This window comes from Streptomyces sp. NPDC056452, from assembly GCF_042796085.1.
Taxonomy (GTDB): domain Bacteria; phylum Actinomycetota; class Actinomycetes; order Streptomycetales; family Streptomycetaceae; genus Streptomyces.
The window spans coordinates 57,672-115,342 of record NZ_JBHTRI010000014.1; the positions used below are offsets into that span (position 1 = coordinate 57,672).

Sequence of the window (57,671 nt, forward strand, 5' to 3'; positions counted from 1 at the left end):
AGGCCGATCGCGGTGTGGGCGACGGCGGCGCCGCCCGCCGAGGCGACGATCCGGCCGGAGAGGTTGCCGACGGGTGCCTTGGCGCCGTCACCGGTGACGGTGGTCTGCGCGCTGCCGTGCGCGGGGACGGTGAGCGTGGTGTCGGCGAGGGTGACCACGTCTGCGGGCGCGCCCTCGACGGCGAGGCTCAGCTCGATCGGCTGGTCACCGGAGTTGGTGTACGTGACGGTCCTGGTGACCGGCTTGTTCGCCTCGTACGGCCAGGAGAAGAAGCCGAGGTCCGCGGACCCGGTGGCCGTGACGTTCGCGTTGATCGCCGCGGCCACGTCCACCCGGCCGGCGCCGAGTGCGTACGAGGAGGCGGAGAGAGTCTTCGACGAGGACATCAGGGCGTTCTTGAGCTGCGCGCCGGTCCAGTCCGGGTGCTTCTCGGCGAGCAGCGCGGCGACACCGGCGACGTGCGGCGTCGCCATCGACGTACCGTTCATCGAGGTGTAGAGACCGGTGCCGGAAACCAGTTGGGAGCGGGCGGCGAGGATGGAGACGCCGGGCGCGGAGAGGTCGGGCTTGAGGGCCTGGTCGCCGAAGCGGGGACCCTGGCTGGTGAAGCTGGCGGCCTTGTCGGCGGAGTCGACGGCGCCGATCGTCAGCGCGGAGTCGGCGGCACCGGGTGAGCCGATGGTGCCCGGGGCGCCGCGGTTGCCGGCAGCGATGACGAACAGCGCGCCGGTCTCGGCACTGAGCGTGTTCACGGCCTGAGCCATCGGATCGGTACCGTCACTGGCCTCGGAGGAACCGAGGCTCATCGACACGATCTTCGCGTCGATGTCCTTGGCGGCCCACTCCATACCGGCGATGATCTGCGACTCGGTGCCGGAACCCGCGTCGCTGAGTACCTTGCCGACAGCGAGGTCCGCGCCGGGCGCGACACCCTTCTCCAGTCCGTCCGAACCGGCGCCGCTGCCACCGACCGTGGAGGAGACATGGGTGCCGTGGCCGTTGCGGTCGGCGACCTCCTGGCCCTCGATGAAGGACTTGGATTCGGCAACCCGGCCGGCCAGGTCGGGGTGGGTGAGGTCGGCCCCGGTGTCGAGGACGGCGACCTTCACGCCCTTGCCGGTGAGCCCGGCCTCCCACGCCTTGGGCGAGCCGATCTGGGCGTTGGACTGGGCCATGGTGGCCTCGACCCGGCCGTCCAGCCACACCTTCTCGCCCGCGGAGCGGGTGGTGGGCGAGGTGAACGACCGCCAGAACGCGGCGGGATCCGTCGTTTCCACCGCCGCGCCCCCGATGCTGGGCAGGGAGCGGACGGTCTCGATGCCGCGCGGCGTGGCGGCGCGCGCACCCTTGCTGTGCGTGACGATCAGCGGCAACTCGTCCGTGATGCCCTGCTCGATGAGACCACTGACATCGAACAGCCGCTTGTCCAGGGCACCGGATGCCAGGTAGGGACGGGCCTCGTCGGGGATGACCGTGATCCGGCCGTCGGTTATCTCGCTGCGTACGGCTCCGGTCGCGCCCTTGGCCCGCTCGACGCTGACGGTCTTCTTGCCGCCGCCCAAGTCGGTGACGGTGACCTGGTCGCCGGTGATGAGCACGACGGTCGTGCTCGAGGCGGGGGACCCCTTGAAGGTGTCCGGCACTGCGTCGGCGGTGTTCCCGGCAGCGGCGGTCTGCCCTGACGAGAGCAGCACCAACGAGATGCCCGCAGCGAGCAGCCCTGCTCTCCCGCCGCCCATGGAAAGTCTGATCATCGACGTACTCCTCGGGCACCCGGGGAAGGGTGGTTCCGGGTGCGGCGACGAGTCTGTATTCGAATTCCGCCGACTGACTACCGGACAGCATGGCGGCTATGCGCCCTGGCGGAGAGCCGCCACAGCACCCGCCCTTGGCGGGGGCCCGAGTGCACCCCGGAGTGCACAGAGCAGAGCGGCAGGTTCACGTCGGTGCTGACTACGGCGTGGACCTGCGCGCGGAACGATCTTTCTGGCCATTTGTCTCGCTGTGACCCATGAAACCTCCAATCGGACTGAAACAGAAGGTACTTACCCCTTGGATGGTAAGCACCTTTGGTCACCTTTTTTGCGGTCGGACCGGAATATCAGGATGCCCATTCCCCACATCCTCAGATGTTGCTCAATTCCCTGTGCGAGCACGAACGCTAACTGGCCATCAGGTGTACGTTCATGACGCTTCAAGGGGGGTGTCGAGGGGGCGGCACACGGCACGAGGGGTGCCGCTGCCAAAAATTCTCACGCCAGGCCGCCGTTCGGATTTCCCGACGGGCCTGACGCTTTGTCGGTGCGGGCTGCCGTCGACTCCGCAGCGCGATTCTTCGGAGCCCTTCAGATCCAGGCAGAGCCATGCCCCAAAAGGCACCAGCGTCTTCTCATCAAATCCAGGAGAACTCATTGTCCTACGCATTTCGCCTCGGCCCGCGCACCACTGTGCTGGCCGCGGCGCTACTGGCGGCCTCCAGCATCCAGGGCGTGTCCGTCGCCCAGTCGGCCGACATCGCGAAGGCCCCACTCGATGTCGAAGTCTCCGGTCCGGTCTTCAACAACCCGCTGGGTTCGCAGGCTGATCAGGAGGCCATCCGGGAGAAGATCCTGGGCTTCATCCGTACCTCGCCCCAGGGCTCCTCGATCAAGGTCGCGCTGTATCACTTCTGGGACCAGGAAGTGGCGCAGGCCCTGGCCGACGCCCACTCGGAACGCGGCGTCTCCGTGCAGCTCATGCTGGACGAGTCGACCGTCAGCTCCCGTCCCACGGACGCGAGTTACGAGACCCTGAGAGCCTCACTGGGTACCGACCTCACCGGCGGTTCCTTCGTCGGCCTGTGTCCCGCGGGCAAGTCGTGTCTGGGGCGTCCGGAGTTCGGCCAGTCCATCAACCACAACAAGTTCTGGCTGTTCTCCCAGGTGGACGGGGCGGCCGACGTAGTGGTCCAGACCTCTTCGAATCTCTCGCCGTCCAGCTACTCGATGTTCTGGAACGACGCCTTCGTCGCCACGTACAACACGGGCCTCTACCAGTCCTACTCGTCCTACTTCGGGAAGCTGACCGGGCGGGACTGGGCGACCTGGAAGTACACCAGTGCCTCGTGGAGTCCGTACAAGGCGTACTTCTTCCCCTACTACCCGGGGACGGGCAACAGCACGGACACCATCTGGAACACGCTCGACAATGTGGCCTGCGCATACACGGCGAGCGATGGTTCGACCAAGGCCACAAAAGTACGCGTCGGGATGTTCAAATTCACCCGACAGGGGGTCGCCGACAAGCTCGTGGAACTCAAGAAGGCCGGATGCAGTGTGGAGCTCGTCTACACCGAAACGGATAGCGCCGACAGTTCCGGTACAGCGGGAACGTGGGAGAAGTTGCATTCCGTTTCCGGGCTGAATCCGGTCTGCTACTTCGAGGACACCGACCAGAAGCCTTCGACCGCGCAGCGCATCATTCACTCCAAGTACCTGCTGATCGACGGCAAGTACGACGGCGCGGTCAACAAGGTCGTGTGGACCGGTAGCCACAACTACTCGGGGCCGGCCCTGCGCGAGAACGACGAGGCGCTGCTGAAGATCGACGACTCGGCCGTGCACGACGCGTACCTGGCCAACTTCACGTCCATCAAGTCCCATGCCGTACCCGGCACCAGCGACAACGTACCGGCATGCAAGGGCGTCACCAGTCAGCCCGAGCAGTGACCGGGCCCCGTCACCCACCAAGGAGAGCTTCCATGTCCGTCACGACCTCGCTCAAGGCGGCGGCCACCGTCGCCACCGCCTCCCTGTTCGCCTTCGGGCTCTCCGCGCAGACGGCGACCGCCGCCGTGCCGCCCACCACATGGAACGCGACCGGCACAGTCGCCGACGTGGTGGGAGCTCACGCCTGGGGAACCTTCGCCACGGGTCCGGCAGCCGACACGTACGTGGTCGACGCGAACATCAAGGACACCAAGGCCGACGGACACGGTGCCCGCGTCAACATCCGCGCTGCCAGCAGCAACGGCAGCGTGGTCCTCGTCAGTGTGAGCGCCTCGGGTGAGGGAGTCACCGCGGAGGAGAGCTTCACCCTCAAGGCGCCGATCACGGTGCAGGAGTGCCTGACCGAGAAGGGCGCCGACTACGTGTGCGGTGAGCCCTACCGGATCGCGTGACCCGGCCCTGTTCGTACGTCGCGGAAGTCAAGACCTTGGAGATTGTCATGTTCCGTATAAGTCGTTCTTCTCATCGCATAGAGGAGAGGGAACTGTGAGACTCGGACGCCGAGTTGTCGGCGTACTCGCGGCACAGGCCGTGGCGGCCGCCCTGTTGACCGCCGTGGCTGCACCCCCGTCCATAGCCGCCGCCTCGACATCGGCAGGGCAACCGAGCGTGCCGGGCAGAGGCACAGGCCCTTCGGTCGATCAGCCGGCGGAACCGGGGACGACGGCAGTGGCCCGCCCCGTATGGCCTCAGAGCGGCAGCGCTGTCGTTTCCCTGCCCGCAACCACCACCGGCCGCACGGCCGTCAAGCCCGACGGTGCAAAACGCGCCGCGGTATCGGTCGGAGCGCCGCAGCACGCCGGGGCGCGGTCCGTCACCCGGCCGGACAGCACGCCTGCGAAGGTCCAGGTCGAGGTGCTCGACCACAAGAAGGTCGCATCCTTCGGGGCCGTCGGGCTGGGCATGCGTGTGGCCCGCGCCGACGGCAGGAATACGGCCGGATCGGTAGAGGCAACTGTCGACTACTCGGGTTTCGCCCACGCCTTCGGAGGCGACTTCGCTTCCCGGCTGCGGCTGGTCGAGGTCCCGGCCTGTGCCCTGACGACTCCGCAGAGGGCCGGGTGCACCGATATGCGTCCGGTGCCCGGTCAGCACAACGATCCGGACAAGGCCGTGGTGACCGCAGTGGTCGAGGCCGCCCCGCAGACGGAGCAGATCTCCGGCATGGCCGGCCTCTCGGCGCCGGCGCTGTACGCACTCGTCTCCGGCTCGTCGTCCGACTCGGGTGACTACCGGGCCTCCCCCACCAACCCGTCCGGCAAGTGGGACGTCTCCCTCGGTTCCGGTGCGTTCACGTACTCGGTGCCGATCGAGGTCCCGCAGCCGCCGGTCGGCATCGCACCCGATCTGGCACTGACCTACAACTCGCAGAGCGTGGACGGGCGGACCTCCGCCTCCAACAACCAAGCGTCCTGGGTCGGCATGGGCTGGGACCTGAACGTGGGTGCGATCGAGCGCCGCTACAAGAGCTGCGCCGACGACGGACACGGCCCCGACCAGGGGCAGGAATGGGGCGACCTCTGCTGGGCGTCACCCAACCAGTCCGCCGACCCCAACGGCGCCGTCTACACCATCTCGATCGACGGCATCACCTCGGAACTCATCCAGGACAACACCGGTACCGGCACCTACCACATCAAGGACGACCCGGCCTGGCGCGTCCAGAAGCTCAAGGGAGGCTACGGGGACGACGCCTCCAAGGAGTACTGGGTCATCACCAAGCAGGACGGGACCCGCTACTACTTCGGATGGGGACGCACCGAGCGGCTCAACAACGACTCGGCCTACGAGAAGACCAATTCCGTACTCACCGTTCCTGTGATCGGTGACGATGCGGGTGAGCCCTGCTACGACGGCGGCAAAGCGGTTTACTGCAACCAGGCGTGGCGCTGGAGCATGGACCGGGTCGTGACAGCCAACGAGGTGGAGAACACCTACTTCTACAACAAGGAGCGCAACTACTACCGCTCCATCGCCGGCGCCAACAAGGCCCGCGGCTACGACGCCGGGTCGTATCTGTCCCGGATCGACTACGGCTGGTCCTCCCAGATCGCGGGAGCTCAGCTCCCGGCGATGATCGACTTCCAGCATGTGAACCGGTGCGTGGAGCGGATGGAGGAGAAGGACCCGCTCAACAACACCGTTCCCGCCTGCCCGAGCTTCGAGACGAAGCCGGAGTCCTACCCCGACGTGCCGGTCGATCTCATGTGCGACGGCAGCACGGACGACGAGGCCTGCGCGGGTAAGACCTACTATCCGACCTTTTTCCAGCGTGATGTGCTCTGGGACATCAACGTCCATGTGCGGGACACGAATACCTCCGGCTGGGACCTCGTCAAGCAGTACCAGTTCAAGTACGCGTTGATGAACCCGTCCGGGGCGGTGGGCGAGCAACTGTGGCTGGACTACATCCAGCAGCGGGGCTATGCCGGCGACGACATCGACCTGCCGACCATCAACTTCAATGGTGAGTGGCAGGACAACAAGGTCGGCTCGGGCGAACTGAACTTCCGCCGCGTGAACAAGGTGTTCACCGAGACCGGGGCCACGATCACCGCGACCTACGGTCACGCCACCGACGACGACGGGGCCGTACAGCGGCAGTGCCCCGAGACCGGCGGTACGTCCGAGTCGAGCAACGCCTTCGAGTGTTTCTGGCAGAAGTGGACGCCCGAGGGCGGGAGCGAGAAGACCGGCTGGTTCAAGAAGTTCGTCACCAAACGAGTCCAGGTCGATCCGGGCAAGGCCAACGAGGGCTCGCCTGCGATGATCACGGACTACGAGTACGACGGCGCTCCGGGCTGGAGGTTCACCGCGGATCCGCTCGTCAAGGACGCCGACGAGTCCTGGTCCGAGTGGCGGGGCTACGCCAAGGTCTTGGTGACCACCGGGGCCAATGAGAACCGGCACTCCACGTACCACTGGCTCTACCGCGGTCTGAGCGGCGACCGCACGTCCAAGACCGACCCCGGTGCCACTCGCACGGTGAGCGTCAAGGACTCCGACGACAAGGCCTGGACCGATCACGACTGGCTGTCCGGCAAGACGCTGGAGACATCGGTCCGAGACCACAACGGCGACTCCCAGAAGCGCGAGTGGCACGAGTACTGGTCGTACAACACGGCGCAGTACACCGGCATGGCAGACGCCCGAATCGTGCGTGAGAACAAGGTGCGCACGCTGGAGAAGGTGGTCAACTCCACCGACGGCAGCGGCATGCGCGAGCACATCATCGAGTACGAGTACGACGACGCCGAGAAGGCCTCCACGGTCTTCGGTCTGCCCCTGCGCACCGACGACTGGGGCGAGAGCAGCGTGTCGGACAACCAGTGCACCGAGTTCGGACGCGCGTACAACACCGACGACCTGGCCGACGACTCCACCGGCACGAAGCGGTGGATGGTCTACCAGGACGACGAACGTCACTACAGCGTCTCCTGCGCCTCCGTCGATGCGGACGAGACCGCGGGCACCCCGGTCGCCCACATGGACCGGCGTACCGTCACGTTCTACGACAATGCCACGACCTTCGACGAGAACAACACCAATCTGGTCGACGGCAATCCCACCGAGGTACGCACCTATACGGCGGACGCGGCCTGGCGCGCGGAGAAGAAGCAGTTCGACGCGGCAGGGCGGCAGCTCAAGTCCTGGGACGGCAGGAACAACCTGACCACGACGACGTACACGCCGGCCACGTCCTGGCCCACGGGCGGCGTCAAGGTCACCACACCCGACCCCGACGGTGCGGGCTCGCGGCTCCCGATGACCAGCACGACGTACCAGTCGCGGTTCTGGGGCACCCCGTGGAAGACCGTCGACGCCAACGGCAACATGGTCCAGATGACCTACGACGCCATCGGCCGGCTGTCGAAGGTCTTCAAGGAGACGGAGGCGGCGAACTACCCCGACGGCACCGCGTCACTCGCGTACGAGTACACGATTCCGGTCATGGCATCGGCCACCGGTGTCCCTCGCGTGGCCACGGGTGACCCGATCACGGTCCGCTCGAGGAGCCTTCAGGACGGAAGCACCTACCTGGACACCTACACCTACGCCGACGGCCTCGGCCGACAGCGCGAAATGCAGGTCAAGGCGGCCACCGGAGCCGGGCGGACCGTCACCGTCACCCGCTACGACTCCTCGGGCAACACCGCAGGAACCTCGGCGCCGTTCTACAACAGCGGAGTCGCGGGCTCCGGCCTCGTCAACCCGACCGTGCCCAACCTGCCCTCGTACACCGATACCAAGGCCGACTGGGCGGGACGGACGATCCTGTCCCAGATCCAGGTCCTTGGAGCCCCGCAGGCGGCCAACAAGACGATCACCCAGTACCAGGGGGCGGACGAGACCACGGTCTTCCCAGCCGTCGGCAGTCCCACCAAGACCGTCAAGGACGTCTACGGACAGACGGCCAAGGTCGTCGAGAGCCTCGGTGCGGCCCAGTACAACACCACGTACGAGTACACACGCAAGGGTCAGCTGAAGTACGTCCACGACTCTCGCGGCAACACCAGCCACTACACGTACAACTGGGCGGGTGACCGGCTCACGGCGGAGGAGCCGGACGCGGGGTCCGCCGTCTCCACCTACGACGACAACGGCCTGTTGGCCACGACAAGCAGCAACGGCAAGGTCCTGAGCTACGGCTACGACGCGCTGAAGCGGCCGACCACCATCAAGCAGGGCACGACCCTGCTCACGGAGAAGTCGTACGACGCGCCCGCGGCCGAGGTTCCCAACGGACTGAACCGACTGGCGAGCACGACGAACTATGTGGCCGGCAAGGCGTACGTGTCCAAGATCGGCGCCTACGACAGCCGTGGCCATGAAACGCTGACCAGCCTGACGGTGCCGGCGGACGGTTCAGGTCTGGAGGGGCAGTACACGACCAAGGCCTCCTACGACCAGGCGGACCACCTCACCAAGACCGAGTATCCGGCGATCGGCGGACTGCCCGCCGAGACCGTCACGTCCGTCTGGACGGACGGACGTCTTTCGAAGGTGAGCAGCCCGCTGGCCACCTACGTCGCGTCGGTCGACTACGACAACACCGGGCGAGTCAGGTCCCGGGACTTCGGCGGCGGCACCGGCACCAGCGTCACGCGGGACTTCACCTACGACGACGCCGGCGGCGCGGGCTGGCTCAAGAACATCAGCACCAGCAGAACGACCGGCGGCACGACGACCAAGGTGCAGGACGACACCTACACCCGCAACAGCCTCGGCACGGCGACCGCACTGCGCGAGAACCAGATCGGCCAGCAGCAGTGCTTCACCTATGACGGTCTGCAGCGACTCAGTGGTGCCTGGACCACCGCCGGCACGAGCTGCGCGACCGCACCCGCCTCGGACTTCACCGGTCCCGATCCCTACGAGACGAGCTGGACATACGACCAGATCGGCAACATCCAGTCCACGACAGGGAGGACCTCGGCATCGGCGTCCGCCGTCACCCAGGACTACAAGTACCCCGGATACAACGCGGACGAGTCCGTCTACACGCCCGATCAGCCGAGACCCCATGGTGTGACGGCGGTGGCCCGCTCGACGGGCGGCAGTGACACCTACAGCTACAACGACGGCGGGCAGATGACCGGCCGCAGCCAGGCCGGTGTGTCTTCCGTCATGGAGTGGAACGCCCAGAACCGCGTCTCCAGGATCACCCAGAAGAAGCCGACGGGCGACGAGGTCACCAGCTACGTCTACGACGCCTCGGGCAACCCCCTCATCCGCAACGCACCAAACGAGAAGGTGCTCTACCTGGAGGGACACGAGCTCCGTAAGCGGGGCACGGACGCCCCCAAGGCCACGCGCTACTACAGCGCAGGCCATGTCAGCGCCGCCATGCGTGAGGCCGACGGCACGCCCGAGGGCAAGCTGACCTGGGTGCTGTCCGACGACCAGGCATCCACTCAGCTGACGGTCGCCGCGGCGGACGGCACGGTCTCCCGCCGCCGGTACACGCCCTTCGGACAGCAGCGCGGCTCGAGCGGGACCCTCCCCACCGCGACAGACAGGGGTTTCCTCGGCAAGTCCGAGGACGACTCCACCGGCCTGTCCATGCTCGGCGCTCGAATGTACGACCCAGGCATCGGGCGTTTTCTGAGCACCGACCCGATCACAGCGCACTACCAGCCCCAGAACATCAGCGCCTACGGTTACAGCGCCAACAACCCGATCGCCTTCACGGATGCCTCCGGCCTGGGTGTCCCGGAGTGCATGCAGGGCATCTTCACCGGGTGCAACAACGGTGTTCCGGACAAGGACTCCGTCTATCACCCGGAGCGCGAGCCGTGGTACCCGACGCTCTGCCCGAACGGCTGCTACTCCGGTAGCGGAACGCCGACGGTCGTCTTCATCACGCTGCCCAAGGGCCTCCGCCCTCCGAAGCTGAACGGTGCCTCGGCACTGGCCACGATAATCCTGGGCGAAACCGAGCCGGACCAGTTGCTGAGCATCGCAACGAACTTCGAGTACTCCAAGACCCAGGATTACGACGTCTCCTACAAGTTCTCGGTCTCCGAGTCGGAACAGGTCACCCAGCAGTTCTCCGATTCCCACGCCTTCAGTTTCAAGGCGTCGGGCGGCGTCGATTTAAAGGTGGCAAAAATCGAGGCCGAGGGCGGTTACACAGGGACGTTCACCTGGACCGACATCGATCAGAAGACCACCACCGCGACCAAGGAAATCTCCTACAGCGCATCGGTCAAAAAGGGTCAGATGGTGGGGCTGTCACCATCAGGAACGCTCACGAGGTACCGGACTCTCTACCAGAACAAGGACGGTTCGTACGAAGCGAAGACTTGGGCGGAGTTCCGCATCACCTCCTGGAACCCGGCGGTCTACGACAAGACTCCCATTGACGCCGGAAGGCTGGGTACCGTGGAACGGAAGAACTAAGACACAGGACTGGGAGGAGTCTCCGACGCCTCCCTGACCTCCGCAGGATGCGGTCCACCAGTAGTCCATGGTGGACCGCACAGCGCCCTCGGGCCGGCTGCCCGGACTGCAAGGCACCCGGGCCGACCGCTCGTAGGGCGAGCCCACCAACACACGAGTGCAGGCCGTGAGTACTGCGGCCGGTCACTGAACATGAGTTGTATCCTTTCCCCTCGCCGGCTCGCGACGTGCTGAAGTGGGCGGCCGGGGCGACGGACAGCGGTGGGACAGCAAGTATCCGGTCAGCGCGGCGGCGAGGCCGGCCAGCCCGGCCGCCGCGAAGCCACCCGCCGGCACGGAGACGTCGATGGCCACCCCGACGATCGGGGATCCGAGCGCGAAGCCTGCACTCTGCGCCGAGGACTGCAGACCTGCCGCCTCACCCCGCACGCTTGCCGGCGCCAGCCGGATCACCGCGTCGGCCACCGCGGAAAGGGTCGGCGCCGCGAGAAGTCCGGTGCCGACAACGGCCACGCACAACCAGGGCCAGTCGCGGGCGAGCCCTGCGGGAATCGTCACGAGCCCGAGCAGGCCGAGCAGCAACCACGTGGGCAGCGACCGGGACAGCGCCCCGTAGATCAGCCCGCCGGCGACAGAGGCCACGCCGAGCACGGCCACGACCAGGGCGGCCCAGGACACCTGGCCTGCTTCTTCGAGCGTGGCAACTATGGCGAGGTCGACGCCGCTGAGCAGCGTCGTCGTACCGAACGCCATCGTCAGCACGGCAATCATGCCGACGTTCAGCCACTCCCGTCGCGGGGGCCGTCCGGCAGCACCGGCCTCCGCCTCGTCCTCGGTACGCAGCGGCGGGTTGAGCCAGGCGATCGCGGTACCGCCGGCCACGATCGCGGCACCGAGCGCCCACACCACCACACCGGGGGACACCTTCGCGGCGCCCAGAATCACGACCGCCGGGCCCACCATGTACGACAGCTCGCCCTGCACCGACTCCAGCGCGAACGCTGCCCGGCGCTGTTCCGGCGTCGTCATCGCGGCGATCGCCTGCCTGGTCACCGGCTGGGCCGGCACCATCAGCAGACCCGCCGCAAAGGCGGCGCCCAGCAGGAACCCGTACGCCAGGATCGGCACGCTCAGCCAGAACACGACCTGCACCACGACAGTTGTCAGCAGCACGGTGCGCAGGCCCCGCCGGTCGATGATGCGGCCGAGCAGCGGACCGCCCAGCGCCAGCCCGGTGGTCAGCGTCGCCGCGACACCGCCGGCTGCCACGTAGCTCATGTTCAGGCCCAGCACGACATACATCGTCAGTGCCATCACGTCAGCCGTGATCGCGGTCCGGGCGAGGAAGGAAACACCCAACAGCGACGCCATCCCTGGCACGGCGAGTATCTGCCGGTATCCCGTCACTCACGTGACGCTAGATGCTCCGTCAGGGCATAGGTAGTGGTTCATTTGCTGCGACTGACATAATGAATCGTTATGGCCAGGGATCTTGAAACCGCATTGCTGCGGTCCTTCGTCACCATCGTGCGGGCGGGCAGTATCAGCCGCGCCGCGACCACGCTCGGCCAGACCCAGCCCGCGCTCAGCCAGCAGGTGCGCAAGCTCGAGAGGGCCATCGGCCGTCCGCTGCTTCACCGATCACCCTCCGGTGTCTCGCCGACCCGGGCGGGCGAGGAGCTCCTGCCGTACGCCGAACGCATCCTCTCGCTCTCCGCGCAGGCACTCACCGAGACCGGTCGCACGCTCACCGGCCGCTGCGGCGTCGGGCTGCTCGAAGACCTTGCCGCGTCCCGGCTTCCGCAGGTCCTCGCCGACCTCGCCCGGCTGCACCCCGGCGCGACCCTGGAGGTGCTCAGCATGTCCAACGCCGCGATACGGGAGGCCTACGACACGGGCCGCGTCCAACTCGTACTCAACGAGGTGCCGGCGATTCCCGGACCGCCGCGCTGGACCGTACGCCGCCCACTGGTCTGGGCAACCGGCCAGGGTGTGGACGTGACCGCCGATCCGCTACCGGTGGTGCTGTTCTCGAACACGTGCTCCTGGCGTACGGCGGTGCTGGAAACCCTGGAACGCGCCGGTCGGCCCTGGCGGGTGGCCTTCGAAAGCAACAGCCTGGTCAGTGTGCTCGCCGCCGTACGGGCCGGGCTCGGCGTCGCGGCGCTCATGCCCACGAACCTTGAACCGGCCATGGCCTGCCACGACGCGGACGCCCTACCCACCCTGCCGGACGTCGAGCTCGGCCTCGCACGGCACCCACGATCCGAAGGTGATCCGCTGATCGACGCCGTTGAAACCGCGCTACGACGCATGATCTGAGTTTCGCGGCCGGCGGGCTCGATGCTGGACCCGTACGGCTCAGCGCACCCTTCCCCGCGGTTTCAACGCCACCGGCGGGTTCCAGGGATCGTCGCAGCACGTGATCACTGGCGGCCCCTTTCCGGACCTCCCCAGCAGAGGGAAGTACCCGAGAAGACCACCGCCCCCACCGGGCTGCCCAGCCATGGCCTGCTGAATTCCCGAGAGCGCTTCCTGCCCTGGGCCGGTCCCTCGTCCCAGCGTCACAGCTGGTGACGGACTCCGGCCTCCTGCTGCGCGGCGGTGAGCTGCTCACGAAGGCCGCCCTCGATGGACCTGCGGGCAGCGCCACGCCGGAACAGTGGCAGTACGGTGCGCTGCTTGCCGTCTTCCACGAGGAGCGCCAGCCCGCCGTACAACGCGTAGGCACCGATACCGAGACCCGTCCAGCCCGCCGCGACCTGCAGCGCGTTTCCCAGGCCCGCCTCATAAAGGCCTGTGAGGCCGAAGCGCAGTCCGGTGAGGGTGAGCAGCACCGCGAACAGAGGCTTCGACTGCGCCGCCGCACCCGCGAGGGCGAGGACGAAGGGAACCAGCGCCAGAAGGAAGACGGCTTGTGCCTCCACCGGCCGGCCCGGTGGGGAGTCGAGGGAGGTCACGCTCGTTCCGGCCCAGGCGGCACCGAGGAGGAGCATGGCAGTGCCGGCGCCGGCGTCGCGGGCGAGGAAGGCGAACAGTCCGGCGACTGACTGCAGGGGCACGACGAAGATGAGGACCAGGAGCAGCAGGATGCTGCTCTGTCCTGCCGGGACCCAGGCCAGCTGGAGTGAGGACAGGACCACGCTGCCGACACCGAGGGCGAAGAACCCCAGCGGCAGGGGGCTCGCGATCGGGCGGAGCACGATTCGGGTCACCGCGTCAGTGGTCAGCGGTTCGGACGGGCCGGATGACTCGGAAGCTTGGGGCACAGTTGCAACATACGGGCTGGCGAGTGTGCCGCCGCAACAGGACCGGACTCGGCCGCGTGAGTGAACCCTCCCGTGGCCGATCCGCCGGCCTGGATACGACAAGGCCTGCCCAGTCCCGCGACCGGAGGCCCCCGTCGGCGTACCACCCGATCACCGGAACTTGCAGGAGGCAACCACAATTTTGCAGGCTGTCCGTTGCTGATCAGCGCTGACGGGCAGTCGGTCCGGGACAGCAGTCAGCCGAGGAGAGGAACCCGTCCAGTGTCCGCCGAACTTTCCGACGACCTGAAGAAGCTCATCGACGACACCCCGGTCTTCGCGACCGTGGCCACGATCCAGCCCGACGGCAGCCCGCAGTTGTCCATCACCTGGCTCGCCAGGGACGGCGACGATCTGCTGGTCTCCACGACCACCGGCCGTCGCAAGGAGAAGAACCTGCGTACCGATCCCCGGATCACCGTCATGATCAACCCCGCGAACGCGCCCTACACCTACGCCGAGATCCGCGGTTCGGCCACGCTGACCACTCAAGGCGGCCAGCAACTGATCGACACACTCTCGCGCAAGTACACGGGGAAGGACTACGCGGACTTCAACCCGGCGTCGAAGGACGACGCCGACCGCGTCGTCATCCGTATCACCCCGCGCAAGGTCGTCGGCTCGATCTGACACGCCCGCGCAGCGCACCTGGCAGAACCCGCCGGAGGGGCTCGCAGGAACGACCCCTGCGGGCCCTGGCCCGCCCGCCCCGAACCCCGGCCTGCGCCCATCCCCGGGAGGCCGGTTCGAGCCCCGCCAGGCGGAACACCGGCCGTCCGTGGCCCGGACCCGCCTCACCACAACCACGACAGCGATTCCGGCAACTCCCGGTAGAGGCCGCGCGGGCCCTTCCACCCGCCGCCGTATCCCCCACGCGTACCGACTGACCGCCCCGCCTGGCCGCCCCGGGGTGACCGGAACCCGCTCCGGAGACATGGGCGAGACGGTCCCGAGAGCGGTCGCCGGTTCCATCGGGCCGGGCCATGTGCCCTTCACAACAGGGACACGATGCACTGGAGGCGGGATGGACAACGGGGCAGCGCTGGACACGGCAAGCGGCCAACACCCAGGAGGCAGCAGACGAAGACGGGCACACACCGGCGTGTCGCGGCGGCGATGGTGGTCACGCTGCGCCTCGCTGGCGGCAGCCGCCGTGACCGCCGCGCTGCTGACGGCTCCGACGGCAACGGCCGCCGCCGCACCGGCGCCCTGCCCGCAACTCCCCTGCGAAGGGGCCGATCCGGGCCAGGTAACGGCATGGCAGCCCGGCGGTGCGCCGAAGGTCCTGAAGGAGACGACGCTCGCCTCCGGCACCCGGATCACCCTGTACACCGGCCAGCCGGCCTGGGACGCCGGCCGTACCTACGCGTGGGCGCAGGTGCAGCTCGGCTCCGGGGTCGCAAAAGCGCGCGTGTGGCTGCGGGCCGAGGAGAACTGGGGTGACGGCATCAACACCACGACGACGCTGGAGCACCCGCGTTCGTACCGTGACACCACAGGAACCACCGGCATGTTCCAGTACTCCACCGCGATCCCCCAGGGCGCGTACACCAACAGCGCCTGTGTGAGCGACGGCACCGAGCGTGCGTGCGTCGCCTCCTACGGAGCCGAGGTGGTCCCGGTCGGACCGTGCGAGGGCTGGTGTTCGGACGCAGACCCTGACGCGATCCCGACGTCCGACTGGTCGTACGTCGAACGCTCCACCACCGATCGGGTCGAACTGCCGTCGGGGGCGTACGTGCAGAAAGCCGACGGACGGCTGAAGCAGGGCACCTATCTCGGCTGGGCAGAGGGCGGACTTCCGGCGGGTGGCCGGTTCTGGCTGGAGGCATGGCAGGGGCAGGGCCGCTGGGGGCAGGTGTACACCGAGTTCACCCCCGCCGGCGCCTCACGTACGACGACAGGCTCCACCCGGGCGTACTCATGGCTGCCGGAACTGCGAGCCTGCGTGAGTGACGCGACGGGCACCGAGTGCACCCGGGACGAGGACGTGACGGCCACAGCCCCCACCCAGGCACCGTGTGCGAAACTCCCGTGCACGGGCATAGACCCGGCAAGTGTCACCGAGTGGATGCCGACCTACGATCCTGATGTGGTGGAGGACGCCAACATCTATCTGGGTGGCCGGTTCACGATCTACCAGGGCCGCCCCACCTGGGACCCGTACCACTTGTACTACTGGGGCGAGGCGGAGCTCCCGCCCGGCCGTGACGACGTCTCCGCCACCCTGATGAAGCATGCCTCCGGCGGCGCCGACTCCCGCACCACCCGGCCCGAACCTCTGCCCGGCGCCCGGCTGACGGCCTCGGGCACGACGAAGATGGTCGCGCTGGACCCGCTGTCGGGCGATGAGATCGCCGGGCTGGTCGTGGACGGCAAGAAGTGGGCATTCGCCACCCACCAGGGAAACAACATCTACCAGACGTCGACCCAAGGCCCGATCGGCCCGTGCGCACCGGGTCAGGCGTGCGAAGGAGTCGCTCCTGGCACCGTGACCACGTGGGCCTCGGTGGCGACCGACTGGGCAACGGCGACGCTACCGAGCGGTGCCAGGGTCACGCTGGCCGGCTCCCGACCGCAGTGGTCGGTCACCGACTACTACGCCTGGGCCCGCACGGACACCCAGGGCGTGACGGCGTGGCTGGAGGACAAGCGGCCCGGCAGCTCGTACGAGAAGGTCGCCGACGCCGGCACCATGAAGGCGACAGACGGCCGATCCGTCCGGGCGTGCCTCAGTGACGGCACGACGACGAGGTGCACGACACCCCTGGGGTGACGCACACGGGTGGGCCGAGGAGCGAACTCGGCCCACCCGTTGACCGTCCCGCACCTCGACGGACCGGCGTGGTCGGGAAGCGCGGCGCGGATGCGGCGAGTGGTCCGCTGCCTCTCCGAGACCGAGCCGCCCGTCCCCGCCCGGAAAACACCTCGGCCGGTTGTTGTGCCCCAGTGGTGCGGTGGGCACAACAACCGGCCGAGGTGGCACCGGCGTCGGATCAGTTCATGCGTCACGCCAGCAGGGCGCCGAGGAGCATGCCACCGAGCAGGCCGACGGCGCTGACCACGATGGCGGGCACGGCGAGCCGCTCGTGCCGGACGGTCTTGGCGATGATGGCCAGCACCAGGCCGATCACGCCGAAGACGATCGGCAGGAAGATCAGCGAGATCACGCCCAGCACCATCGCGATGATGCTCAGCACGTTGCCGGTCGACGCGCGCTGCGGTGCACCGTGGGGCTGCTGTCCAGTCGGTTGGTTACCGTGCTGCGTTGTCATCTGCCACTCCTTCGAGTGATCACTCTGAGACCTGATCCCGAATGGACCGGCCCAGCCCAGCGGGTACCCACAAGCTCCATGGAAACACCACGACTTGGAAGCAGAGGCCGGAAGACGTGTCCGGGCCTCGGCGCATCGGGCACGTTCGGCGGACGCCCGCCTCGCGACCGGACGGGGCCATGGTCGCGTCAGGGCGTTGTGGGCTCCTACGAACCTGCCGACGCCACTGGCTCAGCTGACCCACCCTGAGGTGCCAGAGCCCCGTCCAGCACCGCCCGGCCGAGCCCGGTCCGGTGGTGGAGCACGCGTACACCTTGGCGCTGGGAAAGGAGCAGCCCCGCCTCTCGGAGAACGGTGGCGTGCCGGCTGGCCGTCGACGGTGCGAGTCGCAACGCCGCGGCGATGTCCATGGTGGTCATCGGACGGTCCAGCACCCTGAGGAGTTCGGCACGCGAGGCGCCGATGAGCTGGGCCACCGGGGCGTCCCCGCCGTGGTGGCGGCGTTCGAGCCAGCCGGGCGCGGGCGAGAGGGGGTGGACGAGCACCGGGGGCAGTTCCTCATCGACGAGGGCGAGCGGGGCGCGAACGCAGAAGAAGGCCGGGATGAGTGTCAATACCCTTCCACGCAGGGTGAGTTCGCGTTCGATGGGGTAGGGGGCGTGGAGCCTCTGGTCCTGGTAGCGCCACCCGGGCAGTTGGTCGTACCCAGTGAGCAGGCCCTCCGCGCCATGCGTGAGGACGGCTTGGACGCGTACGGTCCGGTCGGCCGCCGCCTGAGCGCGCATCGAGGCGAGGTAGGGCTCGACGGCCACCTGGTGATAGGCGCGCAGAGCGGTGCCGAGGCGGTGCAGCGCCTTCGGGCAGCCGTCGGCGAGCGGGCGCAGGCCGGCCGGTGCGGGGTGTCCGGTGTGGGCGTGCAGACGGGTGAGTTCGGCCCGCAATCGGTGCCGGGGGGTGGACAGCAGCCGGTCGAGCCCGGTTTCGAGATCGGCGTCACCGCGGCCGGGCGTCAGGAAATCGGGGAAGTAGGAGCCGTCCGGGCAGAGTCGCGTCAGGGCGCGAGTCAGGGATACCAGGCCGGATTGACGCAGAGCTGTCCCCACCTCGCGGCGCCAGGCTCCGAACGCGAGGGGTGCCTGGCGGTTCTGCAGGAGGTGCAGACTCAATGCGGTTTCCCAGAGCGGGTCCACGCCGGACGCGACGCGTAAGCGGGCCAGCTCCTGGCTCGTGAATTCCACCCGTAGCACAGCGCACCCCCGGTGGTCGCGGGCGCTTGACGGCGCCCGCCCTGCGGAACTCTACGCGCATCACACAGGTGACGCATGCATGTCAGTAACTTGAGGCGAGCGAACCTTGGGTCCGACCGGAACTCGTGGAGGCCCGACCGGAATTCGCCCCGGGCCGGGCCCCCACGATGCACTGTCACGGTTCAGCAGAGAGGGACCCCGGGCAGTTTCGCGTCCGGGTGGTCGATGTAGATGTTGCTGATGAAGCCGTTCTGGTCGCGCAGCTTGCTCCACCAGTTGTTGCTGTAGCCCTCGGCGTTGACGGTGTCACCCTGCTTCTGGCACAGCACCCGCACAGCCGTCGGACCCGCGAGGGTGGTGACGACGGCGGCGTTGACGCGCGCGTCGGCACGGACGTTCACCCCGCTCCCCCAGGTATTGAAGGGGAAGCCGCTGCCACCGCAGCCGTTGTCACTGGTCAGGTACGCCTGGTTGTAGCTGCCGGGGTAGGAGAGGCCGGCACCGTTGATCACGATGTTCTGGCCCACTCCGTTGAGCAGCTGCTCGTAGTGGATGTGCGCCCCGGAGGAGTTGCCCGTGCTGCCGGTGACGCCGATCTGCTGTCCTTGGGCGACGGACGCACCGCTCGGCACGGAGTACGCGGAGAGGTGGAAGTAGTACGTCGTCCAGCCGCCGCCGTGGTTGATGGCTATGTAGTTGCCGGCACCGCTCGGCTGTGAGTAGCGGGTTGCCGTGCCGGCGGCCGAGGCGAGCACCGGGGTGCCGGCCGTCGTACCACCGTCGGAGCGCACGAAGTCCAGCGCTCGGCGCACCTCGGCCGAGTGGTGGCTGTACGTCCATCGCTGGCCGCAGGGGTAGGGCGCCTTGAAGACGGGCGCGGCCGTCGCACCGGTCTCCCCGGCCTGCGCCGGGGCGACCGACAGTCCGGCCAGGGCCATGAGTGCCGCGACGAACAGAGCCGGAAGACGTCTGAGAAACCTCACGAATGCTCCTAGGTGGGGGAGGCGCCCGGACGGAACCGGGCGGAGGCGCGGTAAGACGTCGGGAACGTAGCGGCGGCCCGTGCCGGTGACAAGCGTGCGGCGGCCTCCTTCGACCAGGAACGAAATGCTTGCGTCGCGCGGCCGCCCCCCACCACCGTTTGCTCACGTGCCACAGCGCCACCAGGCCGCCGCCTCGGTGCGTCCGTGCCCCGAAGGAGCCCCCCATTCATGTTTCCGCTCCGTCCCGCCCGCCGCATGTCGCTGCTCGGCGCCGCCCTCATGTCTGCCGCGCTGATCGCCGCGTACGCCGGCTCCGCGGTCGCCGAACCTCTCGTGCCTCCCTCCGCCGCCGCTCGTAACGGTCCGCAGTCCGCCGGCTCCGCGCACCTCCCGTCCACCGGGCCCGCTGTCACGGGAGCCGGGCCGGCGGCGGCAGTTGGAGCGGAGACCCGAACCGTCGTGGACATCCCCGCTGACGTCACAGCGGGCGTCGCGGTGTTCGACCGGCTCACCGGCCGCTTCACCGAATCACACCAGCCGGACCGCGCATTCCGCTCCGCATCGGTGGTCAAGTCGCTGCTCGCACTGGACCACATGTGGAATCGGGGACCGGCCTACGATCTGCCGCAGGCGGACCGGGACCGGCTCGGGGCGATGCTCAGCAGCAGCGACGACGCCGCCGCGAGTCACTACTGGTCCACGGGTGGCGGCAGTGCAGTGATCTCGCGCATGGTGCCCCGCCTGGGGCTCACCGGTACAGCACCGCCTCCGGCCGGCTACCCCGGCTACTGGGGCTACACGGCGACCACTGCCGCGGACACCGTCCGCGTCTACCGCTATCTCCTCGACCAGGCGCCGATACCCGTGCGGGACCTCGTCCTGGGGGCGTTGCACCGGTCCACACGCTGTGCCGCCGACGGCTTCGATCAAGGCTTCGGGCTGCCTTCCGCGTTCGAGACGCCAGGGGCGGTCAAGCAGGGCTGGTCGGGCTTCACTTCCGGGGGCTGTGTCGCTCCTGAGGCACCAGCCGGCACCGCCTCAGGGAAGGCTCCCAGCCCGACCATGCCCGGCAACGACACCGCGAGGCCCGGATCCCGTAGGACGCCCACCGACGCTGCGGCCCCCTTCGCGCCGCCTTCCGGCGATGCCGCGGCGCCCGCGCTGGATCTGACGTCCGAGGCCCTGCACACCACCGGAACCGTGGGCCCCGACGACCGTACGGTGGTCGCCGTCCTCACCCTGCACCCCGATGGCACCCCGTACGGAACCGCCTACAGCAAGGTCACCGCACTCACCGGTTCCCTGAACGTGCCCGGAGCCGTCCGCCCCTCCGGCACCCGGTTCACCACCTGGGGCAGCGGCGTCCGAGTCCGCGCGGCCGCCACCACTTCCTCCGCCGCCCTCACCACTCTGCCCGCCGGAGTGGACGTCCTCGTCGGCTGCCAGAAGCAGGGCGGACAGGTATCCGTTCCGCCCTACCTCAACGACTGGTGGGCCTATCTGCCCCAGTACGGCGGCTGGATCACCAACATCTACATCAGTACCCCCGGCAACACACTCCCGGGCGTACCCAACTGCCCGTAATTGCCTTCCCCGCCCCCCACCGAGAAGGAGGCGCACAGTGCGCCGCGACCAGAGACCGAACGCCCGCCCCCTACCCGTGGGACGAGGGCCTGCCATCGCCGTCTCCCTGCTGGCCGTGGTGGCTCTGACACTCGCCGCCGGCCCCGCCGCCGCCCGCGTTTCCGCGCCCGCCGACGCCCCGCTCGGGGCCGTCAGCTGGCGGACGGACCTGTCCGCACCCACCGGTGACGAGACCAACGTCCGCCGTGTGGACGGCAGTCTGCGTCTCCGCGATCCCGGCCTTCGGCCCGCCTCCGCCCGTGTCGCCCGCGGACAGGGCACGGTCCTGCTGCCCGCGCGAATACTCGACCGCGCGGTCGACCTGATCACCCCGGACCTCGACGCCACCGTTCCCACCGGCTCCCAGGTCGCCGTCGACGTACGCGGACAGGACGGGCTGGGCCGGTGGACCGAGTGGCGCGAAGCGCGGGACGGCTCCCCCGCGCTGCTGCCCCGGGCCGTCACCCGCGTGCAGACCCGTATCACCCTGGTCTCCGCGCCGGACGGCACCGCGCCGACTGTGCACGCCCTGGCACTGAGCGCAGAACTCGACAGCACTCTGAACGAGGCGGCGGCCGCGGAAGCCGTAACGGCCAGCGTCTACGCAACCCGTGAGGGCCTGGTCGGCGGCACCACGGCGAACGGGCACGTGATCGTCCCCAACGATCACTTCGTGGCGCTCCCCTCCCGGCGTGGCCTCTCACCGAAGGGCAGCGGTCAGTATTCGGTCCGCGTCTGCGGCCCCGCGCGCTGCGAGACCGCCCCGGTCTGGGACGTCGGCCCGTGGAACACGCGCGACGACTACTGGAACCCGTCCTCCGTCCGCGAGTCCTTCAAGAACCTGCCGCAGGGCAAGCCCGAGGCCCAGGCTGCCTACCAGGAGGGCTACAACGGCGGGCTGGACGGGTCCGGTCGCCGGGTGCTCAACCCGGCAGGCATAGATCTCGCCGACGGTACGTTCTACAACGTCGGTCTGAACAACAACGGCTGGGTCACCGTCACCTATCTGTGGACCGGCAGCGGCGCTCCGACCACGTCGTTCCCGACCTGGGGCACCGACGTCAACATTCGTCAGCAGCCCACCAGCGCATCCACCCGGGTCGCACAGCTCCCCGGTCCCACGACGGTGCGTGTGCAGTGCCAGGTACACGGCCAGCTCGTCCAGGCCGACGGCCACAGCAATGACGCCTGGTCCTACCTGCCGGACTACGGCGGCTACGTGTCCAACATCTTCATCGACGTGGCCGACAGCTGGCTTCCCGGCGTTCCGAACTGCTGATCCACCAAGTCCGCCTTTCCCGTTCGTGAGGCAGATCGCCGCGCCCTTCTGTGCGGCGGCACTCCTCGTGGGCCGGCCGCCGGTGGCACCGGCGGCCGGGGTGGCACAGTCGGCGGCTGTCGTCCGCCGATGCCCAGGCCGACGTCATGCTCCGCTCGGGCCGCCTGCCCGGTTCCGGCGCGGTGGTGCGAGTGAAGAGGTCAGGATGACAGCCCTTGTGAGCTTCTACTGCCGGTCGCTCTCGCGGCGTTCGGCGGGAGCGAACGCCGTGTACTGCTCGAAGTCGCTCTGCAGCGACAGATGGACCTGCGTGTGCACGGCCGTCAGCTGGACCGCCCCGGAGATGTGGCGCAGATGGTTCAATGCGCGGGCGCCGCTGACGTTGCTGCCGTAGCCGACGAACCCCGCAGCCTCGTTGCTCCACTCGTTGTAGACGAAGTCGATGGCGTTCTTCAGCGCGGCCGGGATCGAGCGGTTGTACTCGGGCGTGACGAACACGAACCCGTCGAGCGCTTCGATCTTCGCGGCCCAGGCGCGGGTGTGGTCGTGCTCGTAGTCGCCAAGGCGCGGTGAGCGCGGCTCGTCGAACAGCGGCTGGTGATCGTCGGCGATATCGATTGTCTCGTCGTCCCGCGCCCCGGTGGTTTCCTCGATCCATCGCGCGATCTGCGGACCGACGCGGCCGGGGGGGTGTCGAGGTCAATGCCTACCGTGGGCAGATACGTCTCCAGGGCACTCGAGGTACTCGCGGCGGAGAAGAGGGCGTAGCGCTCAGAGTGCGCGGGCCTCTGGGGCGGTCAGCATGTTCTCGATGAGGTCGGCGGCGCGTGGGGTGCCGCCCTCGGCGCGGGCGGTGGCCCGCAACCGCTCTGACCTGTCGCGGCGTTGCGGGTCGGTGACCAGATCGTTCAGTGCCGCGCGAAGGATTTCGGCGGTGGCGTCCGCGGTGTCGACGCGGCGGGCAACCCGAGTTCCACGAGGCGGTCGGCGTTCATGAACTGCTCGGCGCCCTGCGGCACGGCGATCATGGGCTTGTGCGCCGCGGCGGACGCGAGGCGCGCCCCGTCGGCCGCGTTGACGGTGGCGTCGGCCAGGGGCCGGTCCTCGTACTGCGCCGTGCCGCCGGATCATCATCGACGTACTCCTCGGGCACCCGGAGAAGGGTGGTTCCGGGCGCGGCGACGAGTCCGTGCTCGAATTCCACCGACTGACGACCGGACAGCATGGCGGCTATGCGCCCTGGCGGAGAGCCGCCACAGCACCCGCCCTTGGCGGGTGGCGCGTCATGGCAGGTTGGGGTTCCTGCGCAGCGACAAACCCCTAGGTGTTCCTCATCCGAAGCCAACCGAGCTTCGGGCTTTCGGCACGCCAAATTCTTGAACAGTGAGGGAAGTTGGATGCACATTCCTCCCAGTGGACGGCGGCGCTCGGGCGCCGTCGCAGGGGCGGTGGCCGTCGCCATAGCCCTCTCATCGATGAGCCTCCCGGGCGCGGCCTCGGCGGCACCGTCGCGGGATGCCCCGGGCCTGCTGTCCACCCCGACGGCGACCGCGTCGGAGGTCACCCTGATCACCGGGGACAGGGTGGCCGTGACGACCGACGCCGACGGGAAGCAGTCGGTGACCATCCTTTCCGGGACAGGCTCCTCGGAGCGGTTCCAGATCATGAACGGGCCGGACGGCGACCTCTATGTCTACCCCGAGGACTCCCTGGCGGTCGTCGCCTCCGGCAACGTCGACCGTGAACTGTTCAATGTCACGCGGCTGCTCGAGGATGGCTACGGCGACGCGAGAGCCGATGAACTCCCGGCGATCCTCGATTTCCGGGGCACGCCGTCCGCCTCTGCGCTGAAGCAGCGGACCTCGGATCTGCCGGCCAGTACGCGGACACAGGTGATGCCCAAGCTGGGGCTCACGGCGGTCGACATCGAAAAGGAGGGTGCGAAGAGTTTCTGGCGGTCGGTCAGGCCGGAGCCCGGCAGGGCGGACGGCACCGCGACCCCCGGATCAGCCGGGGTCGCCAGGCTCTGGTACGACGGCAAGGCCAAGGTCTCGCTCGACAGGAGTGTGCCGCAGATCGGCGCACCGGAGGCCTGGGCCAAGGGCTTCGACGGCAAGGGTGTGAAGGTCGCCGTGCTGGACACCGGCGCCGACCTGAACCACGCCGACATCAAGTCGAGGGTCGTTGCCAGTCGGAGCTTCGTCTCCGGTGAGGCGGTGCAGGACGGCCATGGCCACGGCACGCACGTCGCATCGACCATCGCCGGCAGCGGCGCCGCCTCGGCGGGCGCGTACAAGGGTGTTGCCCCCGGAGCGGACCTCGTCGTCGGCAAGGTGCTGGCCAACGACGGATCCGGCTCCTTCTCGGGCATCCTGGCCGGAATGGAGTGGGCGGTCGCCCAGGGCGCCGACGTCGTCAGCATGAGCCTCGGAGGCCGTGACACCACACCCGGCGACGACCCCTTGACCAGCGCCGTCAACACGCTCAGCGCCTCCTCGGGCGCGCTGTTCGTCATCGCGGCCGGCAACGACGGCCTCAGTGGTGAGATCACCCTCGGCACTCCGGGCACCGCCGACGCGGCACTCACCGTCGGCGCCGTCGACAAGGCCGATGCCTTGGCGGGCTTCTCCAGCCGAGGCCCGCGCATCGGCGACATGGCGATCAAGCCGGAGATCACCGCTCCGGGTGTCGGCATCGTCGCCGCCCGCGGCGCCGGAACGTCCATGGGTACTCCGGTCGACGCCAACTACACGGCGGCCAACGGCACTTCCATGGCCACCCCGCACGTCTCGGGCGCCGCGGCCATCCTCAAGCAGCGCCACCCCGACTGGTCGGGTCAGCGCATCAAGGACGCCCTGACCGCTCACTCGAAGACGGCTGCCAGCCAGACCGTCTACCAGCAGGGCTACGGACGTGTCGACGTCGCGGCCGCACTCGACCCGCAGCTGGAACTGGCCGGGACCGCCGACTTCGGTCTCGTCGAATGGCAGCCGGGAACCTACGAGAAGGAGACCCGCAAGGTCACGCTTCGCAACGCCGGTGCCGCCACCACCACACTGACGCTGGCCGCATCGGTCAAGGGCAAGGACGGCACCCCCGTCCCGGACGGCACGGTCACCGTCTCCGGCCCTCAGGTGAGCGACGGAAAGGTCACGGTCCCCGCGGCCGGAAGTGCCGAGGTCACCGTCACGCTCGACCCCAACGCCCTGAAGACGGGCCAGTACAGCGGGCACCTCACCGCCACCGCCGACAGCGGACAGTCCGTGCACACTCCGGTCGGCTTCAACATGGACGTCGAACAACACGACCTCACTGTCAGGATCACCGACCGCTTCGGCAACACGCCCAGATTCGTTTCGCTGACCGCCCACGGCATGGACAACAACGGTTGGCATCAGACGACTTTGCAGGGCTCGGACAGTACGACGGCCTCGCTGCCGGTGGGCCGCTACTCGATCGAGGGGGTGATATACACCGCGGACCCTGACGACCCGAAGCGGACGTACGCGGTCGACCTGTTCGCCCTGCCCGACATCGACATCGCCGACGAGGACCAGACCCGGACGGTCACGGGCAGCACCGCGACCGACTTCACCGTCAGGATCACCGGTACGAAGCGGCCGCTGGAGCGCGCCGCCTGGATGACGCAGCTCGCCCGCGACGACGGGGCCGGCGGCCACCGCGGCTTCATCGCCGATGCCGGCCTGCTCAACGGGTCCGACGGGAAGGTCGGTGCCGTCCCCAGCCCCGCGGCCACCACCGGAACACTGAAGATGTTCACCTTCCTCACGCAACGCCAGCCACTGGCCCAGCTCTCGGTCACCGGACCGGAACGTACCGCCGTCCCCATCACGATGCCGGCGTTCGCCCAGCGTTTCGAGGGCACCAGGAAGCTGCGACTGGCCGACGGCGGCACCACCGAGGACATTGCCGCACCCGATGTGAAGGGCAAGGCCGTGCTCATCACCGCGGTCGACCCGGCCGCGGTGAGCGACAAGGTCCGGCGCGTCGCGGCGGCCGGGGCCGAGGCCGTGATCGTGGCGCCCGCCGTCCCGGGGCACCTGGGCATCGGGGAGATCGCCCGGGATCTGGCCGTTCCGGTCGTCAACACCGGCTACGACAGCGGTCGCAGCCTGCGCTCGCTGCTGGCCGAGAGGAAGGTCGACATCGCCCTGAGCGGCGTCCTGGAGTCGGGCTACAGCTACTCGACACCGTTCGCCGCGGACGGCAGGATTCCCACCAGCCTGGCCAGGAGCGCGGACACGGGCGACTTCGCCAGGGTCAGGAACACCTTCCACGCCGACCAGGTACGCCAACTCGGCCAGGAGACGCTGCACGCGTACAACCCGGGCCAGGAGTCGTCGGTTCGTGCCATGCAGCAGGTCAACGCCGGCGGCAGCAGAGACGATTACGTACTGGCGGGCCCTGATCTGTCCTACAGGCCGTCGGTGTACCGCGGCACGAGGTCCCAGGACGGCGTGATGAACCGTCAGAGCGGCACCTACAACTCGCCGGGCAAGACGTACCAGGAGCACTGGTTCGCCGCGCCGATACGCCCGACCGCGGAAGCCCAGGGGCCCTGCAACTTCTGCCGCAGCGATGTCTGGACGCGCGTGGTCGTGCTGGCCAGGGACAGCGACGTCAGGCACAGCGCGACAGGCATGGTCAGTAGCTGGGCCTACTACCGCAACGGGGACCTGATCACCGATACCGGCGAGCTCATGGTCCCCGAGAAGGCCGACTACCGGTTCGTCCAGGAGCTCACGCGAGCCAAGGACTCCCTGGGTGTCACCCCGGGCGGCAAGGTCCGCACCGAGTGGAACTTCGCATCCGCCGAACCGACCACGATGGCAGTCGAGGGGTGCGACGAGTTCTCTCCTGTGCCCACCGTCTGCGAGGCGATGCCGGCGGTGCAGCTCGACCACGACATGCCGCTGAACGCCCTCAACCAGGCGTCGGCCAAGAAGGCGTACTCCTTCACTGTGAACGCCGGCCGCGCCAAGGGCTGGACCGGCTCCACCGCTATGGACGGCGCCAAGGTCTCGGTCTCCTACGACGACGGGGTCACCTGGACGTCGGCCGAGGTGAGGCGGGAGGACAGCAACTCCTTCCGCGTCGGGTTCCGGCACCCCAGGAAGGCGGACACCAACGGCTTCGTGGCCCTCAGGACGGAGGTATGGGACTCCGCGGGCAATCGCACCGTGCAGACCATCACCCGGGCCTACGCCCTGAAGTAGCCAAGGAGGAAGGCAGACGGCCGGCCGGTATCCCACCGTGGATCCCGGTCGGCCACCCGGCGGCGCCCTTCGCCGAGATCAGCCGACTGAAGGCCCACCGTCAGGCCCGGTGCCGTTGAAGGTCACCGACGTCAGTTCGGCGGTGCCCTCGAAGGTCGCCTTGAACGAATCTGGCCTTGCCGTCGACGGTCGCCGACGTGAAGTGCGCGGTGCTCTGGAAGACCGCCTCCTGGAATCCGGCGTGTTTCTCGAAGAGAACCTTTACCGGGGCCCGCCGGGTCGTCCACTCCCGGCAATCCGCACCAGGCAGCACCCCATCCCCGGATAAAGGGAACCTGCTGATACCGCAACCGGGCCACCGGGCACATCCCGCCGACGAAGGGACAGCTCAACGGCCCGTCAGACCGGGCAAAACCCCGTCGCCCCCGAGCCGGCTACCGGCGGCGTCCGAACCAGCCCGCGTTCTTCTTCACATCCCGCGGCGGACATCCTCCAGCGAACGGGCAGTTTCCTCACCGCTCCCGGCGGCTCAGCAGCGCTGGCAGGACCACGGCGTCCACATAGCGGCTGAGGAACTCGGGGTCCGCTTCGGCGCGTTCGACGACCGGTCGGGCGAGGGTCGCCCCGGAGACGAGGTGCGCCAGGAATCCGAGCGCCGGATTCTTCGCCGCCACCTCGCCACGGTCGACGGCGCGGTCGACCACTGCGCGCATCGTCCTCAGCTCGGGCTCGACCCTGCTCTCGTACACGGCGTCCGCCAGTTCAGGATGGGCATGCATCGCACCACCGAGCGCCCGCAGCAGCACGAAAGTCTCGTGGGACGCGGCTTCGCCTGCCCTCCTGACGATCTCGTGCAGATCGCCCGCCAGTGATCCCGTGTCCAGGGAGTCGCTGTCAACCGCCCTTTCCACCGACGCGCTGAACACGGTCGACGGCCACGCGGTGCTTGTCCTCGACCACACCCCCATCCAGCTGCCCGAACCCCTCGCCCGCCTCCTGGCCGATCTCGCCGACCAGGCACCGCCCTCCGGGTGGGCCGCGAACTCACCCCGCCGATGGCTCTTCCCCGGCATCCGGCCCGGCCAGCACCTCTCCTCCAGCGCCCTGTGCCGCCGTCTCACCGCCCACCACATCCCCATCCGCCCGGCCCCGCACCACCGCGCTGATCCAACTCGCAGAGGACCTGCCGCCGGCCGTCCTCGCACCGATGCTCGGCCTCCATGTCATCACCGCCCAGCAGTGGCGCCGCCGCGCCTCCACCGACTGGACCGCCTACCTCGAAGCCCGTCCGACCGCCCCGCCGCGCTGACCACCGGTCGAAGCCGCGTCATACGGCCGGTTTGGGGGGTGCCGATTGCGGCGGCCCCGAGGGAAGCTGCAATTTTTGAGCATGTTCAAATATATTGAGGTGCGGCCGCAGGCCGGACATCCAATCTCTGGGGAGAGGTCTGCGGACATGCGTGGACGGCGGGCGATGGTTCTCGCGGTAACCGGGGTAGTTCTCACAGCGTCTTGCGGGTACGGCGCAGCCATCCACGCGGCGGAGATTCCGCAGGAGCAGCTGGTAGGGACGTGGACCAGCCCAGCAGGGACGTCCCTGACCTTCTCGAAGGAACACACCTTCACTGGAACGGGATTCGACAAGGTCAATGCAATGACTGACTGCGCCCATCCCGAGAAGCTGTCCAATGGCCGCTGGGCCTTCTACGTCAGCCCCAAAGGCGACGGCCTCATCGTCCCCGACGAGAGCGCCACACGTGGCAATGACCTTGAGCTGTCCTTCACCGAGGATCCGACGTGCACGGTGTGGGTCTACCTCTACGGGGACTTCGGAGATACGGAGGACCCCAGCATGTGCCCTACAGAGGACCCGGACGCGGGGTGTCCTCCTGACGGCTACATGAAGCGGAGCGAGGCCGGCACCCGCTCCTGACACCCATCGACACCGTGGCACTCTTGCTCCTGCCGGGCCACAACCGCACCAACAGGCAGGCCGGCCCGAACCCCTCAACCACCGGGACCAGGCAGGGATACCGCACGATTCGAATGGCGCTCCCCGCCAGCTGGTGCCTCCCAGTGGACTGCGGCCCAGCGCGAGGCCTACGCGAACGACCTGGACGCCGACCGCAGTCTCGTGGCCGTCACTGCGAAGACGAACAGGTCGAAGGCCGACGAGGACCCGAGCACGTGGCTGCCGCCGTTGGCCGACGCGCGTTGCACCTACGCCGTGGACTGGGTGGCAACGAAGCTCCGCTGGGGGCTGACCGCCGACCAGCCCGAAGTCGAAGCGCTGGCCACGATCGCCGAGGAGTGCGGTCCACTCACCATTCAATACCAGCCGGTGAGCTGACCTACCCGCGCGGGGCCGCCACGCCCCGATCGCGACGGCCCCGCAAGTCACGCCTGCGACTTGACGTAGTACTGGACGAACTCCGCTTCATCCAGAGACCCGCTCTTGTCGACATCGGCAGCGATGAAGCCGTCGAATGCCTTTCGAATGGCGGCGGCTTCTTCAGCACTGTCGCCGCGGTAGTTATCGAGGGTGTAGTCGATCACCTCCTGAACCGTGAGGCTGCCGTCCCCGTTGGTGTCGATCTTGCGGAACAGCCTTCTCGCTTCAGCAGTTCTCTGCCTCTCGCCCATGCCTGCCTTCCTGGTCAGCAGGGTGCTGACCACCAGGGATCCTTCCCGGGCCGCGGTGGCCGTCGCACGGCGTCCCTCAAACGGGTCGGGCAAATGAACCCATGCAGCGTGTCCCGGGAGGGGCCGATCCCGCGAGTGCCACAGTGATGGCGGTCCGGTTCGTGGCTTCATCCCCCCGTAGCCACGGATCGGACCACCAAGAGTGGTCGCTTTCTACCCGTATGGATAGGCTCACGCCGAATCCCTCCAGTGGCGCTCCCGGCCGGGTGGCCACCGACCGCCCGGCCGTCACTTGTCGGCGTCAGGCTTGGTGCGGGGCTTCGTACCCCAGGCGCCGGCATGTTCCGCGCTCGATGTTCTGAACGGTCCCCAAGGACACCTTCAGCCGAGCAGCGATCTTCCGATACGACACCCCGTCGGCGCGCATCGAGAGGACAGCCTCCCGGCGCAGCTCGCGCAACTTCGGCGCGCGCGCCTCGTGATGGGCCAGCACTTCACTGATCGCCACGGCGCGCTCGACCGGGTCGGCGATCGCTTCGACTTGCCGCGATTACCGGCTGGGGCCGCACCCTCGCCCACGCTGATCAGCGGATCCTCTCCGGCTACCCGCAGCACATCGCGCAGCACGCCGCCCGGCGCGCCATGAGCGCCCTGTCCTCCGAGCTGTCGTCCAGCGCCCGCACCCGTGGCGAGTGGGCGCTCTGCCTCCGCGCCGCGGCGAGGACCGTCTGATGGTCAAGCGCGAGGACCTGCCGACACCGGGAGCACACGTGTCCTCGCGTCCCACCCTCACCAAGGTGCAGCGTCGCCTCGTCGGTGTCGTCGTCGCCCTGGCCATCGGCCTCGCCGGGATCGGGTTCGCCGGGTCCTACACCGCCGTGCGGACTCTTGCCGAGGAGCAAGGGTTCGGCCGGTTCGCCCTGGTGTTCCCCATCGGCCTGGACGCCGGCATCGTCGTGCTGCTCGCCCTCGATCTGCTGCTGGCGTGGATGCGCATCCCGTTCCCGCTGCTGCGCCAGACCGCATGGCTCCTCACCGCGGGAACCATCTGGTTCAACGCGTTCGTGGCGTGGCCGGACCCGGTAGGCACCGGCATGCACGCCGTGATCCCGATCCTGTTCGTCATCGCAGTGGAGGCCGGCCGCCACGCCGTGGGCCGGATTGCCGAGATCACCGCCGACCGGGACATGGACAGCGTCCGCCTCTCCCGGTGGGTCCTCTCGCCCTGACCGACGGGCGCCGGCCGTTGTCGGTCTATGACGAGCTGACCGGCACCCGTCCCTTCACCACCCATCGAGCGACGAAAAAACCGTCTTGAGTGAGCTGACCGACAACCGCGTCCTCACCACGGCCGGCAAGCTCGGCCTGCCCCACCTCACGGAAACCATCAACGAGTTCACCCGCCGGGCGGACGAGGCGAAGATGGGCTATCTCGACTTCCTCGACCTGGTCCTCTCCGAGGAACTGGCCGTCCGCGAGGACCGGCGGTTCCGGCAGGGTCTGCGGCTCTCCCGGCTGCCCCACCACAAGACACTCGATGAGTACGGCTTCTTGTTCCGGCCCGATCTCGACCCGCGCTAGGTCAAGGACCTGGCTACCCTCTCGTTCGTCGAGGCCAAAGCGAACGCTGCCCTCCTGGGCCCGCCCGGGGTGGGCAAGACGCACATCGCTGTCGCTCTGGCGGTCGCGGCCTGCCGGGCCGGCTACTCGGGCTACTTCACCAGCCTCGACGACATGGTCCGCAACCTCAAAGCCGCCGAAGCAGCCGGCCGCCTGGCCAACAAGCTCGGCACGTACCTGCGGCCGGGCGTCCTCGTCGTCGACGAGGTGGGCTACGAGATCCTCGAACGCGGAGAAGCGAACCTGGTCTTCCAGGTCATCTCAAAGCGGCATGAAAAAGGCTCAATGCTGATCGTCCTCGTCTCCGTCGTCGACAGCGTCCCGGGGAACGTGGGCGGTGCCGCGCGCGGCCCCCGGCGCATCCGATGGCGTGCGGGCGGCAGGATGCCCCTGGAGTTCAGGTCCGGCGGCGACAAGCTGCACCTGCACGAAGGGTGGGACGCCATGAAGAAGTGAAGGTTGGTGTTCCGGGGCCGCGCACAGTAGAACTGGTCCCATGTCCGACCAGCAGCCTCCCTCCCACTGGCCCCGGCCGCCCGGTGCGCCCGGCGTGTACGCGCCACCGCAGGCCCGTGAGGTCACCGCCTCCTACCGGCGGTGGGCGGGCGTTCTCACCTGGACCGCCGTCGTCGTCGCCGTCCTCATGGCGGTCGCGCTCGTGGTGAGCATCGTGTTCCTCGTATGGGCGGACCAGGACACGCGGAACGCCGCCTACGGTTACCTCGCGCTCGTTCTCTGGGTCGGGATCGCCGCGGGGGTCCCGGTCCTGATCGGGGTCGCGGTCCCCGCCCGAGGCATGAGGCGTCGGGTGCGGCAGCAGAGCCGGGCGAGGAACGCGCCTTCGTAGACGCCGCCGGGTGTGCAGGCCGGGGCCGGTGCTCCCGGACCTCCCGGTCAGGCGGCGGTTCGCGTGTCCTCGGTTCGGCGCGTGCGGCCCAAGGCGAAGCGCCTGGCCGCGCGGGGCTGGCTTAGACGTCGTTTCTTATGGCTGTCAGAGCGGTGTGAGGGCCTCCTGTCATGAGCTACGACCTGGCCGTTTGGGAAGGTGAGCGACCGGTGGTGTGACATCACTGAGGACGAGGATGAGACCTCGCCGCGGTCGGTCGGGCCGCTGATCGACGGTGCAAGTGGTCCGCTGGTCTACTTCGGGTTGGCCTGGGGCACGGCCGGGGAAGCGTCGTCCTATGCGGCAGACGTGGCGGAGTCCATGGAGCTGATCTGCTTCGACGTGCAGGAGAACCGGCTCAGGCCGTGAGCATCCTCGCCAAACGGCGGTAGCCGATGAGGATTGCGGCTATGCCGACGAACGCGAGGAAGTGTTCGGCCTTGCGTTCGTAGCGGCGGTGCAGCAGCCGACAGCCCGCCAGCCAGGACACGGTTCTCTCGACCACCCAGCGGTGCTGGCCCAGCCGTTGCGAGGACTCGACGCCCTTGCGGGCGATGCGGTGGCGGATGCCGCGCTGACGAAGCCATCGACGCAGGCGGTCGTAGTCGTAGCCTTTGTCGGCGTGCAGTTTCGCCGGCCGTCGGCGCCGGGGCCCGCGGCGGGACCGGATGGGCGGGATGCCGCGCACGAGCGACTCCAGGCCCTGACTGTCGTGCATGTTCGCGCCCGAGATGCCCAGGGACAACGGCAGTCCGTTCCGGTCGCAGATCAGGTGGATCTTCGATCCTAGCTTGCCGGATCGGCCGGATTCGGTCCGGTCAGAGACCCCCTTTTGCAGCCCGCAGACTGACCGAGTCGATTGCGCACCGCGACCAGTCCAGCTCACCCCGTACCCCGAGTTCGTCGAGAGTTACGCGGTGGTGCCGGGCCCAGACGCGGTCCCGGCTCCACTGAGCGAACCGCCGGTAGTCCGTGGGCCGGGCCGAACACCGGCGGCAGCTGCCGCCATGTGCAGCCCGACGTCGCCACGAAGATGATCCCCGCCAGAGCCTCACGGTCACCCGCCCGACGTCGGCCACCACCCTGCGGACGTATCACCACCGTCGGAGGCACCACCCGCCTGAACAACACCCACAAGTCGTCCGGCACCAACCGCTCCACGAGATCCGTCATGCACGGCTCAACGAACGATCAGGCCATAAGAAGCGACGTCTTAGATCGCAGGGATCCGGAAGACGCTGGCACGGATGCGCTGGTTCCTGACACACGAAGCGGCCCTCTCCCGGTCGGGTGGGGGCCGCTGTGTTGTGCGGGTCGGGCGGTCATGCCTGCGTCACCGGTTCGTAGTGAGCGGCTCGAACTCGTCGGAGCCATGCCTCGGCCGGCGCCTCGTCCGGCTTGTCGGGCAGCACGCTGGTCGTGGCATCGAAGAGGGCTTCGTACCGCTGGAGCATCGGGAGGGCCACCATGGAGTCGGCTGCTACCTGCTCCCCGAACTCGTGGTACTCGTCGGGGTTGTCGACACGGATCTGCAGGTGGCCGGTGGAGTACAGCTGGAATCCTTGATGGCATAGCCGGCGCAGGTGGCGGGCGTGCTTCTCGGTGCGCTTCCTCGTGTCGGCGGAGAACGATCCGTCCCCGCGGTCGTAGAGCCGTTTGAACTGTTGGGTGGCGTAGCCGAGGTAGGCGTCACGGACCCGTTTCGCGGAGAGCAGCGTGGACCGGATGTCTATGAGTTCGTCGCCAAGCGGCGTCCTGAATTCGTATAGGTCGTCGGGTAGCCAGACGAGTTCCAGGACGGTGGGGTTTCCGCCGAGGGCGAGCCGGCACCACTTAGCGGCTTCATGGAGTGTCTGGTCGGGGTGGTTGGTGACGTGGGATTCCGTGGGCCGGTGCAGACCGTGGAAGTCAGCGGTGTTGGCGGCGAACAGGCCGAGCCGGTCGATGTCGGAGCCGGGGCGGGCTAGGCCGTAGGCGGTCGAGCCGACGATCCCTGAGAGCAGGACGTTCACGGATGATCCTTTGTTGGTTCGGCTGGCCGGTGCCACTTGCAGGTGCAGGCGGGGTCCCCATGGCAGCAGAGGCACGGCTTGTGGTCGAGCCGATATTCGACCGAGGGCAGCTGTGAAGTGTCGGCACGTCGAGCTCGTAGGCACTCAGGGCGTACTTTCCTTCTCCCGGTGGCACGGGCAGGTGCACGTCACCCCGGTGAACTTGTGGTTCAGCCGGCACCGATCGTGCAGCCGGTCCCGGATCACCGGGAGGTCGGCGCGCTGAAGGTCGCGAACCATCGCCCCGCTGACGAGCCGCCCTGTTTCGCATGCCGGGTGGACAAGTAGGTGCGGCGGCTGAGGAGGGCAACGACGTCGTCGGCGAGCTGCTATTTGGTGGAGCCGGGCGGGTTCGTCATGAGGCTTCCTTCTTCTTCTGCGGGTTGGGGATGAGTCCCCTTTTCCGGGCGACGCGGACGGCTTCCTGTCTGCGTTCATCGCGGGGCAGGTACATGACGTCGAGGCGACCGGTAGGCGTCGGACAGTCGGGCAGCTACAGAGGTCGGGCGGTGTTGAGGCGGCGGGCGACGGGCTCACCACCGCTCGCGCGGAGAGCACTTGACGCCGTTACTTCGGTGACCGTGACCACCATGCCCGCACAGCCGATCGTGTCCTCTCCGCGCGAGCGGAGGTGGGCCGGGCAGGTCGGGAACACGACTGCGCCCCGAACCAGGGCCGGTCCGGGGCGCAGAGTGCAAAGGTCAGGCCGTCAGGATCATCGGGCGCCTTGAGATAACGTTACGCCGCCGCCCCTGCGACCCCTTGCGCCTCGTCTGCCTTCCTGCGGCACGACCAGTGCTCCGGTAGCCCTTCGGGTCCCGGCATGCTTGCGGGCATCCCGCAGTTGAAGCGGCACAGCGGGATCGGACGTCCCGACGCGTCGAGCGCAACCTCGTCGGCCGCCGCTTCCTGGAAGGCGCGGGTCTCGAGAACCATCGTGCGGCTTCCGTGCCTCTCCTTCGGTTCAGCCCGCACATCTGAAGCCGGGCGAGGCGCTGCTCCTCTTGGTGGATCCAGCGTCTGGTCTGTTCGAGGCGCTGGAGCTGGACGTGCTCAAGGAAGTGGAGCAGGGGCCAGCCGCGGTATTTCTTCGGACACGCGTTCGAGCCTACGGGTGGACCCCGCACAGCGCGACGCCGCTTCCGCAGGCGACCGCGATGCCCGTCCCTGCTGGTGCGATCCGAGCAGGAGCGGTGTAGAGAGGAATCATGCCGCAGCGCCAGGAAGGACTTCGCCGGCCGGTGCGAGCGGGTCGAGCGCTGGTCGCCATCCCAATCGCATGGATCGTCGCGGTGTCCGTGATCGACGTTCTCGCGCCGCCCGACATTCATCTGGGTCCGCTGCTCGTCGCCGCCCCGGCTATCACGCCGTCGTTCGGCGGGCCTCGGACGGTGGGGCTGGTCGCTGCACTGGCGGTGATCGCGCAGACGACCATTGGCGTGCTGCGCGATCCCGACGAGTTGCTCTCCGCCAACCACGAGGCACAGATCATCGCCCTGCTCCTGGTCGGCGCGAGCCTCGTGATCTTCTGTGTACTACGGGAGCGTCGCGCAAAGGAGCTGGCGCAAGTTCGGTACGTGTCCGAGGCCGCCCAGCGCGTGGTCCTTCCGCCGCTGCCCAAACAGCTCGGACCGCTGCCCGTTGCCTCCCTCTACCTTGCCGCAGAGGCCGAGGCCCAGATCGGTGGGGATCTGTACGCGGCGGCGCGCACCACATCCGGCACACGGTTGATCGTCGGCGATGTGCGAGGCAAAGGGATGACCGCGGTCAATGACGCCGCCTTGCTGCTCGCGGCATTCCGCGTCGCGGCCCATCGCCAGGCGAGCCTGGGCGAACTGGTGGCCTACCTCGATCGAAGCGTGTGCTGGGACCTGATGGAGCCGGGCGAGACGGCCCGCTACGGAGAAACGTTCATCACCGCCACCATCCTGGACATCCCAGACCTGGACGGCCAGGTCCAGATGGTCACCTGCGGACACCCGCCACCCCTCGTCCTGCGCAACGGCCGGCCGACGACGATGGACGCCCTTCACCCCGCACCTCCGCTCGGCCTGGGCGAACTGGTGCATCCGCAATACCACGTCGAAAGCTTCCAGTTCGAGCCCGGAGACCTCCTGCTTCTTTACACGGACGGCGTCACCGAGGCCCGCGACTCCACCGGCACCTTCTACCCGCTCGCCGAGCGCATCACCGGCTGGACCGAGAACGACCCCGACGCCTTCCTGGGCCGCTTCCGGCGCGACCTGCTGCAGTACGTCGGCGGACACCTGAACGACGACGCCGCCATGATCGTCATCAAACGCCCCGCCACACCCGCGACCTGACCCCCTCCCCCTTGATCGGTGGCCGGCTGCACCGGACTACGCGGCGGCCGGCGGCTTCACGCGTGGGCGTTCCCTACCCGACCCGGTGTAGCCCCGTTCGATGTCCTGCTTGGTCGCCAACGAGACCTTCAATGCGGCAGCGATCTTCCGATGCGAGACCGGTGGTCCCTGCGCGCGCATGTCGAGGACCACCTCACGGCGCAGCTCCCGCCATCGCTTGCCCCGCTCCGCCTGGTCAAGGGCGGACCGTCCCCGGACGACCCCGCTCTGACCGAGTAACTGTCGCTGCCGGGCACGGTCCTGTGGATCGCCCTGTCCGTCGCACTCTTCGTGATCCTTGCGCCCGGCAGGGTCGTCGCGGCGCCGGGCCGGGTGACCGTCCGGAGCCCGTGGAGCCGGAGGACGGTACGCACCGACCGACTCGCCGCCCTCCGCTGGCCGTACGGGATCGAACAGCGTCTCGTGCTGACCGACGTTGGCGGTGGCCGGGCCGAGATCGGCGTACGAGTCCTCCTCGCCAATCCACCCCTCTGGCTGCTTCTGGAAGCCGACGCACGGACCTCCCGCAGGAACGGCATGCTCACGAAAGGTGTACAGGACCTCGACCGGCTCGCCCGCCGCGTCGAACGGGACACGGCTCACTCGGTCTTCACGATCTGGGGACTGCACTGATCCCGTCGTCGTCCAGCGCGGAGGCCGCCTGAGCCGCCAGGTCGGCGGCGACCAACCGCGCTTCCAGTGGCGGCGGTGCGGAGCCGGATTCGGGTGTCAGCAGAAAGCGGCCCTGGTACCGCCCGCGGACGATGGCCCGCAGTTCGATCTCGCCGTCCGGCCAGCCCTGTCGCTCCAGATCCCAGATCCAGCCGGCCACCTTCACCGTCCCGTCCGGGTCCAGCCGCGGCGGATGCCCGACGAGCATGCCGTACTCGAAACGGCACGCCCTCAGTTCCAGCACCTCGATGAGTTCGAGCCGCACCCGTTGGACGACGTCGTCGGAGGACGTACTGAAGCGGGCCAGACGGGTCGTGCCGTGCAGCCGCTCCAGATGCATGACGTCCGTGACCGCCACCCGCTTCAGCGTCCGGGCACGCGCGGCCAACTGCGACACGATCAGGCCCACGACCAGGAGCAGGACAGCGGTCTCAATATCGGCCCGGTCCTGGATGTGGAAACTCTGGTACGGCTCGGTGTGGAAGAAGTCGAACCACGCGGCGGCCGACAGGGCAGCGAGTGCGCCGGCAAACCGGTTACCGAACGCCGACACGGCCACGACAACGGCCACGAGCAACAGCGCGAGATTGGTGGGCGTGACGGACGTCCGCAGCGGCACCAGCACAAGAGCCGCGGCAAACGGTGCCAGGGCTCCAGCGGCGACGACGGCCGTGCCCCGAAGCGGAAGCCTCATGGTCCACCTCGCAGGATCCAGCCCCCCGCAATCCCCTCCGACACGTCCAGCCTCCGCCCGGTGCGGTGTGGATGGCACCGGGCGGAGGGGTCTTTGACGGATCCCTGACGGTCAGCAGCGGAGGCGGAGCCGGCACACGACGGCGTCCAGGTCCCTGCGGGCGGGCTCAGGTCCGCTCAGAGTGTGCCCCGGTCAGGGGGTCCGCGCGGTTCCGGGTGCCCGCCGGCGCTCCCTTAACCCCTTCTTGACCCAGCCTTGCAGGAACCCGCCTGTCACCGCGCGCCCGTTGGTGCCCCTGGGGCTAGGGTCATGCCATGAGCCGGAACAGCGGTCGGATACCCGCCGACAGGCGCATGCGACGCATATCGCTGTCACTCGCTGCCGTGGCTCTGCCCGTCACCGTGTCCTCGGATCCGTCAACGGCACCATGTGGCCGCTCGGCGTAGGAGTCTGGCTCCTTGTCGCAGCCATCCTGATCGAGCTCGTCCACCGTCCCTGACCTCGCCGTCGCCGCCCCTGAACCGGGCACAAGCGCTCGGCTGCCTCGGACACACAGTGTCGGCTCCCGGTCGCCCGGAACGTCGACATCCCGGTCGGCGGGCGATCCGATAAGCCCGACCGGCGCATCTTGACGCTCTCCTGACGCGCCCACCCCGACCGGTCGTTGAGGTGTTGCTTACGCTGGCCCGGCCATCCGCACGATGGACGCCCCCCATCCAGCAGCAGCTCAGGAGCACCCCCATGGCATCCACGAAGGACGCGCGCACCGGACGATTGCGCACGTGGATGCTGGAGGGCCTCTCCGACATGGGGAAGGGCAAGCCCTCCCGGCCCGTGGAGTCCGCCCCAGGGGCCGGACATCGGGGGCAGCGCTGGTGGCGGGTCATGTGCCTGACCGGCGTCGACTACTTCTCCACCCTCGGCTACCAGCCCGGCATCGCCGCCCTGGCAGCCGGGCTCCTCTCACCCATCGCGACGATCGTCCTCGTGATCGTCACCCTGGCCGGCGCACTTCCCGTGTACCGGCGAGTGGCCGAGGAGAGCCCGCACGGCGAGGGCTCGATCGCGATGCTGTCGCGGCTGCTGTCGTTCTGGAAGGGCAAGCTCTTCGTACTCACCCTCCTCGGCTTCGCCGCCACCGACTTCCTCATCACCATCACGCTGTCGGCAGCCGACGCCTCCACCCACCTCATCGAGAACCCGCACCTGGAGGAAGCCCTCCACAACAAGCAGGTGCTCATCACCCTCGTACTGATCGCGCTGCTCGGCGCGGTGTTCCTCAAGGGCTTCCTGGAGGCCATCGGCGTCGCCGTCGCCCTCGTCGGGATCTACCTCACGCTGAACGCGGTCGTCGTGGTCAACGGCCTGTGGCACGTGATCACCGAGGGCCACGTCATCACCGACTGGAGCACGGCCCTGACCGCCGAACGCGGCAACGTCTTCGCCATGATCGGTGTCGCCCTGCTCGTCTTCCCCAAACTCGCACTCGGCCTCTCCGGATTCGAGACCGGCGTCGCCGTCATGCCGCACGTCAAGGGCGACCCCGGTGACACCGAGGAGAAGCCCACCGGCCGCATCCGGGACACCAAGAAGCTCCTGACGACCGCCGCGCTGATCATGAGCGTCTTCCTGATCACCACCAGTTTCATCACCACCGTCCTCATCCCCCACGAAGAGTTCGAGTCCGGCGGCGACGCCAACGGCCGCGCACTCGCCTACCTCGCGCACGAGTACCTCGGCAACACGTTCGGTACCGTCTATGACGTCTCGACCATCGCGATCCTTTGGTTCGCCGGGGCTTCGGCCATGGCCGGACTGCTCAACCTGATGCCCCGCTACCTTCCCCGCTACGGCATGGCCCCGCACTGGGCCCGCGCCGTACGGCCCATGGTCATCGTCTTCACGCTGATCGCGTTCCTGGTTACCTGGATCTTCGACGCCGACGTCGACGCCCAGGGCGGCGCGTACGCCACCGGCGTCCTGGTGCTGATCTCCTCCGCCGCCATCGCGGTGACGATCGCAGCCCGCAAGGCCGGCCAGCGCGGCTGGACAATCGGCTTCGCCGTCATCTCGGCCGTCTTCCTCTACACCACAGTCCTCAACGTCATCGAACGCCCCGACGGGGTGAAGATCGGTGCCTGCTTCATCGTCGGCATCATGCTCATCTCCCTGCTCTCCCGCCTCGGCCGTGCCTTCGAACTGCGCGTCACCCACGTCGAGCTGGACCAGACGGCCGAACGGTTCGTCCGCGACATCTCGAACCGCACGGCCCGGTTCATCGCCAACGAACCGGACCACCGGGACATCACCGAGTACCGCGACAAGATCGAACAGATCCGCGCCGACAACGACCTCCCCACCACCGAGGACTTCGTCTTCGTCGAGGTCACGGTCACCGACCCCTCCGAGTTCGAGGCCGCTCTGACCGTACGCGGCGAGGTCCTGCACGACCGCTACCGCGTCCTGACGGTCGAGAGCTCCTCCATCCCCAACGCGCTGGCCGCCCTCCTCCTCCACTCCCGCGACCTCACCGGAATCCGCCCCCACATCTACTTCGAGTGGACCGAGGGCAACCCCTTCGCCAACTTCCTCCGCTTCTTCCTCCTCGGCCAGGGCGAAGTCGCCCCCGTCACCCGCGAAGTCCTGCGCGAGGCGGAACCGGACCGCACCCGCCGCCCCCGCGTCCACGTCGGTTGAGACTCCCCGGGAGGCCCGACTGCGAGCCGCTTGGTTCCGGTCGTGGAATTCGTTTCTGAACCGGCCGCCCTCACACGGTCAGCCAGCCCCGCAGCGCCGCCTGCACCCCGGCCTGGAACCGGGTCTCCGCGTTCAGAACCTGCATCAGGCGGGTGATGCGGCGGCGGACCGTGTGTACGTGGATGTCGAGGCGCCGGGCCATCGCCTCGTCCTTCAGGCCGGAGGCGAGCATCGTCAGCAGCTCCCGGTCCTCGTCCGTGATCCGGTCGTGCGTGACGGACCCAATGGGGACGGCCCGCTCCCAGACCGACTCGAACAACGGCACCAACGCGTTGCTCAGGAGTGAGTCGCTCACCACCAGGGCCGAGGCCGTCGGGTCCGCCGCGTCGGTCGGCGGCAGCAGGGTCACCCGCCGGTCCACCGTGATCAGCTTCGTCGGCAGATCCGTTCCCACCCGTATCTGGACGCCCTGCACGGCCAGATCGCCCAGGCCGCGCGCACGTCCCTGGAAGCTCAGTCCTTCCCGGTCCACCGCGACACGCACCCGGACCCCGCGCCGGACGGGTTCGGCCACGTCAAGGGGCGCGGGCATTCCGTCCGGCTGACTGGCCGCGTAGGGCGGCCGGTCCAGAAGTGCCACCTCCTCGCTCGCCGACACCAGCAGCGAGGCCACCCGCGCGGCGATCGCCGCGCCACCCCGGACCGTCTCGACGCCGGTGGCGCGGGGGGTGTTCACGGAGCTCAGCAGCTGGGCGGCGATCCGGTCGACGGATCCGGTCAGCTCCTCCAACTCGGCCGATTTGTGCAGGAGTTCGGCCTGTCTCAGGTGAATCAGGTTACGCAGCGCGGTCGCGGGAGCCACGGCGGCGGGCAGCCCCGCCGTACCTCGGGCCGGGTGGGTGAAGTGGTGCTCGGCCAGGCGGTCGAGCGCGTTCGTGACCCGGCGCACGGGCAGCCCGAGGGACTGGGCCAGCGCGGTACGGGAGGCGTGTTCGGGTACATCGAGCAACGCTTCGTACACCCGGAGTTCGTCCGATCCGAGCCCGAGCGCCTGCCATTGCGTGTCCCACCCAGTCAGCCCCACTGGCCGAATTCTTGCCTGTCAATGCAGGCCACACAAGTGTGGACGTCCACAAGTGCACACCCGGAACGCATTGTTCACACCCCCGATCCGGTACTTGCATGTCCGTATCCGATATCCGTTCATGCAGCAGTGGCACCGGAGGGGCACCGTGCGGAGTTCATCGCGCAAGAGATCAGCCAGAGAAGGACAGGGATCCGGCACCATGATCGTCGGTCAGGGCATCGCCGCAGTGCTGGCGGCCGCAGGCCTGTTGGTGACGGCGATACCGGCCGCCCACGCGGACACCGCCACCACGCCCGCCTCGTCCGAGGTGACGCCGGGTACGGAGACCGAGACTCCGTCGCTCGTCACCGGACTGAACGAGGAGGCCGCAGCCTCCGGCACCGCGGCCGACGCCGCCCGCGGCCATCTCAAGGCCAGGAAGGGCCGCTACCACATCGCGGCCACCTCGGCGAAGGACCTGGCCTCGGCCGGAACCACGACGGAGAAGGGCGGCAAGGAGACGGTCCGCCTCCAGCAGAAGTACAAGGGTGTCGAGGTCCTGGGCGGTCAGTACCTGGTCAGGATGACCAAGAAGGACGGTAAGCGCACCGTCACCGGCACGTCCGGCAACTACTTCACCGAGATCGAGCTCGACACGGTGAAGCCGAAGGTCTCCGAGAAGACCGCGATCGAGCGCGCGATCGGCGCCGTCTCCTCGCAGCTGGGCGGCGGGCTGCTCAAGGCCCCGGCCAAGGGCGAGAAGCCGGGCAAGGTCCAGCTGTCCGGTACGGCCGGCGCCGTGACCGTACTTCCGCAGGGCACCGGAGTGCTGACCCGGCACATCACCGTCACGGGCACCAACCCGGCCGACGGTTCGCCGGTCCAGCAGGAGGTGTACATCGACGCACACTCCGGCTTCCCGGTCATGCAGTACAGCGGCATCCAGACGTTCGGCGCCACGGGCACGGCCACCGGTGCCACGGACGCCGCGGCGGCCCCGGCCGGCGACGCCTCCACCGACGCCGCCGACCAGCTCGTCGTCAAGGGCAGCGGTGTCCGCTACAACGGTGACAAGGTCGACGTAAATCTGTACAAGGACTCCAAGGGTCTCCTGCAGATGATCGACTACAGCAAGCGGCCCGCCGACTCCCCGTACGAGGGCCCCATGATCGCCACGTACGACGCCCGCGGCCGTGAGGCCGGGAGCGCGTCCGGCGTATGGCCCACCGGCGTCAAGTACTTCCAGCCCGAAACCCCGGAGCTCGGCAAGGACTACACCGACTCCGGTGCCGTGGACGCCCACTGGGCGGCCGGCAAGGTCTACGACTACTACAAGAACCACTTCGACCGGAACAGCCTCGACGACAAGGACGGCTACATCTACTCCCTGGTCGGAGTGGTCAGCAACGGCCAGCCGTACAACAACGCCTTCTGGGACGGCACCAAGATGGTGTACGGCCAGGGCGGCGGCGACTACCGCACCTTCTCCGCCGACACCGACGTCGTCGGCCACGAGATGACCCACGGCGTCGTCACGCACACGGCGAACCTGGTCTACGCGGGCCAGTCCGGCGCGATGAACGAGGCCATCGCCGACTACTTCGGCAACGCCATCGACCTGGAGGCCAACGGGCAGTCGATGGACGACCCGGACGCCGGTCTCCTCGGCGAGGACCTGTGCACCACGCTCAGCCCCCGCGAGTGCGCCCTGCGCGACCTCAACGACGGCGCCACCACGGCGAAGAACTTCATCGGCGTCACCTACCGCGGTGACAACGGTGGCGTGCACCTCAACTCCACGATCTTCTCCGGCTCCCTCTGGGACATGCGCCAGGACCTCGGCGCGGAGTTCGCCGACCAGATCGTCTACCGTGCCCTGTCCGCGTACATGACGCCCCTGGACGGCTTCACCGAGGGCCGCGCCGCGGTCATCGCCGCCGCGAAGGAGCTCGGTGCCACCAAGGCCCAGCTGAAGATCGTCACGCGCTCCTTCGACGCGCACGGCATCGTGCCCGGCTGGGAGAAGGCACTAGGCGTCGACACCGACCTGATCCAGGGCAAGGTCAACATCTACAACACCGGCGTCGGTGCGGGCGGTGGCAAGTACGCCGTCTCGAACTCGAACGAGGAAGGCAGCGAGCCGTACTCCGTGTGGCTGGGCAACACGTCCGGCAAGGGCACGCCGCAGCTGGTGAGCAGCAACAACGGTGACTACAACGTCTACGCGGACACCGACGGCAAGACGGTGGTGTGGGCCCAGTACGGCAGCTCGGGCGTCCGCATCATGGCGCGCCCGGTCAAGGGCGGGCTCGCGAAGCAGGTCGACGCCATCGGCACCGACGTCTCCGGACTCGTCGTGGACGGCGACTATGTCGCGTACACCGCCTTCAACCCGCAGTTCGGGGTCACGAACGTCCGGTACGTCAACATGAAGACCGGCGAGATCGGCCTGGTCGACGGCGGTCGTCCCTACAACGTCTCGGGCCTGCCCTCCATCAAGGACGGCAAGATCGCCTACGCCAAGGTGGCTCCGGACGCGAACGGCAACTACACGCTCGGCGTCGAGGTGTTCGACGGGGCGACCGGCGTCAGGACGACGATGCCGGTTGTCGACAGCACCAAGACGTTGAGCGTAGGCCAGACCGCGATCACCGACGACGGTGTCTTCTGGATCGAGGACAACGACGCCACCGACACCGGCCAGACCGAGGTGCGCCGCGCGAACGTCGACGGCACGAACCCGGTCACCGTCGCCCCGGAGTCCAGCGACAGCCCGATGTACGCATACTCGCTGACGGCATCGGACGACGCGGTCACCGTCACCTCGCTGCCGCCGGCCACGTCGTGGGGCAACGAGACGCTGCCGAAGCTCTACCAGATGGCGCCCGACGGCAAGGGCGGCGCCCAGCGCGTCTCCTGCAACCGGGGCGACCAGGTCTACGCGACGGCCGACGAGGGCCAGCGCGTCCTGTGGCTGGACGGCACCACCGGCTACACCAACCTGGTGAAGCGCGACCGCCCGGCGGGCCGTTGCTGATCCGGGACGCATGAACGGGAGGCGGCCGGCTTTGGGGAGCCCGGCCGCCTCTCCACGTGCTCCGCCGGGAGCGGGCCGCCCCCGGCCGGTCGACCGCCCGCCCTCCCGTGCCCGCGCATGATCCGTTCGGAATGGCCTGCTGGCAGCGGAGTGAAGCTGCGGCAAGGCCCGCATGGTCATGTGCTACGACGCCGTCAGCCCGTTCTCGCCGTACTCCGACCACCAGGTCAGCTTCGGTACGTTCAGGGGCTTCGGCGCCAACGGGCGGACACCACCAGCTCCGTGGTCAGCCCTCTACGAGGTGTCCGGTTCATCAACGGGCCCGGCGGCCGCAAGCTGCTGGCCGGCGGGACCGAGAGCGGCCCTCGGGGCCTGGGACCCGTCGGTGCTCACCACGGGCTGGTCCTTCCAGTACGGCGTGGGAGGCGCGTTCCTGATAGGCGGTCGCAACTACCTCGCCGCCGACCTCGACAGTGACGGTGTCGACGACATGGTGTGGCTGAAGACGACCACGTACACCCTGTCCTGACCCGTGCCGGCTGACCGCCGGACGCTTTGCCGAGAACCCCCTGTGCCCTGCCCAGGGGGTTCTCGGCATGGCGGGAGTGCAATCGCGTGCGCGCCACAGATTCCCCTACCCACGCATGCCACCGCCCACTACATTAATCCGGAACCTCTATTCAATATCTAGAACTCGTCGGAGATGAGGCGCCGTGCACACGCTCACCTTCCTGACCATCGGCCAGGCCCCCCGTCCGGACCTGTCCGAAGCCATCGAGGCGCACCTGCCGGCGACCGCGCGCATACGGCACGCCGGCGTGCTCGACGGTCTGAGCCGCGGGGAGGTCGAGCTCCGCTTCGGGGCGACAGAGGGACGCGCGACCCTGCTGAGCCGGCTGACCGATGGCAGTTCCGTGACTCTGGACGCCGATGCGGTCGGAGCGGGGCTGCAGTCCCGCATCGATCAGGAGGAGGACGCGGGCGCCGATGTCGTGGTGCTCCTGTGCACCGGCGCGTTCCCGGGCCTGCGGACCCGGCGAGCCCGGCTCGTCGAGCCGGACGCCCTGGTCACGGGGTACGTCGGCACCGTACTGCGGGGCAGCCGTGTCGGGTTCGTCCTCCCGCTGCCCGAGCAGGTGACGGAGGCGCGGGAGAAGTGGCGGGCCGCCGTTCCTGACCCCGCTTTCACCACGGCCTCGCCGTACGCCGACAACGACGCGGCCCTGCTCGCGGCGGCGTGCACCCATCTCGAGGCCGGCGCGGACGCCCTGATGCTCGACTGCATGGGGTACGGGGCGCGGCACCGCCGGTCCCTGCGAGCGGCAGGGATCACCGTGCCGGTCCTGACGCCGGGTGCGCTGGTGGGCGCCGCCCTCGGACCCCTCCTGAGCTGAGGGCGCCTCAGCGGCCGGCGTCGGTCTCGACGTACCGCAGCCAGTACGGGTCGCCGATGCGCTTGCCGACGCGCAGGGCGGCGTCCCGTACCGCCCGGCCGAAGCGGGCCGCGTTCCCGTCGTGCAGCTCGGACGCGGGCAGTGCGACGCCTATGCCAAAGATCTGTCCGGTGTCACTGTCGAGCACGGCGGCGGAGACGCCGGCGACGTTCGGTACGTACTCGCCGCGCGAGGACTCCCAGCCATCGGCGCGCACCCTGGCCAGGCAGGACGTCAGTTCGCCGGGGGTGCGCGGTGCCGAGCCCGTGCTCTGTTCCATGCGCGCGTCGACGAGGCGCAGCACCTGCGCGTCGTCCAGGCGGGCGAGCAGCGCCCGCCCCATGGAACTGGCGTAGGCCGGTGCCCGGGTGCCGGCCGGGGTGTACGCCTGGAGGGCGCCGGTCGTCCCGAGCCGCATGTGGAGCACGAGTGACTCGGGCCCGTCGAGCACGTCCACGTACCCGGTGTATCCGATGTCGGCGACCAGCCTGGCCAGCTCCTCCTCCAGGAGGGAGGCCGTACTGCGCGAGGCACGGAAGTGGTACGAGGCCTCCATGACGAGTACGCCGGGGCGGTAGGCGCGGCTCGTCGGGTCGCGGTCGAGGAAGCCGTAGTCGGCCATCATGCTGAGCGTCCGCGACACGGAGCTCTTGGGCAGGTCCAGCGCCCCCGCGACATCCGTCACGGTCACGTCGCGCTGCAGACGCGCCATCAACTGCAGGACATCGCGCGCGTTGGCGAGTGTGCTCACCGTTCTCCCGCCTCCCCCGAGCTCCCCCGAGTCATGTCGTCCGATCGTAAGGGGCGCCCCGGCGCATCCCCGACCGCCCCTCGTCCGGGGGGCGCCCCGGCGCATCCCCGACCGCCCCTCGTCCGCGACTCCGCCCGCGACTTCGGACCGCCCACATGTCGAGAACCCGGACTCAGTCCTTGACGGCGGACTGCGCCATATGGATGATCCAGGGAGATCCAGATATTTACACCCTGTTCCATATTTTAGAACTTCCCCAGGCGACTGACAAGGCGCCCACCCGCACGGGAGCACGAAGACCCATGAGCACTGACGCCTCTCCCCAGGCAGAGACCTCGCCATCCGCGAGTGAGGGACACCGCCATCCCCGTGCCCTCGCCCCCGGCAATCTGATCCTCACCGTGGTGCTCAGCGTGTTCGGCGCGATCGTGGGGGTGCAGCTGCTCGCCACCCTCGGCGTCACCCCCAGCACCTCGCTGATCGGCGCGCTGGCCGCGATGACGCTGGCCCGCATCCCGCTCGTCTGGTTCCGCGGCTTCCGCTCGGTGCACGCACAGAACCTCGCACAGACCAGCATCTCATCGGCCACGTTCGGCGCCGCGAACAGCCTCTTCCTGCCGATCGGCATCCCGTTCCTGTTCGGGATGGACAACATGATCATCCCGATGCTCATCGGGGTGGCCGCCGCGATGCTGGTCGACGCCTGGCTGCTCTACCGGATGTACGACACGCCGGCCTTCCCCGCGAAGAACCCCTGGCCGCCGGGGCTCGCCGCCGCCCAGGCCATCAAGGCGGGCGACGAGGGCGGCCGCCGCGCCAAGGTGCTCGGCCTCGGTCTGCTGACCGGTCTGGCCGGCGCCGCGTTCGCGCTGCCGATGTCGGCGTTCGGCGTGGCCCTGATCGGCGGCCTCGGCGCCATGGCCGCCTTCGGCGTCGGCCTGCTGTTCAACCAGTACGCCGACCCGCTGTTCGGCCTCGACCTCGGCGCCATGTACCTGCCCCACGGCATGATGATGGGCGCGGGCCTGGTCGCCCTCGTCCAGGTCGGCCGCACCATCGTCCAGGCCCGGCGCACCCCGGCGGACGACACCCGCGCGACCGGACCCGCCGACGCACCGGAAGGCGCCCGGGATCTGGGGCGCTCCATGCGGCTGGGATTCGGCGCCTACCTCGTGATCTCGGTCCTGCTGGCGTTCGGCACCGGCGCCGCCACGCACATGAGCCCCGGCATGCTGATCGGCTTTCTCCTGTACGCCTCCGTCGCCGCGTTCCTGCACGAACTTCTCGTCGGCATCGCCTCGATGCACTCCGGATGGTTCCCGGCCTTCGCGATCGCCCTGATCACGCTGCTGCTCGGCATCCTCATCGGCTTCCCGCCCGAGGCCCTCGTCGTGCTGTCCGGCTTCACCGCCGCGACCGGCCCGGCCTTCGCCGACATGGGCTACGACCTCAAGGCGGGCCATCTGCTGCGCGGCGAGAACGCCGACCCGGCCTTCGAACTGGAGGGCCGCCGTCAGCAGCTGATCGCCGCGATGATCGGCTTCGGCGTCGCCATCGTCGTCGTCCTCGTCTCGTACCGGATGTTCTTCGACAACGGGCAGACCGCCCCGATCGATGCCGCTTACGTCGCCGCGATCAAAGCGGGCCCGTCCGTGGAGACCGCCCGGGACCTCGCCCTGTGGGCGATCCCCGGCGCGCTCGTCCAGCTGTTCGGCGGATCGAAGCGCCAGCTCGGCATCCTGCTGGCGACCGGGCTGCTGATCACCACACCGATGGCCGGCTGGATGGTCGCCGCCGGCGTCGCCGTCCGCGTCCTCGCCCCGCGCGTCCTCGGCCCCAAGGCCAAGGACGACCTGGAGGTCTTCGCCGGCGGCGCGATCGCCGGTGACGCCCTCTACTCGTTCGGCAACGGCGTGTTCAAGGCCGCCAAGTAGGCCACGCCGCCGGACAGCCCGTACGTCCTCTCGCACCCCTGTACAGAACCACCCTGGGAGACCCCCGTGAAGCGACAGTTGACCCATGACGACATCCGCGCGGCCGTGTTCGGCGGTGCCGTACTGGGCGGAGGCGGCGGCGGCTTCGTCGAGCGGGGTCTGCGCACCGCCGAACTGGCCCTCGAGATCGGCATACCGGAGCTGTGGACGGCCGACGAGTTCGCGGACGGCGACCTGACCGCGACGGTGGCCCTGGTGGGCGCCCCCGCCGCTCCCGACCCGCGGGTTCTGCCCACGCACCTGCTGCGCGCCCTGGAGCTGCTCCGCCGTGACCTGCCGCGCCCGCTCGTCGCGATCCACACGAACGAGAACGGCGCCGAGACCACCATCAACGGCTGGTTCCACTCCGCGATGACCGGCCTGCCCGTCATCGACCTGGCCTGCAACGGCCGCGCCCACCCCTCCAGCGTGATGGGCGCGATGGGCCTGCACCAGGAGGAGGGTTACCTCTCCAGCCAGGGCTACGCGGGCGGCAAGCCGTACGCGTACGTCGAGGGCTCGGTCTCCGGCGGCCTGGAGGCCACATCGAACGTGGTCCGGCGCGCCTCCGTCGAGGCGGGCGGCTGGGTGGGCGTCGCCCGCAACCCCGTCGAAGTCGGCTACGCGGTGCGCAACGGCGCCCCGGGCGCGATCGGTTTCGCCATCGAACTGGGCCGCCGCTTCCTGGCGGGCGGCGTGCTCGGCGCCGCCCAGCATCTCGGCGGTGAGATCGCCGTGACCGGCACGGTGCGCGAGTACCGCTGCGAGCAGCGGGAGGGCCTGGACGTCGGCGTCGCGGTCCTGGACGACCAGGCGAGCACCACCCTGTACATCGTCAACGAGTACATGGCGCTCGATGTCGCCGGTGCGCGCCGGGCATCGTTCCCCGACCTGATCACGACGTTCGACGAGGCCGGACAGCCGCTCGCCTCCGCGGACGTCGAGGTCGGCAAGCAGGTGAGCGTCCTGGTCGCCCCGGCGGAGAACCTGCTGCTCTCGCGGACGATGTACATGCCCGAGGTGTACGCGCCGGTGGAGGAGCTGCTCGGCATCCGGTTCGCCCCGGCCGCGAAGGTCCTCGCCGATGCCTGAGCAGGTTCCGGCCGGTGTCGCCGAGGCCGGCCCCGTACGGGAGTTCTGTGACGCCCAGTGGGAGACGGAGGTACTCCCCCTCGTCCAGCGGCACATCCGTGTCCCGGCGGTCAGCCCCGCGTACGACCCTGACTGGGAGGCCCACGGCCACCTCGACCGGGCCGTCGACGAGGCGGCCGCGTGGCTCCGGGACGTGCCCCTGCCGGGCCTGCGGGTGGAGGTCCTGCGCGCTCCCGGACGTACGCCGCTCATCTTCTTCGAGGTGCCGGGCGAGGGAACGCGGGCGCAGGAGACCGTCCTGTTCTACGGCCATCTCGACAAGCAGCCCGAGGGCGACGGATGGACCGAGGGCCGCACCGCGTGGGAACCGGCCTTCGACCACCCCTGGCTGTACGGCCGTGGCGGCGCCGACGACGGGTACGCACTGCCCGCGTCGGTGACCGCAGTGCGGGCGCTCGCCGAGCAGGGCGCGGCCCGGCCGCGCTGCGTCGGCGTGTTCGAGGCCGGTGAGGAGTCGGGCAGCCCCGACCTCGACCACTGGTTCGCCCTGCTCGCGCCGCGCATCGGCGAGGTGGGCCTGGTGGTCTGCCTGGACTCCGGGGCGGGCGACTACGAACGGCTGTGGCTGGTCACGTCGTTGCGCGGGGCCTGCGGCGGGACGCTCGACGTGCGGGTCCTCGGCGACGGCGCGCACTCCGGGGACGCGGGCGGCGTGGTGCCGTCGTCGTTCCGGGTGCTGCGGCAGTTGCTGGACCGGCTGGAGGACGGCGCGACGGGTTCGCTGCGCCCGGACGTACTGCACAGCGAGGTGCCGGACGAGCGGCGCGCCCAGACGCGTGACGCGGCGGCCCTGCTGGGCGAGCAGGTCTGGGGCCGCTTCGACTGGTACGGGAACGCGTCCCCGGTGACGCGCGACCCCGAGGAGCTTCTCCTCAACCGGGCCTGGCGCCCCAGCCTGGAGGTCACCGGAGCGGACGGAATTCCTCCGGTGGCGTCGGCGGGCAACGTGCTGCGTCCGCACACCCGCGTCAAGGTCTCGCTGCGGCTGCCCCCCACGGTGGACAGCGCGGCAGCCCTCTCGGAGGTCGGCCGGATCCTTGAGGCGGACCCGCCGTACGGCACGTCGGTCCGGTTCACGCCCGACCGGGTCGTCGCCGACGGCTGGCACGCACCCGCCGAACAGCCGTGGCTCAAAGCGGCACTGTCGGCGGCGAGCCGGGCCTGCTTCGACGGGGCGGACGTCGCCCGCATCGGGCAGGGCGGCACGATTCCCCTGATGGGCAAGCTGACCCGGCAGTTCCCCGAGGCGCAGTTCCTGGCGTGCGGAGTGCTGGGCCCGGGCGCGAACGCCCATGGTCCGAACGAGTCCCTCCACGTCCCCTACGCGCGACGCCTCACAGCCGGCCTGTCGCTGATCCTCAACGACTACGCGCTGCTGGCCTGCGCGGACTGAACGGATCGCTCCAGCTCGGCCTGTGCGGGAGGGCCCGCCCCGGAATGCTTCCGGGGCGGGCCCTCCCGCTCTTTCGGACCTGCCGGATCAGCTCGTCAGGTCGGGGCGCTGCGTCACCCGGATCGAGTTGACCAGCGTCGTGCCGGTGACCGCCTTGAAGCCCACGTCCAGCCGGCCGTCAGTGACCTTGACCGTGAACGTCCTGGACAGCGCGGTCCGGGCGGCGCCCGACTCCAGGCGGACGTCCACGTCCGGAACCTTCTCCAGGCCTTCGGCCGTCACGTCGAAGACGCGCTGTCCCGGCTTCACGCCCGCCGGCTCGGCAAATCCGAGCTCCACCTGGTAGACGCCGTTCGGGACGGCTCCGAAGCGGTACTCGCCGACACCCTCCCGGCCGGAGCGCAGCAGTTGCTGCTCCTGGGAGCTGCCGGCACCCGCGATGTCCTTGCGGGTGTACGTGAGGACGGTGCTGTCGCCCACGTACCCGAACGCGCCCTCCGCATAGGCCCGGTCCGCCGTCCAGGTGTCGCCGGCGGCGTCCACGGACGCGGTGTCCGCGCCGACGTCCACACCCTTCTGATACGCCGGGACGACCAGCTTCAGCGGCAGGGAGAGCGTCGGTGTGCGGGCGCTCTCCGATGTCAGCACGAGGGTTCCCGTGTAGACGGTGCCGGGCTTGGCGGCCGTCGTGTCGAACGTCAGCGTGACCTGCTGCCGCGCACCCGCGCCGAGGGTGCCGGACGCCGGGGCGACCTTCAGCCAGGAGGCGCCGGACTTCTCCGCGACGGTGTACGCGGCGGACGAGCCGTCATTGCTGAGGGTCAGGGTGCGGCGGCGCTGCTCGCCCGCCGGAACGACCAGCTGCCAGCCGGAACCGTTGTCGGCCCGGACCGCGCCGGTGGTCAGGGCGGACTCGGTGCGCAGCACGGACAGGCTGCCCATCTCGGCTGTGCGGGTCGCCGTGGCGTAGTGAGGTGCGGTGATCGTGACCTTGTGGTCGGCCGCGGCGGTCACCGGGACCTGCGTCAGGTAGGCGCCGTCGGCCCGGGTGGTGGCGGTGCCGACGGCGGTGCCTCCCCGGCTGACGGTGACGGTGGCGCCGGAGACCGGCTTGCCGTCATTGGCGTCGGTCACCGTGCCGGAGACGACGGCATGACCCTCGGGCCGGAACCGGATCGCCATGCCGTCGCGGACGGAGAGCTCGTTGTACGAGTACTGGAGCGCGTCGGTGCCGTCGTGGTTCTCCGCACCGATGGTGGCGCCGGTGCCCTGTGCGAAGCCCTTCTCGCTCGGGTCGATGCCCTTGTAGTGGAAGGAGTAGGTGCCGTCCTCGCCGAGCACGGCGGCGAAGCCGATGCGCTGTGTGGTGTCGCGGGCCAGGAGCATGTCGCGCCACTCGACGACGTACTCACGGTGTGGCGCGGTGCCGCGCACCGCCGTGTAGATGCCGGAGGAGGCGTCCATGGCGAGCTGGTCCCAGAACGGGGAGAGCGCGCCGTTGGCCGGGCTCCTGTTCGGCAGCGGGCCGTTGCCCATCAGCCCGAGGTAGCCGAAGATCACCTGGCCGTCGCGGGCGACCCAGCCCTTGTCGTACGTGTGGCCGTACAGGGCGAGGGGAAACGGCGGGGTGACCGGCGCGTACGCCTCGGACGGCTTCAGGAGATCGAGCTTCGTCTCGCCGGCCGGGAAGTCCGCGGTCACCTGACTGCACGTCGTGCCGAAGGCGTCGGTGCGGGTGGCGAGGGCGATGTCCCTGGTGGCCGCGCCCGTGGCCATGTCGAGCGCGATGCCGATGGTGGCCGCGCAGTGGTTGAGCGGTGTCAGGCTGACCTGGTAACTGCCGACGGGCAGCGTCAGCCTGTACGTCCCGTCGGAGGCGGTTGCCGCGCGGACCGGGGTGCCCTGCACCTTGATGGCGACGTCGGCCTCGGTGCCGGAGTCGCTGCGGACGGTGCCGGTCACGGTGCCGGTGGGGGCGGTGGCGAGCGCCGTGTCGTGGAGCGTGGAGCCGCCGTCGGTGACGGTGAGCGTGGCCCTGTCCGTGAGGTAGCCGAACTTGGTCACGGTGGCCGTGTACTCGCCGGAGACCAGGCGGGGGAAGGCGTAGGTGCCGTCCTTCTTCGTGGTCAGGGTGGCGTGCGTCGGGCCGGCCACGGAGACCTGGACGTCGGCGGCCCGGTCGCCACCGATGGTGACGGTGCCGGTGAGAGCCCCGATGTGGTCGCGCGGGGCGGCGTTGACGGCGGCGTACGCGTCGAGCCGGCCTTCGCCGTACACGTTGTTGAAGTCCGCGGTGCCACCACAGGTGGTGTCGTCGACGTCGGTCGCCGACTTGTTCAGCACCGCCTCGGTCGCGTTGACGTCACCGCGCAGCGCCGGGGCGGCCGACCAGAGCAGGGCGACGGTGGCCGCGGTGTGCGGTGAGGCCATCGACGTACCGGACTTGGCGGCGTAGCCGCCGCCGGGGGCGGCCGAGCGGATGTTCACTCCGGGTGCCGCGATGTTCGGCTTGACGGTGCCTTCGACACCGGGGCCGCGCGAGGAGAAGGAGGCGATCTTGTTGTTGCTGTCGAAGGCGCCCGAGGCGTACGTGTTCGTATAGGCGCCCGGGGAACCGGCCGTGTCGCAGCCCGGGCCGTCGTTGCCGTTGGAGAAGGACGGGAAGATGCCGGCGTCCCGCCAGGACTGGACCATCGCCTGGTACCAGGTGTCCAGGCTGTCGGATCCCCAGGAGTTGTTGATGACGTCGGGGGCGAGATCGGGCCGCGGGTTCTGGCCGTCGGCGTCCGTCGGCGCGAGCATCCACTGCCCGGCGGAGAGCAGCGCCTCGCGCGGGCAGTTCTCGGTCGTGCAGGCCTTGGCGGCGACCCAGCGGGCACCGGGCGCGACGCCGATGGTGTTGATCGTGCCGTCCTCACCGGCCATGGTTCCTATGGTGTGGGTGCCGTGCCCCTGGTCGTCGCACGGTTGCGCCGTGCCGCACGTGTGGGTCGCGTCGAACCAGTTGTAGGCGTGGTCGTACGTACCGTCGGCCTTCAGGCCCCGGTAACCGGCCGCGAGTGCGGGGTGCTGGAAGTCGGCGCCGGTGTCGATGCTGCCGATGACGACACCTTCGCCGCGCACGCCGAACTCGTTCCACACCTTGGGTGCGTTGATGCGGTCGACGTTCCATTCGACGCCGCCGGCCTCGGCCTCGTCGACGCCGTCCGCCGTGGGCGGCAGCGGGACGGTGTCGTCGGCCTCGATCGACTCGACGTCGGAGCGGGCGGCGATCTTCGTGGCAAGCGCCTTGCTCCCGGTGACCTTGACGGTGTTGCTGATCCAGTACGACGTGTAGGACGCGCCGGCCTGCTTCAACAGCGCCGTGAGTCCCTGCTGCGAGCTCTTGGCGTATCCGGTCTTGGCCTTCAGGACGGCACGGCCCTGACCGGTCTTGGTAGTGGCCTTCCTCGCGGCCGAGGTGTCGGCCTGCGAGTCGAGCTGCACCCAGAACGAGACCTTGTCGTGCGAGGTGAAGTCCTTGAGCAGGGCGCTGTCCGCCTTGCTCTGCAAGGTGGACGCAGCGGTCGGTGCGGGGTCGGCGGCAACGGCCGGAAGTGCGCCCAGGAAGGGTGCTCCGATGACCGTGGCCAGTGTGGTGGCGAGCAGTCCTCGCCACCGGAGTCTGTGTCTGTTCACGTCTGAACTCCTCATGTGGTCAGCTGCTCAGGTCGGGGCGCTGGGTGACGCGGACGGCGTTGACGAGGGTCTTCTCGGCTCCGGTGGCGACCAGACGGAGGTTGAGCTGCCCGTCGCTGACGGTGACCGTGAAGGACTTGGTCAGCGCCCGGTAGCTGCCGCCGGTCTCAGCGACGATGTCCAGGTCGGGCAGGTGGACGGAGCCCTCGGCGAGGACATCGGTGAGGCGCTGTCCGGCCGTGACCTTGACGACCTCGGCGAAGTCCAGCTCGACCTGGTAGGTACCGTCGGGCACCTGGTCGAAGCGGTACTCGAGGGCGCCTTCGCGAGCGGTGCGGAACAGCTTGTCGTCGGTGGTGTCCTCGATGGCGTTGGTGGTGCTCGTCTTCGAGGACTGGCCGACGAAGCCGTACGAGCCGGCGGTGTACTTCCGGTCCGGGGTCCAGGCATCGGCGGCGGAGTCGGTGTACGCCTTGGCCCCGCCGGCGTCTATGGCCGTCCGGTAAGCGGGTACGGACACGGTCACCGGGATCTTGATCTCGGCGGCGCGGCCGCTGTCGGACGCGACGACGAGGGTGCCCTTGAGGACGGTGCCGGGCGCCACGCCGTGCGTGTCGAAAGTGAGGACGACCTTCTGCTCAGCGCCCTTCGCCAGTTGTCCCTCGGCCGGCGCGGCACCGAACCAGCCGGCGCCGGCCGCCTCGCTGACCGTATAGGCAGTGTCGGAACCGGAGTTGGCGAGAGTGAGGGTGCGCTGTCTGCTCTGCTCGGCGGGTACGACGACGGTCGTCGCGGCGGCGGGCGTGGCGGTGACCCGGCCCGTGGCAAGCGTTGTGGAGAGCCGCTCGGTGGAACCGGACGCGAGGGGCACGGTGCCCTCGTACGCCGTGTAGTGCGCGGCGGAGACGGTGACGTCGTAGTCGGTCCGGTCGCCGGTCACCGGCGTCTGCACGAGGTAGGTGCCGTCGGACCCGGTGGTCCCGGTCGCGACGGGTTCACCGTCACGGGCGACGGTGACCGTGGCTCCGGCGACCGCCTTGTTGTCGTTGCCGTCGGTGACGGTGCCGGTCAGGGCGGCGCTGCGGGTGGGCGTGAACTCGACCGCCAGGCCCTCGCTCACGGACGCCTGGTCGAGGGAGTACTGCAGGGCGTCGGTGCCGTCCGCGTTCTCGGCTCCGATCGTGGCACCCAGGCCCCGTGCGTAGTCGCCGTCGGCGAGGTTGCGGTAGTGGAAGGAGTACGTGCCGTCCTCACCGATCACCACGGCGAAGTCGAGCTTCTGGGTGCGAGCGGCGCTGGTCGCCATGTTCCGCCACTCCACGACGACTTCGCGGTGCGGCGCGGTGCCCCGGGCCGACCAGTACATGTCGCCGGTGCCGGTGGCCAGCTGGAGGTTGTCCCAGAACGGGTAGAGCGAGCCGTTGGGAAAGCCCGTGTAGGGCAGGGACCGGTTGGTTCCGGTGTTGAGGGACTTCTCGAAGCTGAGGTAGCCCTCGACGTTCGCTGCGGCCTGCGTGTACGTCCGGCCGTACAGCGCCACGGGGAAGGGAAACTTGAACCCGGCTGATCCTTCGTAGTCGCTGCTCGTGCTGAGCTTGGTCGCTCCGGACGGAAACGCGGCACTCTGCGTGGTCCTGCAGATGGTGCCGAACCGGTCGCCGCGGTTGGGCACGGCGAGGTCCTTGCTGCCGTCGCCCGCGGGAACCTCGACACTGAACGATCCGCCCGTGGCGCACCGGGAGACGGGAGTGACCGTCAACTGGTAGGTACCCGCGGGCAGTTGGAGCCTGTACGTGCCGTCGGCCGCCGTCGTCGTGGCGGTGTCGGCGGGGGCACCCGCCACCTCGATCCGCGCACCTGGCTCTGGGCCGGACAGGGTGCGCACGGTGCCGGAGAGCGTGCCGGCGGGGGCGGTGACGAGGCTCAGGTCGCGGGTGGTG

36 protein-coding genes and 6 pseudogenes (2 of these 42 cut by a window edge) are annotated in these 57,671 nt (G+C 69.1%); 24 read left to right on the forward strand and 18 right to left on the reverse strand.

Going from position 1 to position 57,671, the window contains the following annotated elements; all coding sequences use genetic code 11:
• Positions 1–1,754, reverse strand: the start of a protein-coding gene (locus tag ACFQ6X_RS16290) for a S8 family serine peptidase (RefSeq protein ID WP_383181924.1). The gene continues 1,912 nt to the left of window position 1, outside the view; the window shows 1,754 of its 3,666 coding nt (coding positions 1–1,754); its start codon is at positions 1,752–1,754; its stop codon lies beyond the left edge, outside the window.
• Positions 1,755–2,411: 657 nt separating this feature from the next.
• Here ACFQ6X_RS16290 and ACFQ6X_RS16295 point away from each other — a divergent pair.
• From ACFQ6X_RS16295 to ACFQ6X_RS16305, 3 genes are all read left to right on the forward strand, one after another.
• Positions 2,412–3,707 carry a phospholipase D-like domain-containing protein gene (locus ACFQ6X_RS16295; RefSeq protein ID WP_383181926.1) on the forward strand — a complete coding sequence of 432 codons (1,296 nt, stop codon included), beginning with the start codon at positions 2,412–2,414 and terminating at the stop codon, positions 3,705–3,707.
• A gap of 32 nt (positions 3,708–3,739) precedes the next feature.
• Positions 3,740–4,159, forward strand: coding sequence for a hypothetical protein (locus ACFQ6X_RS16300; RefSeq protein WP_383181928.1), 420 nt, complete (start codon positions 3,740–3,742; stop codon positions 4,157–4,159).
• A gap of 277 nt (positions 4,160–4,436) precedes the next feature.
• Complete coding sequence (locus ACFQ6X_RS16305) at positions 4,437–10,670, forward strand: RHS repeat-associated core domain-containing protein (protein ID WP_383181930.1); 6,234 nt, start codon at positions 4,437–4,439, stop codon at positions 10,668–10,670.
• 183 nt (positions 10,671–10,853) lie between these two features.
• Here the strand turns inward: ACFQ6X_RS16305 and ACFQ6X_RS16310 are convergent, their stop codons facing one another.
• Positions 10,854–12,077 (reverse strand): MFS transporter, encoded by a 1,224-nt coding sequence (locus ACFQ6X_RS16310; protein ID WP_383181932.1) that lies wholly within the window; start codon positions 12,075–12,077, stop codon positions 10,854–10,856.
• A 72-nt stretch (positions 12,078–12,149) separates the two neighbouring features.
• Here ACFQ6X_RS16310 and ACFQ6X_RS16315 point away from each other — a divergent pair, with 72 nt between their 5' ends.
• Complete coding sequence (locus tag ACFQ6X_RS16315) at positions 12,150–12,992, forward strand: LysR family transcriptional regulator (protein WP_383181934.1); 843 nt, start codon at positions 12,150–12,152, stop codon at positions 12,990–12,992.
• Between the two features lie 242 nt (positions 12,993–13,234).
• Here ACFQ6X_RS16315 and ACFQ6X_RS16320 read toward each other — a convergent pair whose 3' ends face one another.
• Positions 13,235–13,885 (reverse strand): acetate uptake transporter family protein, encoded by a 651-nt coding sequence (locus ACFQ6X_RS16320; RefSeq protein WP_383181936.1) that lies wholly within the window; start codon positions 13,883–13,885, stop codon positions 13,235–13,237.
• A 315-nt stretch (positions 13,886–14,200) separates the two neighbouring features.
• Between ACFQ6X_RS16320 and ACFQ6X_RS16325 the strand changes: the two genes are divergently transcribed.
• Together ACFQ6X_RS16325 and ACFQ6X_RS16330 are read left to right on the forward strand one after the other, a co-directional pair.
• On the forward strand, positions 14,201–14,608 hold the full coding sequence (locus tag ACFQ6X_RS16325) for a PPOX class F420-dependent oxidoreductase (RefSeq protein WP_383181938.1): 408 nt from the start codon (positions 14,201–14,203) through the stop codon (positions 14,606–14,608).
• Positions 14,609–15,080: 472 nt separating this feature from the next.
• Positions 15,081–16,754 carry a hypothetical protein gene (locus tag ACFQ6X_RS16330; protein WP_383181940.1) on the forward strand — a complete coding sequence of 558 codons (1,674 nt, stop codon included), beginning with the start codon at positions 15,081–15,083 and terminating at the stop codon, positions 16,752–16,754.
• A gap of 232 nt (positions 16,755–16,986) precedes the next feature.
• Here ACFQ6X_RS16330 and ACFQ6X_RS16335 read toward each other — a convergent pair whose 3' ends face one another.
• From ACFQ6X_RS16335 to ACFQ6X_RS16345, 3 genes are all read right to left on the reverse strand, one after another.
• A complete protein-coding gene (locus ACFQ6X_RS16335) occupies positions 16,987–17,253 on the reverse strand; it encodes a hypothetical protein (RefSeq protein WP_383181942.1) in 267 nt (88 codons plus the stop codon).
• Between the two features lie 206 nt (positions 17,254–17,459).
• Positions 17,460–18,491 carry an ArsR/SmtB family transcription factor gene (locus ACFQ6X_RS16340; RefSeq protein ID WP_383181944.1) on the reverse strand — a complete coding sequence of 344 codons (1,032 nt, stop codon included), beginning with the start codon at positions 18,489–18,491 and terminating at the stop codon, positions 17,460–17,462.
• A gap of 191 nt (positions 18,492–18,682) precedes the next feature.
• Positions 18,683–19,483 carry a peptidoglycan DD-metalloendopeptidase family protein gene (locus tag ACFQ6X_RS16345; RefSeq protein ID WP_383181946.1) on the reverse strand — a complete coding sequence of 267 codons (801 nt, stop codon included), beginning with the start codon at positions 19,481–19,483 and terminating at the stop codon, positions 18,683–18,685.
• 228 nt (positions 19,484–19,711) lie between these two features.
• Between ACFQ6X_RS16345 and ACFQ6X_RS16350 the strand changes: the two genes are divergently transcribed.
• Both ACFQ6X_RS16350 and ACFQ6X_RS16355 read left to right on the forward strand, forming a co-directional pair.
• Entirely contained in the window at positions 19,712–21,067 is a 1,356-nt protein-coding gene (locus tag ACFQ6X_RS16350; RefSeq protein WP_383181947.1) for a hypothetical protein, read from the forward strand.
• Positions 21,068–21,143: 76 nt separating this feature from the next.
• Positions 21,144–22,385: a hypothetical protein gene (locus ACFQ6X_RS16355; RefSeq protein WP_383181949.1), complete on the forward strand. Its 1,242-nt coding sequence runs from the start codon at positions 21,144–21,146 to the stop codon at positions 22,383–22,385.
• A 225-nt stretch (positions 22,386–22,610) separates the two neighbouring features.
• Here the strand turns inward: ACFQ6X_RS16355 and ACFQ6X_RS16360 are convergent.
• Positions 22,611–23,060, reverse strand: a pseudogene (locus ACFQ6X_RS16360) (NADPH-dependent FMN reductase); the annotation flags it as partial.
• A 96-nt stretch (positions 23,061–23,156) separates the two neighbouring features.
• Positions 23,157–23,476, reverse strand: a pseudogene (locus ACFQ6X_RS16365) (nucleotide disphospho-sugar-binding domain-containing protein); the annotation flags it as partial.
• A 306-nt stretch (positions 23,477–23,782) separates the two neighbouring features.
• Between ACFQ6X_RS16365 and ACFQ6X_RS16370 the strand changes: the two are divergent.
• The gene (locus ACFQ6X_RS16370) at positions 23,783–27,622 is read left to right on the forward strand and encodes a S8 family serine peptidase (protein ID WP_383181951.1); all 3,840 of its coding nucleotides are present in this window, start codon (positions 23,783–23,785) and stop codon (positions 27,620–27,622) included.
• 512 nt (positions 27,623–28,134) lie between these two features.
• On the opposite strand, the gene ACFQ6X_RS16375 is transcribed toward ACFQ6X_RS16370, so the two are convergent.
• Positions 28,135–28,533, reverse strand: a complete 399-nt coding sequence (locus ACFQ6X_RS16375) for a TetR-like C-terminal domain-containing protein (RefSeq protein WP_383181953.1) — start codon at positions 28,531–28,533, stop codon at positions 28,135–28,137.
• A gap of 479 nt (positions 28,534–29,012) precedes the next feature.
• Here ACFQ6X_RS16375 and ACFQ6X_RS16380 point away from each other — a divergent pair, with 479 nt between their 5' ends.
• Together ACFQ6X_RS16380 and ACFQ6X_RS16385 are read left to right on the forward strand one after the other, a co-directional pair.
• Entirely contained in the window at positions 29,013–29,555 is a 543-nt protein-coding gene (locus ACFQ6X_RS16380) for a hypothetical protein (RefSeq protein WP_383181955.1), read from the forward strand.
• A 129-nt stretch (positions 29,556–29,684) separates the two neighbouring features.
• Positions 29,685–29,972: pseudogene (locus ACFQ6X_RS16385) on the forward strand (HNH endonuclease); the annotation flags it as partial.
• Positions 29,973–30,019: 47 nt separating this feature from the next.
• Here ACFQ6X_RS16385 and ACFQ6X_RS16390 read toward each other — a convergent pair.
• Positions 30,020–30,298: an EF-hand domain-containing protein gene (locus ACFQ6X_RS16390; protein WP_383181957.1), complete on the reverse strand. Its 279-nt coding sequence runs from the start codon at positions 30,296–30,298 to the stop codon at positions 30,020–30,022.
• 268 nt (positions 30,299–30,566) lie between these two features.
• Positions 30,567–30,773, reverse strand: a complete 207-nt coding sequence (locus ACFQ6X_RS16395; protein ID WP_383181959.1) for a sigma factor-like helix-turn-helix DNA-binding protein — start codon at positions 30,771–30,773, stop codon at positions 30,567–30,569.
• Positions 30,774–31,062: 289 nt separating this feature from the next.
• Between ACFQ6X_RS16395 and ACFQ6X_RS16400 the strand changes: the two are divergent.
• The 4 genes and pseudogenes from ACFQ6X_RS16400 to ACFQ6X_RS16415 all read left to right on the forward strand — a co-directional run.
• A pseudogene (locus tag ACFQ6X_RS16400) lies at positions 31,063–31,491 on the forward strand (DUF2637 domain-containing protein); the annotation flags it as partial.
• An 88-nt stretch (positions 31,492–31,579) separates the two neighbouring features.
• Positions 31,580–32,179 (forward strand): annotated as a pseudogene (locus tag ACFQ6X_RS16405) (ATP-binding protein); the annotation flags it as partial.
• A gap of 202 nt (positions 32,180–32,381) precedes the next feature.
• Positions 32,382–32,732: a hypothetical protein gene (locus ACFQ6X_RS16410; RefSeq protein WP_383181961.1), complete on the forward strand. Its 351-nt coding sequence runs from the start codon at positions 32,382–32,384 to the stop codon at positions 32,730–32,732.
• A gap of 198 nt (positions 32,733–32,930) precedes the next feature.
• Positions 32,931–33,140, forward strand: coding sequence for a hypothetical protein (locus ACFQ6X_RS16415; RefSeq protein WP_383181963.1), 210 nt, complete (start codon positions 32,931–32,933; stop codon positions 33,138–33,140).
• On the opposite strand, the pseudogene ACFQ6X_RS16420 reads toward ACFQ6X_RS16415, so the two are convergent.
• Both ACFQ6X_RS16420 and ACFQ6X_RS16425 read right to left on the reverse strand, forming a co-directional pair.
• Positions 33,130–33,932 (reverse strand): annotated as a pseudogene (locus ACFQ6X_RS16420) (IS5 family transposase). The gene ACFQ6X_RS16415 and the pseudogene ACFQ6X_RS16420 sit on opposite strands and share 11 nt — an antisense overlap.
• A gap of 161 nt (positions 33,933–34,093) precedes the next feature.
• The gene (locus ACFQ6X_RS16425; protein ID WP_383182091.1) at positions 34,094–34,825 is read right to left on the reverse strand and encodes a DNA polymerase beta superfamily protein; all 732 of its coding nucleotides are present in this window, start codon (positions 34,823–34,825) and stop codon (positions 34,094–34,096) included.
• 1,205 nt (positions 34,826–36,030) lie between these two features.
• Between ACFQ6X_RS16425 and ACFQ6X_RS16430 the strand changes: the two genes are divergently transcribed.
• Positions 36,031–37,146, forward strand: coding sequence for a PP2C family protein-serine/threonine phosphatase (locus tag ACFQ6X_RS16430; protein ID WP_383181965.1), 1,116 nt, complete (start codon positions 36,031–36,033; stop codon positions 37,144–37,146).
• A 330-nt stretch (positions 37,147–37,476) separates the two neighbouring features.
• Positions 37,477–37,818 carry a hypothetical protein gene (locus tag ACFQ6X_RS16435; RefSeq protein ID WP_383181967.1) on the forward strand — a complete coding sequence of 114 codons (342 nt, stop codon included), beginning with the start codon at positions 37,477–37,479 and terminating at the stop codon, positions 37,816–37,818.
• Here the strand turns inward: ACFQ6X_RS16435 and ACFQ6X_RS16440 are convergent.
• Positions 37,796–38,551 (reverse strand): DUF4118 domain-containing protein, encoded by a 756-nt coding sequence (locus ACFQ6X_RS16440; RefSeq protein ID WP_383181969.1) that lies wholly within the window; start codon positions 38,549–38,551, stop codon positions 37,796–37,798. The genes ACFQ6X_RS16435 and ACFQ6X_RS16440 overlap by 23 nt on opposite strands.
• 741 nt (positions 38,552–39,292) lie before the next feature.
• Here ACFQ6X_RS16440 and ACFQ6X_RS16445 point away from each other — a divergent pair.
• Positions 39,293–41,248, forward strand: a complete 1,956-nt coding sequence (locus tag ACFQ6X_RS16445) for an amino acid transporter (protein ID WP_383181971.1) — start codon at positions 39,293–39,295, stop codon at positions 41,246–41,248.
• 70 nt (positions 41,249–41,318) lie between these two features.
• Here ACFQ6X_RS16445 and ACFQ6X_RS16450 read toward each other — a convergent pair whose 3' ends face one another.
• Entirely contained in the window at positions 41,319–42,332 is a 1,014-nt protein-coding gene (locus tag ACFQ6X_RS16450) for a LuxR family transcriptional regulator (RefSeq protein ID WP_383181973.1), read from the reverse strand.
• A gap of 202 nt (positions 42,333–42,534) precedes the next feature.
• Between ACFQ6X_RS16450 and ACFQ6X_RS16455 the strand changes: the two genes are divergently transcribed.
• The 3 genes from ACFQ6X_RS16455 (at position 42,535) to ACFQ6X_RS16465 (ending at position 46,745) form a co-directional block, all read left to right on the forward strand.
• Positions 42,535–45,351, forward strand: a complete 2,817-nt coding sequence (locus tag ACFQ6X_RS16455) for a M4 family metallopeptidase (RefSeq protein WP_383181975.1) — start codon at positions 42,535–42,537, stop codon at positions 45,349–45,351.
• A gap of 178 nt (positions 45,352–45,529) precedes the next feature.
• On the forward strand, positions 45,530–45,880 hold the full coding sequence (locus ACFQ6X_RS16460; protein ID WP_383181977.1) for a hypothetical protein: 351 nt from the start codon (positions 45,530–45,532) through the stop codon (positions 45,878–45,880).
• Between the two features lie 184 nt (positions 45,881–46,064).
• Entirely contained in the window at positions 46,065–46,745 is a 681-nt protein-coding gene (locus ACFQ6X_RS16465; RefSeq protein WP_383181979.1) for an AroM family protein, read from the forward strand.
• A gap of 7 nt (positions 46,746–46,752) precedes the next feature.
• Here ACFQ6X_RS16465 and ACFQ6X_RS16470 read toward each other — a convergent pair whose 3' ends face one another.
• Positions 46,753–47,535: an IclR family transcriptional regulator gene (locus tag ACFQ6X_RS16470; protein ID WP_383181980.1), complete on the reverse strand. Its 783-nt coding sequence runs from the start codon at positions 47,533–47,535 to the stop codon at positions 46,753–46,755.
• A 302-nt stretch (positions 47,536–47,837) separates the two neighbouring features.
• Here ACFQ6X_RS16470 and ACFQ6X_RS16475 point away from each other — a divergent pair, with 302 nt between their 5' ends.
• The 3 genes from ACFQ6X_RS16475 (at position 47,838) to ACFQ6X_RS16485 (ending at position 52,053) form a co-directional block, all read left to right on the forward strand.
• On the forward strand, positions 47,838–49,469 hold the full coding sequence (locus tag ACFQ6X_RS16475; protein WP_383181982.1) for an OPT/YSL family transporter: 1,632 nt from the start codon (positions 47,838–47,840) through the stop codon (positions 49,467–49,469).
• A 66-nt stretch (positions 49,470–49,535) separates the two neighbouring features.
• On the forward strand, positions 49,536–50,600 hold the full coding sequence (locus ACFQ6X_RS16480) for a DUF917 family protein (RefSeq protein ID WP_383181984.1): 1,065 nt from the start codon (positions 49,536–49,538) through the stop codon (positions 50,598–50,600).
• Positions 50,593–52,053 carry a M20/M25/M40 family metallo-hydrolase gene (locus ACFQ6X_RS16485; protein ID WP_383181986.1) on the forward strand — a complete coding sequence of 487 codons (1,461 nt, stop codon included), beginning with the start codon at positions 50,593–50,595 and terminating at the stop codon, positions 52,051–52,053. The genes ACFQ6X_RS16480 and ACFQ6X_RS16485 overlap by 8 nt, the downstream gene beginning before the upstream one ends.
• 87 nt (positions 52,054–52,140) lie before the next feature.
• On the opposite strand, the gene ACFQ6X_RS16490 is transcribed toward ACFQ6X_RS16485, so the two are convergent.
• Positions 52,141–55,731 (reverse strand): S8 family serine peptidase, encoded by a 3,591-nt coding sequence (locus ACFQ6X_RS16490; RefSeq protein WP_383181988.1) that lies wholly within the window; start codon positions 55,729–55,731, stop codon positions 52,141–52,143.
• Positions 55,732–55,750: 19 nt separating this feature from the next.
• A protein-coding gene (locus tag ACFQ6X_RS16495; protein WP_383181990.1) for a S8 family serine peptidase crosses the window boundary here: on the reverse strand, positions 55,751–57,671 show its 3' portion. It continues 1,352 nt past the right edge of the window; the window shows 1,921 of its 3,273 coding nt (coding positions 1,353–3,273); its start codon lies beyond the right edge, outside the window; the stop codon is at positions 55,751–55,753.

Coding starts and splice junctions, on each gene's coding strand:
- ACFQ6X_RS16335 (WP_383181942.1), bottom strand. CDS start 17,253: ATGACAACGCAGCACGGTAACCAACCGACTGGACAGCAGCCCCACGGT.
- ACFQ6X_RS16430 (WP_383181965.1), top strand. CDS start 36,031: ATGCCGCAGCGCCAGGAAGGACTTCGCCGGCCGGTGCGAGCGGGTCGA.
- ACFQ6X_RS16485 (WP_383181986.1), top strand. CDS start 50,593: ATGCCTGAGCAGGTTCCGGCCGGTGTCGCCGAGGCCGGCCCCGTACGG.
- ACFQ6X_RS16300 (WP_383181928.1), top strand. CDS start 3,740: ATGTCCGTCACGACCTCGCTCAAGGCGGCGGCCACCGTCGCCACCGCC.
- ACFQ6X_RS16410 (WP_383181961.1), top strand. CDS start 32,382: ATGTCCGACCAGCAGCCTCCCTCCCACTGGCCCCGGCCGCCCGGTGCG.
- ACFQ6X_RS16370 (WP_383181951.1), top strand. CDS start 23,783: ATGCACATTCCTCCCAGTGGACGGCGGCGCTCGGGCGCCGTCGCAGGG.
- ACFQ6X_RS16475 (WP_383181982.1), top strand. CDS start 47,838: ATGAGCACTGACGCCTCTCCCCAGGCAGAGACCTCGCCATCCGCGAGT.
- ACFQ6X_RS16315 (WP_383181934.1), top strand. CDS start 12,150: ATGGCCAGGGATCTTGAAACCGCATTGCTGCGGTCCTTCGTCACCATC.
- ACFQ6X_RS16380 (WP_383181955.1), top strand. CDS start 29,013: ATGTTCAAATATATTGAGGTGCGGCCGCAGGCCGGACATCCAATCTCT.
- ACFQ6X_RS16440 (WP_383181969.1), bottom strand. CDS start 38,551: ATGAGGCTTCCGCTTCGGGGCACGGCCGTCGTCGCCGCTGGAGCCCTG.
- ACFQ6X_RS16460 (WP_383181977.1), top strand. CDS start 45,530: ATGTGCTACGACGCCGTCAGCCCGTTCTCGCCGTACTCCGACCACCAG.
- ACFQ6X_RS16455 (WP_383181975.1), top strand. CDS start 42,535: ATGATCGTCGGTCAGGGCATCGCCGCAGTGCTGGCGGCCGCAGGCCTG.
- ACFQ6X_RS16445 (WP_383181971.1), top strand. CDS start 39,293: ATGGCATCCACGAAGGACGCGCGCACCGGACGATTGCGCACGTGGATG.
- ACFQ6X_RS16350 (WP_383181947.1), top strand. CDS start 19,712: ATGTTTCCGCTCCGTCCCGCCCGCCGCATGTCGCTGCTCGGCGCCGCC.